Source organism: Bacteroidales bacterium, from assembly GCA_023229505.1.
Lineage (GTDB): Bacteria > Bacteroidota > Bacteroidia > Bacteroidales > JAGOPY01 > JAGOPY01.
In genome coordinates this window covers 1-56,965 of record JALNZD010000026.1, presented here as the reverse complement: position 1 = coordinate 56,965, position 56,965 = coordinate 1, and the positions used below count along the sequence as shown (strand labels likewise).

Sequence of the window (56,965 nt, the reverse complement as noted above, 5' to 3'; positions counted from 1 at the left end):
GCTTTTAACCCCAAGGCCTTGGATGATTATCAACAAAAATATAAAGAAAAGAAAATCAATCAACTAAAGAAGAGAATCGCTCAACTTGAAGCTGCTTGAAAAAAGAAGTTATATAAGAGTCATTGGTCATTGGTCATTGGTCATTGGTTATTGGTTATTGGTTATTGGAACTGCGAACTGGGAACTGCGAACTGGGAACTGGGAACTGGGAAGTGCCGACCTCCAACACTCCTGAGCACACCACTCTCTCGAGCTCCAGCAGCACCGTCCCCCAAGATAATCCAATCCCGAAAGCTGACAGCAGGAATCTGACTTTTTTTGTATTAATTTCTTCCCGCAATTCTGAAACAATGGTCAAAGGTACGGATGCACTGCTCGTATTTCCAAATTTATGAATAGAATAGGGGACTTTTTCTTTCTCCACTTTAAGCATTTTCCGGATGGTTTCGTTGATCAGCCGGTTGGCCTGGTGAAAGACCAGGTAATCAAAGTCATTTAAGGTTTTACCGGCATATTCAAGCGTAGCTTTAATATTGGGGACCACTTCACGAAGCGAAAAATTGAATACCTCTATCCCGTTCAGAGCGATCTGGAGTTTATTCCTGTAAATTCCCTCCCCGTATTTCCTATAGGTGAAGGATTTTTTACTGACCCAGTTCCGAACGCCTCCATCATGGATCATGATGGCCTGATGACCCGATCCATCCGTCTGGAGGTTAAAGGTTATAGGGACTGCAGTCTCATCAAACTCTAAAGCCGTGGCTGTGCCGGCATCCCCGAACAGTGGGTAGGTGCTTTTATCCCTGTAAGATGAGGTTATATTGGATAGATCACCGGCAAGCAGGAGGGCCTTTTTTATACCGGATTGACTCATGAGGCTGCCAATGACCGATAACCCATATAAATATCCCGAGCAGCCCAGTCCAATGTCGAGCGCCATACATGTTTTCGGTAAGGATAACCGGTCTTGTAAAATTGTGGAGCTAGCCGGGATAATATAGTCCATTGATTGAGAAACGAATATTAATGCCTGAACCTCGTTCCGGTCCCATTTTAAATCATCCAGGAGCTTATTCGCCGCTGCAAAACACAGATCGGATGTAGTTTGCCCCTTTTCAGCGATCCGCCGCTTTTCCACTCCAATCATCCTGACCAGTTGATTACGTTCTTTTACTGAAATCCACCGGTAATCAAGATTGGAAACCTCCTTTTGGGGGACCGCGGCCGCCAGACCGCTAATCCGTATGTTTGATATAGAAAAGATTGCCATATGCCTACAAATTTAACCTTATTTTCACATCCATCGGATGATTTTCTACTTTTGCACGGAACTTAATGGCAGCTTAATCTATGGGATTGGATAATTTCCTTCATGACCGGATAACAGAAGAGGATACTTACAGATATACTCTTCCTGAGATTCTTCAGACGCGGGCAAAGCATACCCCTGATCATACGGCCTTTATTTTTTTAAGGGATGGTGACGATGATGAAGAAAGGATTACTTACAAGAAATTAGACCAAGCCGCCAGCGCTATCGCTCTGCGTTTGATCGAAATGAATCTTCAGGGTGAGCGGGCGCTGATGTTGTTTCCGCCCGGACTGGAATTTGTCAAAGCGTTATTCGGATGTTTTTATGCGGGTGTGATTGCTGTACCGGCATACCCACCCCGGAAAAACCGTTCACTCGACAGGATAAAAACGCTGGTAATCGACTCCGGTGCCGGCATTGTTCTTTCTATCACTGACATTTACCAGCTATTCGAACGATCCTTCTCGGACCTGGAAGAACTAGAACAATTAACATGGCTGGTCACGGATAATCTTGACAATACAACCCCCGCCTCCAAGCCTCCAAGCCTCCCCGCTCCCCAACCTGCCGATATTGCGCTTCTTCAATATACATCCGGCTCCACGGGACAGCCCAAAGGAGTGATGGTCACTCACCGGAATATCATTCGCAATGTGGATTTTATCCGTCAAAGCTTTGAACTCTCTCAGAAAAGTGTTTCGGTAACGTGGCTTCCCAGTTTCCATGATATGGGCCTGATCGATGGCGTTATTGAACCAGTTTATACCGGATTTCCAGGAGTAATAATCCCCCCGGTGGCTTTTCTCCAGAAGCCTGTCCGATGGTTAAAAGCCATTTCAAAATACAGAGGCACCCATGGTGGAGGACCTAATTTTGCATTTGATCTTTGTGTTGATGGCATTTCTGAAGAGGAAAAACAAGGGATTGACCTGTCTTCCATGAATACCCTTTATTGCGGGGCAGAACCTATCCGCAAAACGACGTTCGAGAGGTTTGCGGATGTCTTTAAAGATTTTGGATTCAATTCCACGGCACTATATCCTTGTTATGGCATGGCTGAAACCACATTGATCACTTCCGGTCCTGATGCCGGCAGGGGTCCTGTATACCTTGGCATATCAGGCAATGCTATGGAACAAAACAGGATTATCCCGGTTTCAGATAGTGAACCGGATGTAAGGTATCTGGTTGGAGTCGGTTACCCATGGCTGGATACCAATGTCAGGATCGTGAATCCTGAGACATTGCTTCTTTGCCAGGACGATGAGGTTGGAGAGATATGGGTTTCCGGGTCCGTTGTCACAGCCGGTTACTGGAATAAGACCGAAGAAACTGAAAAAACATTCTCGGCTCATATCAAAGATGATCCTGCATGCAATTACTTACGAACCGGCGACTTGGGCTTCTTCCATCAGGGCGAACTCTATATTTCCGGAAGACTAAAGGATCTGATAATTATTCATGGCAGAAATTATTATCCCCAGGATATTGAATACCTTGCCGAGACCAGTCATCCTGTTTTGCGTTCCAATGCAAGTGCCGCTTTCTCCGTGGATGTGGAGGAAGAAGAGAAACTGGTTATTGTCGCAGAAGTGGAGCGAACAGCCATCCGGGACCTGGATTCAGAAGCAGTTTGTGAAGCCATCCGGCAACGGGTTGGCGAAGAACTTGAGCTTGAGGTTTATGCTATTCAGTTGCTCCGTACAGCTAGCATCTTTAAAACATCCAGCGGAAAGACCCAGCGAAAAGCCTGCAAGGAGGGATTTCTTCAAAAGACCTTGGAAGTAGTAGGTGAATCGGTTCTGGAAAAATTGCCGCAGCCCGCAGAAACCAATATCACATTGGCCGACCTGGTTACCATACAGGCCTGGTTGGTAGCCTGGATCCATACCCGGTTGAAAATCCCGATCGAACGCATCGATATGTCCAAACCCATAGCAGCATATGGTCTGAGTTCTATGAAAGCCGTCCGGCTCCAGCAGGATTTTCTTACAAGGTATGGAGTGAACTTTCCCCCTTACCTCTTTTTTGAAAAAATTTCCATCGGGGAACTCTGTGAGAGGGCTTTAGCGTTAGTTAAAGAAAATTAAAATAACTTACAAATGTTTAACCACTAAGGCACTAAGAGCACTAAGAAACACTAAGGCTTGACTTATAAGATTATGATCTGATTATTAAAAAATTTCAAAAATCCCAAATCTTAGTGTACCTAGGTGATCTAAGTGACTTAGTGGTTATAAATAGTCCTTGCAAAACGACTATTTTTCAATATGTTCCGGGTAAATCAGGTTACAATACGTTCCTGGATAATGGCATAAAGATCATTCACCGTTTTGGATTTGGTGATGTCAACAGCATTGATCGTCACATCATATTCAGTCTTAACTAAGGCGATCAGGATCAACGCATTGATTGAATTCCACTCAAATGCTTCCCTGAAATTAGATTCGGGTTTTAATGCACCAGGCTCCAGGTCATCAAATTCCTCTTCAATCCTGGTGATGAAGTCTTCTATAGTCATAACTTAACAGTTTTCAGGGCTGCAAAGGTATTTTATTTATTGGATTCAATTCCCTTTCCCTGATCAATTTTTTGAGTTCAGCGATAACCTCGTCAAATTCTCCGTTCTGATAACTGGAAATCAACTTATAACGCTGGATTTTACCGCTGCTGGTCTTCGGAACCTGGTTGGAGCGGACAGGGACGAAAACATCTATGGTAATCCCGTATGTATCCCGGAAGAAATTACGCAGGCCAAGGAACGTTTCGCATGTTGCCTGGTTGGGCGAGCCGACAAGGAACAGGATGATCTGATCCTGTCCTTTCTTTGGATCGAACCAACCGCCGATAATTACTTTACCATAGCTTATATCTGAATATTTACCGGCCAGGTTTTCCAGGTCATGGGAATAAAGATTCTGGCCACGGACAAATATGATGTCTTTTACCCTGCCGGTAATGTACAGGTTTCCGTCGAAGAAGAATCCTTTATCTCCGGTCTTTAACCAGCCATTATCAAATGAATTTCTTGTTTCAGCCGGATTGTTGTAATAACCGGATGTAACCCCCGCTCCCCTGATCTGAATATTTCCGTCAATCTGGTCTTCCACTTCATGCCCTTTTTCATCAACCACACGTATCTCCGTGTCATTGAGTGCCTTTCCGACACTTACCAGCTCCAGCATTTCCGAGGCATTATCCGTTTCTACCTTTGCCTTGCCTTCTTTTTGAAGCATTGTCCGGTTAAATGATGTGATTACAGGTTCTTTCAATAATTCGGAAAATGATATAGCAAGGGTAGCTTCGGCCATACCGTATGCCGGCATCATGGATCCTTTCCTCAGGCGGTGGACAGAGAGTCTGTCCAGGAAATCGGACATGATCCTGTTTGAAATAGGTTCCGCTCCGTTCACAATGCCTTTTAATGAAGAAAGATCCCAGCTCTGTTCGTCCCTGTTTTTAAGATACCGCAACAGCAATGCCTGTCCGAAATTGGGGCATCCGGTAATGGAGCACCTGACTTTATCCATCACATCAAGCCAGATCGTAGGTTTTTTCACAAAATCGACCGGATCAATGAGGTAATGATTGCTTTTCGCAAAGACCGGGCAAAGATGAAACCCGAATAAACCCATATCATGATATAACGGCATCCAGTTAGCCATTACATCATTGTCAGATATGTCCAGGCCGATGCTGATAGCTGCGAGATTGGTAAGAATGTTTTTATGGGTCAGAATAATTCCTTTAGGATCCCCTGTGCTTCCTGAAGAGAACTGGATAAAAGCAATATCTGTCTCCTTTGCCTGGAACAGAATAGGTTCCGGGTAATCGTTTTTAAGACTTTCGGGATTAATAAGGTTTTTCGAGGGTATGACATCCGACTGGAAGCCTTTCAACAGGTCAGATGACAAGATCACCCTAGGGTTCTGCAATATCCTGTAAACATTCTCAATTTTTTGGGCAGGCTGATTGAACTCGGTAAACGACATCGGCGGTTGAAGAATGGTTGGAATAAGTCCGCTCAGAAAACAGGCCCAGAGAACGGGAATAATCTCCTCGTTTCTTGTCATAACGATCATCACCTTGTCCCCGGGAGCCATCCCCAATGCATGCATTCCTGCTATCATTAACCTTGCCCGGGATAATAGTTCAGAGTAGGTTATGAAATTAATGTTTCCGTCAGGATGAACAAATCCGATCCCTTTGTCCGGGGAAGTCCTGGTAACTGTAAGAAGAAGATCAGTCAGTGTTTTTCTGTCGTATATTCCAGCTTTCATAATAACTTATAGGTTTTCATCCCTTTCATCAATGGCTTGACGTGCCGGGCAAAAGTAGTAAAAAATGCAAGAAGGGAATCCATCCCGCGGGATGGAGTCCCCGGATGAAGAAAAAAATATGAACATTTTGATAACTGAAAATAATGTTGACTATTTTTGATACCAATATTTCCAGCCCCAAGTACTTTAATCCTAATTATTTTAAATGACGATGCAAGCACCAAGGAAATTGCTCCTTATAAATCCTGCTAATAAAGCACGAAAGGGTTTCATTCATGACCAGGGTACCCGGTTTATGCCGCTGGGATTGGGAATCGTCGCGGCCTTGACTCCCCCACACTGGGAAATTGAATTGCTGGACGAAAGTTTTGAGGAATTCACTTTTAAACCTGCCGATCTTGTAGCATTTACCAGTTTTACTGCAAGTGCGCCGCGGGCTTATGAAATTGCAGCGCTCTACCGGGAAAAAGGTATCCACACTGTTATGGGTGGTATCCATGCATCCATGTTTACGGAAGAAGCAGTAAATTATATTGATACAGTTGTAACAGGTGAAGCCGAAGGTGCCTGGCCTGCACTTATAAACGATTTTGAATCGGGTAAGATAAAAAATCTTTACGACGGTGGTATTGTTGACATTAAAACTATTCCCCATGTCAGGCGGGATATTTATAAATATCCTTATGTTTATGATCTGGTGCAAACCTCACGTGGATGCCCGATGGATTGCGATTTTTGTTCAGTCAGCCGCCTTTGTGGTAAGACATACAGGGAACGTGAGGTTGATGAAGTCCTGGATGAACTCGAAAAAACAACCAGGCCCCTGCTTTTATTTGTGGATGACAACCTCGTAAATAATAAAAAAGGTGCTGACGAACGCGCAATCAGACTTTTTAAAGGGATGGTAGAAAGGGGGATAAAAAAATTCTGGACTTCCCAGGCAGCTCTGAACTTTGCTGATAATGCCGAGGTTCTTTACTGGGCCCGGAAGAGTGGATGTGTCATTATCCTTATGGGGATTGAAGCTGAAACTGCCCATGCTCTTAAATCTGTCAGGAAGAACCTGAACCTGAAGCGTGGTGTAGGTTCCTATGAAAAAGTCTTCAGGAAAATACACAGGCATGGCATTGGTATCCTGGCTACCATGATATTTGGGATGGAGAATGATAAAAAAGAAGACCTGTATGCCCGTCGTGATTTTATTAAAAACAGCAGTATCGATATGTACCAATGTACCATACTTACTCCTTTACCGGGTACGGCACTCTATGACCGGATGAAGGAGCAGAATCACATTATTTTAAATAACTATCCCAGTGACTGGCAACAATATCATTTTTTTATAGCTACCGTAAATACGCCAAGCATGAAACGTGAGGAGATTGAATCTTCTATGCATGAGATCTGGCTTAGTTTGTTCAATAAAGAGGCTATGCGCAGGAAAATGTTCAGAACCTTGTGGAATACCAAAAGTATCAAAACAGCCTATTTTGCTTATGCCGGTAATCATAGCTATGGCCGGATGTTTCTTGAAGGCATTTTTCATACTAACCCAAATGGTGTAGATACGAATTTCGAGTGGAAGAACCGGAAGAGGACGTTATACCTTAATTTCACCGATAAAGTCGTATGGTTATTTTATCAGCTTGCCTGGATGAAGATTGTTAAACATTTTTCAGGGAAATTGTAAGAATGCCTGTGGTCATCTCCGAATGTAATTTTTACACCCAGGATGAACCTGTTGCCGTTCGCCTAATAGTCCAATTTTTTCTATCTTTGCCCCGCTTTAAACATTCACAATAACTAAATACCTAAAATCTCTCTTTATGCGCCCGATACGGATGGTCGACCTGAAAACCCAGTACGAAAAGATCAAACCGGAAGTGGATGCCGCCATCCACGAAGTGATAGATACCACATCTTTTATTAACGGTCCGGCCGTGCAACGTTTCCAGAAAAACCTGGAACAATACCTTGGTGTAAAGCACGTCATCCCTTGCGCCAATGGCACCGATGCCCTGCAGGTATCCATGATGGCCCTCGATTTGAAACCAGGAGACGAGGTGATCACCGTCTCCTTCACTTTCGTAGCGACAGTGGAAGTCATCGCACTGCTAAAATTAACACCCATCCTGGTTGATGTTGAACCGGGCACATTCAATATGGACATCGAAGCCCTGAAAAAGGCCATCACCCCCAAAACCAAAGCCATCGTGCCGGTGCACCTCTTCGGTCAGAGTGCCAATATGGAACCGATTATGGAAATTGCCCGGAAACACAACCTGTATGTCATTGAAGATAATTGCCAGGCCATCGGCTCTGATTATACTTTCAGCGACGGATCCAAGAAAAAGTCCGGAACGATAGGGCACATCGGCACTACATCGTTCTTCCCATCTAAAAACCTTGGCTGCTATGGCGACGGTGGCGCCATCTTTACCGACGACGATGCCCTGGCCACACGCCTGCGCTATATCGTCAACCATGGGATGTACGTCAGATATTATCACGATGAGATCGGGGTGAACTCCCGTCTCGACAGTATCCAGGCTGCCTTACTCGACGTTAAATTAAAACATCTGGATGAATTTGCGGCAGCCAGGCGGAAAGCTGCTGATGCGTATGACCGCGCTTTTGCCAACAATCCGAAATTGCAGGTTCCCGTGAGATCCCCCTTGTCTACCCATGTCTTTCATCAATACACCCTGGTGACAAAAGATGTGAACCGCGATAAATTGCTGGAACACCTGCAGGCTAAACATATACCCTGCGCCATATATTATCCTGTTCCCATGCACATGCAGAAAGCTTACCTTGATCCTCGATACAAGGAAGGTGACCTGCCCATCACCGAACATTTAAGCCGGTCAGTCATTTCCCTTCCGATGCATACGGAACTGGATGAAGAACAGATTCGGCATATCGCGGAGGCGGTGTTGGAATTCGTGAAAAGTGAAAAGTGAAGAGTGAAAAGTGAAAATTTTTAATTTTTAATTGTGAAAAAATACTTCGCACACGAATCAGCCATCATCGATGAAGGCTGTAAAATAGGTTTTGGCACTAAGATCTGGCATTTTTCCCACATCATGACAGGCTGTGAGATCGGGGAAAACTGCAATATCGGCCAGAACGTGGTTATATCTCCCGGGGTTGTTCTGGGCAAAAACGTGAAGGTCCAGAATAATGTATCAATTTATACCGGTGTTATTTGTGAAGATGATGTTTTCCTCGGCCCTTCCATGGTTTTTACGAACATCAAAAACCCGCGCAGCGCTGTCATCCGCAAGGATCAATACATGAAAACGCTGGTCAAAAAAGGGGCTTCCATCGGAGCCAACGCCACTATTGTCTGCGGGATAACTATTAACGAATTTGCCTTCATCGGAGCGGGTGCGGTGGTGGTGAAAGACGTGGCCCCCTTTGCCCTCATCCTCGGTAATCCTGGCCGCCATGTTGGCTGGATGAGCGAATTCGGCCACCGGCTGGAATTCAATAAGGAAGGAATCGCAACCTGCCCGGAGAGCGGGGAGAAATACCTGCTGAAGGATGGTTTTGTCAGGAAATTGACTACCTAAAACCACTAACCACTAACCACTAACCAATAACCAATAACCAATGACCCAAAACTTCGCCCTTATAGGAGCAGCCGGCTTCATAGCCCCCAGGCACATGAAGGCCATTAAAGATACCGGGAACAACCTGGTGGCGGCAGTGGACCCGTTCGACTGCGTCGGTATCATCGATACGTATTTCCCGGATACAAACTTTTTCGTGGAAACAGAGCGTTTCGACCGGCACCTGGATAAACTCCGCCGCAAAGGCGAGAACAAAGTGGATTATGTTTCCATCTGTTCGCCGAATTACCTTCATGATGCGCATATCAGGCTTGCGCTGCGGAATGAAGCACATGCCATCTGCGAAAAACCCCTGGTGTTGAACCCCTGGAACGTCGATGCCCTTCACGAGATTGAAATTGAAACAGGCAAAAAGATAAACGTTATCCTCCAACTGAGGTTTCACCCCGCTATCTTGGAACTGAAAAAGAGAATTGAAAGCGGCCCGAAAGACAAGATCTACGATGTAGACCTGACCTACATCACTAGCCGTGGTAAATGGTATTACATCTCATGGAAAGGCGATGTGGAAAAATCGGGGGGCGTGGCCACCAATATCGGCATCCATTTCTTTGATATGCTGTCGCTTGTTTTCGGAGCCACCAAAGAGAACATCGTTCATTATTCGGACCGCTACAGTGCTGCCGGTTTTCTGCATCTTGAGCGGGCGCGCGTGCGGTGGTTCCTGAGCCTCGTTTACAGTACCCTCCCGGAAGAGGTTAAAGCTACCGGCCAGCGGACTTATCGCTCCATCCGGATCGAAGGGGAGGAGATGGAATTCAGCGGAGGGTTTACTGAACTGCACACGGAAAGTTATAGGAAAATCCTTGCAGGTGACGGTTATGATGTTGAAGATGCCCGGCAGAGCATCAATACCGCCTTTGAAATCCGGAATGCCATCCCCGTTGGGAAAAAGGGTGATTATCACCCATTCCTGAATAAGCTTATTTAATCCTCTGTGTAACTCTGCGTCTCCTCTGTGTAACTCTGTGTAACTTTTTATTAATTAATAATTTCTCTATTAAATGAACCTCTACGACCAACTAATTCAAAAACAAGCCAAACTCTCAGTCATCGGCCTGGGCTACGTCGGATTGCCCATCGCCCTTGAATTCGCCCGCAAAATTAAAGTGATCGGTTTTGACCTGAACTCAGATAGGGTGGAAATGATGAAAAAACGCATCGATCCAAGCGAGGAGCTACCTTCCGAAGCTTTTGACGGTTGCGACATTGAATACACTTCCGACCCTGGCCGGCTTAAGGATGCCCAGTTCCACATCGTGGCCGTGCCCACCCCGATTGATCGTCATAACCTCCCTGACCTGACCCCGCTGCTGAAAGCGACCCATACTGTCGGAAAAGCGCTGAAGAAAGGGGATTATGTCGTTTATGAATCTACCGTTTACCCGGGCGCAACCGAGGAAGACTGTATCCCCGTCCTGGAACAGGAATCAGGACTGAAACATATCCTTGACTTCAAAGTGGGTTATTCTCCGGAACGTATTAACCCGGGTGACAAGGAACATACACTCATAACTATTACCAAAGTGGTATCAGGTTGTGATGATGAATCCCTGGATATCATCGCCAGAACTTATGAACTGGTCGTAAAGGCCGGCATTCACCGCGCCTCCAGCATTAAAGTTGCCGAAGCCGCCAAGATCATTGAAAATACCCAGCGTGATGTGAATATCGCCCTGATGAACGAACTTTCCATCATCTTTAACCGCATGGGGATCAATACTTATGATGTGCTGGAAGCTGCCGGCACCAAGTGGAACTTCCTGCGCTTTTACCCTGGCCTGGTTGGCGGTCATTGTATCGGGGTTGATCCTTACTATCTCACATTCAAGGCAAAAGAACTGAAATACCACCCACAGGTGATCGACAGCGGCCGGTTTGTAAACGATTCCATGGGCCCTTATATCGCAAAGCAACTGGTGAAGAAGTTAATCGGTGCCGGCAAAAATGTAATGAACAGCAGGGTACTGATCATGGGGACAACTTTCAAGGAAAACGTTAGCGATATCAGGAATTCAAAAGTTGCAGATGTTTACAATGAATTAAAGTCGTACGGCGTTCATATCGATGTGATCGACCCGCACGCTTCATCGGAAGAGGTGATGAAAGAATACGGCTTCGGGCTGGTCAAATCTCCTTCCGGGAAATATGACGCTGTGATTGTGGCCGTGGCACACAGGGATTATTTGAGCCTCCGGGAAACCGATTTCCGGGCTTTGCTCGATGAAAAAGGAATCCTGGTGGATATTAAAGGCTTGTATCGGAAACGGGTTAAAAGGCTGACTTATTGGAGCCTTTGAATTATTCTTAACCACATAGTCACAATAGAACACAATAGGAAAACACATAGACCTATTGTGCCAACCTATGTGCCCTATTGTGACTATTGTGTTGAAAAAAATAACCAATCATTCACACCTGGAATTTTCTTTACTTTGTATAAAGTCTTAAATAATACATACCAAAATTAAATTAACAACCATCTCCGGCATGAAAATCCTCGTCACAGGCGGAACAGGCTATATCGGATCACATACCGTGGTGGAATTGCTACAGAAGGGCTACGAGGTCATCATCGTGGATAACCTGTCGAACTCGACGGCAACTGTTGTGGAACGCATCGCGATGATCACCGGGGTCAAACCGGTATTGGAAGTATTTGACCTGTGCAATGCACTCAAAACATCCCGCCTGTTTGAAGATCACCAGGATATTGCGGCCGTTATTCACTTTGCTGCACTCAAGTCAGTTGGTGAGTCGGTGAATGAACCCTTGAAATATTACCGGAACAACCTGCTGTCCACTATCAATCTATTGGAAAGCATGGTGAAATACAATATCCGTCATATTGCCTTTTCTTCCTCCTGCACCGTTTACGGACAGCCGGAAAAGCTCCCGGTGACGGAGCAATCACCATTGCTGAAAGCAGAATCCCCGTACGGTAATACCAAAAAGATCATGGAAGACATCATTGCCGACACGGTTAAAACATCTGAACTGACAGCAATATCCTTGCGCTACTTCAACCCGATCGGTGCTCATGAATCGGCTTTAATCGGAGAAGCACCGTCTGTAATTCCGGATAACCTGGTCCCATATCTTACCCAGACCGCTATCGGCATCCGTCCTTTTTTAAGGGTTTTTGGAGATGATTACGATACCCCCGACGGTACACCGGTCAGGGATTACCTTCATGTGGTAGACCTGGCTAAGGCGCATGTTATGGGTTTAAAAAGAATGCTTGATGGAAAAGCGAAAAGCCGGTATGAAGTTTTCAACCTGGGAACGGGAAAAGGAATTTCGGTGATGGAGGTCATCCAATCTTTCGAACGGGTTTCCGGATTGAAACTCAATTATCAGATCGTTCCCCGCAGACCCGGTGATATTGAAAATATCTGGGCCGATCCTTCTTATGCAAATAAAGAGCTGGGTTGGAAAGCAGAGATTGATCTTGACAATATGATGAAGTCGGCATGGGAATGGGAAAAAGCAAGGAAATAACATTAATCATTCTATTCTTTTCGGGTTATTTCGTTCTCGGACTATCACTGGTCGACGATTATGGTATTCACTGGGATGATCATGCGCAATACCTGCATGGATTAGTTACAGCGGATTATATCAATGAATTATCCGGTAGATGGCTTGCAGATGAACCCTTTTCGGGTATCAGGCTGGAAGATTACAAAGACAGGACGCATGGAGTAATATTCCAGGTGGTAACCCTTGGTATTCAACATCTCCTGGGCATAAGTGATGCCAGGAGTATCTTTCTTCTTCGTCATTATTTTACTTTCGTGATCTTTTTCACCGGCCTCATTTTTTTCTTCCGCCTTTTAATGTTACGCTTTGATAATCGAGCCATAGCTATGCTTGGGGTACTGTTCATGATCCTCAGTCCGAGGATTTTCGCTGATTCATTCTACAATTCCAAAGATATCGTTTTCCTGTCCCTGCTTATTATTAGCCTATGGACTCTCTTCCGCTTCCTTCAACATGTCACTTTTGCTTCTGCAACCTTTCATGCACTTGCAAGCGCATTGCTTATTTCCACGCGGATTGTCGGTGTCTTCGTCCCTGCTGTTACTTTGCTTTTTCTCTTCCTCAAACCGTTCATATTAAAGGAGGAATTTATAATCGGATCAGCATTGAAAGCTGCCGGAATCCTTGCAAGTCTTCGGGTTGTGCTGATCAAAGGGGGGTATTACCTATTCATGATATCCCTGCTTGCAGTGGCTTTCTGGCCTTATCTCTGGAATGACCCTTTCAGGCGGTTTATTGAAATTTTTACTACCATGAGTCATTTCAACTGGGATGATCCGGTATTGTTTCGCGGGAATTTTTTTCAGCCTTCAAATCTGCCGTTTTATTACATCCCTTTCTGGATAATGATCACAACCCCTATATTGTATTCGGTTTTTTTCCTTTTCGGGCTAGGTTTTTCCGTTTTCGGGCGCGAGCATGGATTATCCCTTTTATTTGACAGTGTATGCCTTGTGGTGTTCTTTATGCCTCTTATTTCAGTTATCCTTCTTGGATCAGTCATCTACGACGGCTGGCGGCAGTTGTTCTTCCTGTATGTTCCTTTTTTGCTCCTTTCTCTTGTTGGGCTTCATAAGATCCTGAACTTAATTAAAAGGAAAGTCCGGCAGGGTGCCGTAACGCGGTTAAGGTGGTCTTTGTTCCTTATCGTGTCGTTTTCGTGTGTGAGCACTGCATCATTTATGATCAGGTGCCATCCGCATCAGAACGTGTATTTTAACTTCCTGGCAGGAAAGAATACGACAAAAAATTTTGAAGCGGATTACTGGGGACTTTCTTACAGGCAGGTTTTGCAACATCTTCTTGATAATGATCCTTCTGATACGATTAAAATATTATCAGTGAACTGGCCTGGAAAAGCCAATGCCGATATATTTCCGCAGGAACAAAGAGTTCGGCTGCAATTTACAACATCCGATAAAGCCCATTATTATATTTCAAATTACCGTTTTCCTCCTGAGCATGATAAGTTGATCAATCTGGAATACCCTTATAACCAGCCGGTATTCGAGATTAAGGTGAGAGGGAACAGGATATCAGGTGCATATCTTTTGAACCGCTAAACGCAGGTTAATGGAGGGTAAATCGTTTCAGTATGGATTATATTGTTATTTTTACGCTTTAAGTAATATTGATTTATGAATTTCAGATCGACCATCCTCATTACCGGCGGCGCCGGATTCATCGGCTCTCATCTCGTCCGCCTTTTTGTAAAAAAATATCCGGATTACCGGATCATCAACCTGGATGCACTGACTTATGCCGGTAACCTTGAAAACCTCCGGGATGTGGAAAATAGTCCGAATTACGAATTTGTCAAGGCAGATATAGCCGTCGAAAAGCAGGTTATGCAAGTATTTTACCGCTACCAGCCTGACAGCATCATCCACCTTGCAGCAGAATCTCATGTCGACCGGTCGATTTCCAATCCTACCGGGTTCATCTACACTAACATCATTGGTACGGTGAACCTGCTGAACGCTGCCCGCATGATCTGGCAGGAAAACACCGTTGATAAACGATTCTACCATATTTCGACCGATGAAGTTTACGGTTCGCTTGGGCATACCGGTTTCTTCACCGAAACTACTCCTTATGACCCGAAAAGCCCATACTCGGCTTCAAAGGCCAGCAGCGACCACCTGGTCAGGGCTTATCACCATACGTTTGGCCTTCCCGTCGTGCTTTCCAATTGTTCAAACAATTACGGACCCAACCAGTTCCCGGAAAAGCTGCTCCCGTTGTTTATCAACAACGTCCGGCATAATAAACCGCTTCCGGTTTATGGTAAAGGAGCGAATGTCCGCGACTGGCTTTATGTTGAAGACCATACCAGGGCGATAGATGTCATCTTCCATCAAGGAAAAGATGGGGAAACCTATAATATCGGAGGAAATAACGAATGGAAGAATATCGACCTGATACTTATTCTTTGCAAGCTGATGGATGGAAAGCTGAAACGCGCGGCAGGAACGTCGGAAAAGCTTATCACTTACGTAAAAGACCGTGCCGGCCATGACCTCCGCTATGCTATCGATTCATCGAAGCTACAGAAAGAATTAGGCTGGAAACCAACTATTACCTTTGAGGAAGGCCTTGATAAAACGATTGATTGGTATTTGGCAAACCAGGAGTGGCTGGATCATGTCACTTCGGGGGATTATCAAAAGTATTATGAGAATCAGTATCTTAAAAGATGATAATAGAATAAGCTGTGTTTAAAAAATTATTCTCCGGCGATGCCACTACATCATCCTTAACCGACTTCTCAGCGGTTAAAGCCGACATGCATTCCCATTTGATCCCCGGTGTTGATGATGGTGCGAAGACGCTGGAAGATTCAATTATGCTGGCCCGTCGCATGTATGAGCTGGGTTTTAAAAAACTTGTCACTACTCCGCATATTCAGGATGAATTTTTCCGCAATACCCCGGAAATCATACTTAATGGACTGGAAAAGGTCAAGGGAGCCCTGAAATCTGAAAATATTCCGGTGGAAATTGAAGCTGCTGCTGAATATCTGATCGATGACGGATTTGAAGCAAAAGCATCTCAAGGAAACTTGTTGACATTCAGTGGGAAATATTTGCTGGTGGAGCTTTCTTATTATAACCCCCATCCAAATCTTAAAACTTTTATATTTAATCTTCAGGTTGACGGATATAAAGTCATCCTGGCCCATCCTGAGCGTTATACTTACTGGTTCAGTGATTTTTCAAAGTATGAAGACCTGAAGGACCGCGGGGTATTCTTCCAGGTCAATCTCGTGTCGCTGGCAGGCTTTTATCCCGATCCGGTGAAAAAAATGGCTGAAAAGCTGATGGAAAAAGGGATGATCGAGTTTGTCGGCAGCGATATGCATAATACCAATTATATGCAGGCATTGGAAAAATGCCTAAAGGAGAAATCCCTTGCAAAACTGGTTGCATCCGGGAAATTACTTAATGCTACACTTTCTTAAACTCCGCGCTCATAGCAGGAATATCCCGCTTTACTTTTTTGATCAACCCTTGCAGCACATTTCCCGGTCCCACTTCAATAAACATAGATACGCCGCTGGCGATCATATTGCGCATGGATTGGGACCAACGAACCGGTGAGGTTAATTGCGCGATCAGGTTTTTCTTGATGATCTCCGGGTCGACTACCGACTGGCCGGTCACATTCTGGTAAATGGGGCAGGTGCCTTTATTAAATTTGGTGGCTTTGATGGCATTGGATAATTCCTCGGCTGCGGGTTGCATGAATGGGGAATGGAAAGCTCCGCTGACATTGAGGATAACGGTTTTTTTCGCGCCGGCTTCAGTCAGTTTCTGACAGGCAATTTCTATCCCTTTTACACTTCCTGAGATTACCAGCTGGCCAGGGCAATTATAATTGGCCGGGACAACGATCTCGTTCTTAATATGGTTGAGTACACGCTCCACATCTGCATCTTCCATCCCGATCACGGCGGCCATGGTTGAGGGCTGCAGTTCGCAAGCTTTCTGCATAGCAATGGCCCTCTTGGAAACCAGTTTCAGGCCGTCTTCAAACGACAGGACTTTATTGGCTACCAGGGCTGAAAATTCCCCGAGGGAATGGCCGGCAACCAGATCGGGTTTGAACGCATCGCCCAAAACCCTGGAAAGTATCACGGAATGGAGGAAAATCGCAGGCTGTGTCACCTTTGTCTGGCGAAGGTCATCATCAGTGCCCTCGAACATGATTTCAGTGATATTAAAGCCAAGGATGGTATTGGCTTTGCTGAACAGTTCCCTGGCTAGAACAGACCCTTCAGACAGATCTTTTCCCATCCCGGCAAACTGGGCCCCCTGGCCTGGAAAAACGTAAGCTTTCATGCTAATATCTAAAATTTGCTTGACAAAAAAGTTGCACAAATGTAGCAATTTTTCCCGATTTCAAAACTGAAAGCGTCTTAATGCAGGTTTGACCCTATCAGGTGTATAAATTCCTCACGTGTAGGTTCCCGCAAAAAAGCGCCCGTGAAATCGGAAGTAGTAGTGATGGAATTTTGTTTTTGGATACCCCTCATAGCCATGCACATGTGCAAAGCTTCAATAACTACGGCAACCCCAAGTGGTTTAAGGGTATTCTGGATACATTCCTTGATCTGGGTCGTCAGGCGTTCCTGGACTTGCAATCGCCTGGCAAATGCGTCAACAACGCGTGGGATCTTGCTTAATCCAACTATATAACCGTTCGGGATATAAGCAACATGGGCCTTTCCAAAGAAAGGGATCATATGATGCTCACAAAGGGAATAAATCTCAATGTTTTTTACTATGACCATTTGTTTATAATCTTCCTTGAACATGGCCGAAAGAAGAATCTCTTCAGGGTTCAGCATATAGCCATGAGTCAGGAATTGCATTGATTTGGCTACCCGCACTGGTGTATCCAGTAATCCCGCCCGGTCCGGGTCTTCCCCGATCATTTTCAAAATTTCACGGTAATGGCGGGCCATGCTGTTAACCCTTCTGTAATTGTAATTGTCGATCTTTTCATAGCCGTCCATCTCATTGATCTCGGCCATCTCTTTTAGTCTGTTTTTTTTCATTTCAGGGATAATTTATCAGAAACAGGCCTATTCTTTTGTCTGGGCAAGAATAGTGACCACTTCAAATACAGTATAAAATATATAAAGGATAAAAAATGAGAGGATGAATGGCAATATGCCTTCCTTCACATAAAAAGCATAAACAACCACAACTATCAAATAGTTCATCAGTTTTAAGAAAGTGGCCAGCATGAAATAGGAAACGAATTTCCTCGGATTCAAGGCGCTGATCCTGAGCAGGATATAATGAACCAAAGCTGTGATAACATAAAAAAGTATGAAAAGATAGGGCAATGCCGGGGAGATCATGCCGCCAGGTAAGAATCGGCTCAAAATAAAGGCAAGGAGTCCGAGGATCAGGCTTAAGATCGTGAGTCTTATGACGAATTGCAGATACTTTTTTCTCATTTATTATAAGGGCCTTTTTTTATCAGAACCTCGGCCAGGTTTAAGCAAATCCTTGGTAACTGTATAAATGGCAAGTATTACCGATAAAATGGATAAAATGATAGTAAAAACCGGAACGGTAAGCTTCAGCCACTCATCAAGCTTAATTCCGCCGAAGACCCCGATCAGTATAATGATCAGCATCTGGAAGGCGATGCTTGAGTAACGAGTGTAGTTATCCAGTGACTTTTTCTTTTTCTCTGGTGAAAGATCCATCCTGTTTGTTTTCCTGATGCTTAATGGTCAAGGGTTCATCCTCCATATTGCAAGTGCCTGAAAACCTGGCTCCGGGTTCTATGGCCAGTTTGCTTGTATATACCTCCCCGGTCATTTTAGAAGTGGATTTTAAGGATAATAACTCCTTGACCCGGAGAATTGCCTTGACCTGGCCAGATATGTCTGCATTCTGGCAGTTGATGTCACCTTCGATACTCCCGGATACACCGACAACTATTTTGCCATTCGACTGGATAGATCCATGAAGGATCCCGTCAACCCTGAAATCTCCGTCAGAACGGATATCGCCCTTGATGCTGGTTCCTTTGCCGATCATATTGACGGCAGGGGTTTCGCTAATGATAGTTTTTGCCATTTATCGTAAAGTTTATTGCAGGTTGTCTATTTTGTATAATTTTTTTCGAAAAACTTAGAGTACCCCCCGATATCTTTTTCTTTGAAAAAGATTGGATAGTTCTCCGTGGATATGACAAAGTTATAAAAAGTTCCTTCTTTCAGATCAGCAAAAACATATTCACTTGCAGATATTGCATCCAGATAGTCCTTTGCCTTGGCAGAATTGTTGAAATTGCCTATAGTAATAAGGTAGTGCAGATTATCCAGCACCAGACTGTTAATATTCAGTTCTTCAAGACTATAGTACTTTATATTGTAATCTGAAAGCTTAACTTTAAATGGATTTAACCTTATTTCCCTTGAATCAGCCACGATCATGAACATGTGCTGATTACTGGGATTAAATTTATATGGAGATAGTTTTTCCTCAGGTATTTCTTCCGGGAGGACAAAGTTTTCATCCTTAAATTCAGGGTTTTCCTTGATAATAGTGACCAGGATACTCTGAGATAAAGTCTTGATATCACTTGTAGGATACTTTGTGATGATCATTTTCAGTTGCGAAACCAGGGAATCAACCACATCGATCTTGCCGATAGAAATTGCTTTCAGATAAGCAAACCTGGGTGCAAATTCGATTGTGTCGCCATAAAGGGAGAAAGCCAGGTCGCTCTTGGCGATGACCTGGAAATACAGGCCTGCCTTATAATCTTTGTAGGTCTCTTCGTAAAGCTTGGCCGCTTTGTTTTTTTCCGCAACAATTTTAGCATAATATTCCGGGTCAGAAAGAACCTTTGCATAATCACTGTCGGGATATTGCGAGATTATCAGGTTTTTGTAAAATTGGGCCTGATCAGCCTGCCCTATTTCAAGATTAATTTTATACAAATAATAATAAGATAAAAGCTCGTGGTCATTTTCAGGGAATCGTTTATTCATTGTCTCAAAGGCCTCTCTCGACTTTTCATTGTCCTTTAACCCGTCCTTGTATACTTTGCCGGATTTGAAATAGGCTTCCAGGATTTTCGTGTTTGAAGCTGCTTGTGCTTCCTCTGTGAATGGCAGGTCTTTAAGGTAATATTGACGGGTCTCGGGATTTTTTTCAACTGCAAGGACCGAATCCGACTTGGTTGTATCGGCAGATGCTTCAATGTCCTCACCTCCGAAAGAAATAGCCTGTTTATCACTGATCCTCCAGAGATCTTCAAGTTTCCGCCTGCCCCATTTCTTTACGAACTCCGCGTACCCGTATTCCTTGGTCTGGGTATTATAAAAATACCATTTACCTCCAACCGGCAGGCCCGGTGCACCAGGACCGCTGATTGAAACTGCCTGCTCCTGGATGGTCAGGGCTTGTTCTAATTTCTGCTGTTCAGCCAATCTTGCCATCTCTTCTACATAAGCGACAATAATCTTGTCAATGACCGCATTCCGCTCAGACTCACTCATATTGACCAGGCGCTGGAGGCTGTCTTCATGCTGGATGGTAATGAGGCTCTCGACAAGGTCCGTCAGTATCTTTGTTTTGTTCTCGATCTGGGTATAATTGGGATAATCCATGGGAATAATCATCATAGCTGTATCGTAATATGCCTGGGCATTTTCATATGATGGCATTTCAAAATACAGATCGGCTAGTGTAAGAGCTGATGTTGCCCGTTGATAATTATTGTTAACGGATGAAGACACGGACAATCTGAAGTATTTCAGGGCCATAACGGTGTCCCGGTCCCTCATGGCAACATCCGCCAGGGCAAAATAAATCTGATCCTTATAGTCTTTGTTTTTGTCATCTTTTAACATCTTCGTCAGAATCTTGGTAATCTGCTGGCGGTCACCTGAATTAATATCATAAGACTTGGCCAGGTTGATCCTTGCCTGGAAAGCCATATCATAGTTTGGATTCCGCTTGATCATTTTACCATACCATTCCGACGCCCGGGAAAAATCCCCGCTTTGTTGAAAAATCTGGCCAAGGATGAACATCATCCGTGTTTTAAGATCGCGTTTGGGGTTGTAATATATACCCTCAACCAGGTAATCCACAGCACGGTCGTAATATTCCTGCCGGATGTAAAGATCTGCGTAAACCTGTGGCAATATTTTTACAACATCGTAAGGTACAATGCCTTTGGTAACATCCACTGTGATAAGATTTAACATTGGCTCAGATTTTTCAAATTCCCCCGTTTGATTATAAGTGATTGCAAGCCAGATCATAGCAGTATATTTGATCTCATTATACCCGTATTCCTGTATAATGAAATTAAAAGTACGCCGGGCACTGAAATATTCCTGTTTATAAAAATAGGCTTTCCCAATCATCAAAAAGGAATCATCGATCCATTTCACCTTTTCCGTCCCGCCAAAAGGCATGGAATGTTTTTGAATGGCAACTGAAGCTTTCTGAATCGCCCGGTCCATCTGAGGATTTAATAACTGAGCCTCCTGCTTGGTACCAAAATTAAATACCGGCAACACCTTGGCATAATTTTCCTTGGCCGACTTAAACAGTTCAATCGTCCCTTCATTCAAACTCTCATTCCCGTTAAAATAAACATTATAACGTGACGTGAGATTATGATATAAACGCCTGGTAAAGGTGTTTTTCTTTACAGAACAGGAATACAGGGTCACAAGGAGAATTAAAGCCCCGGTTGCAAAGAATATCTTACGGTATGAAATTCGGCCTGGCACGATTATCAGGTAAATACTGCACGGTTTATTTATAGAATGAAATCCGGATCGATCAGCCTGTAAAGGCTTTAGTATTAACTAAATTTTTATAAAAATATTTTATACTGCCTGCGAACTTTGTAAAAAGAGCGAGCCGTGCAAAAGTAAATAATATTCCCGATCCCCGAAAATTTCCGATATTTGCAGGTTGAATCCCAGTGGAATGGCGCAAGAAATAAAAAAGAAGGAAAAATGGTACCGGAAGCTCAGGAATAAGTATAAACTGGTCATCCTGAACGATGAAACATATGAGGAAAAAATATCTTTCAAGCTTAGCCGGCTTAATGTATTTGTGGCATCCGGTACGATTGCAATCCTGCTGATCATCATTACAACCATAATCATCGCTTTCACCCGGTTGCGGGAATATATCCCGGGGTATACCGATGTTAATTTATATGAACAATTATACAAGATCGAGGAACTGACTGATTCACTTGACGCGGATGCCCGGCAGAAATCCCTGTATCTCGAAAACCTGCGGCTTATCCTTTCCGGCAAGGATACCACGATTATCAGTCCGCTTAAAGAAGATACAGTTGGAAATTACAGTAATATTTCAAGCTTTGCATCCCGGGATGATTCAGCATTCAGGGAAGAATTTGAAGAACAAATGATGGGTAGTGAAGTCAGGATCCCTGATCGTGATCATGGCGGATCAAGGCCGGATATCAGCAGTTTTTCATTTTTCACCCCACTGAGGGGGATCGTGACAAGCAAGTTTGACCCGGCATCAAGACATTATGGCGTGGATATCGTATCCGTTCAAAATGAAGCTATCAAGGCCACCCTCGATGGGGTGGTCATCTTCAAAGGCTGGACACTTGAGACAGGATATACCGTCTGCCTGCAGCATGAAAACGACCTGGTTTCCGTTTATAAGCATAATTCAGCTATACTCAAAGAACAGGGAAGTTATGTAAAAGCCGGCGATCCGATTGCTATCATTGGAAGTTCCGGGGAATACAGCACAGGTCCTCATCTGCATTTTGAACTTTGGTATAACGGGGTACCTGTCGACCCGACAGATTTTATTAAGTTCTGACCAGGGCAACAATGATAATGGCACGAAATTTAATGATTGATCAAACAATTTAATACCTGATAATAGAAATGGATATTTTTATCAAAATAGCTCAGCTTCTCTTAAGCCTGTCAATTCTGGTAGTATTTCATGAATTTGGCCATTTTCTTGCCGCCAAAGCTTTTAAGACGCGGGTAGAAAAGTTTTATCTTTTCTTTAATCCCTGGTTTTCATTATTTAAGTTTAAATTTAAAGATACCGAATATGGAATGGGCTGGCTTCCCCTGGGCGGATATGTCAAAATCTCAGGTATGATCGATGAATCGATGGATCGGGAAGCGATGAAAAAGGAACCTCAGTCCTGGGAATTCCGGTCAAAACCGGCATTGCAGCGACTTATCATCATGATAGGCGGGGTAACGGTTAATGTTTTGCTTGCTTTTGTTATTTATATCGGAATCCTTGCCGTGTGGGGAGAACAATATCTTCCGACCTCCCAGGTCAATAAATATGGCATAGTAGCTGATTCCCTGGCCAGTGAGATGGGTTTGCAAAATGGCGACCGTATCTTATCTGTAAACCAGCAAGTTGTAAATGATTTCAATAAAATCCCTATGATCCTCATTTTGGAGGAAGCTAAAACTATCCGGGTCGAGCGGGATGGTCAGATATTAGACCTCGCGATACCGCAAGGAATATTAGGAAAACTTGTCAAACATAAGGATCCAAACTTTTTATCACCGCGTTTCCCTTTCGAAGTGGAAGGATTTTCCAATCAATCTACGGCCAAAGATGCAGGTATTGAAGTGCAGGATAAGATCATATCTATCAATGGGGAACCTACAAACTATTTTGATGAGTTTGCCAGGTCCGTGAAGAGCCATAAAGGAGAAACGGTTCAGGCTGTCGTTGTCAGGGGGAATGATACCTTATTGTTTAGCATGCAGGTTTCAACCGAAGGATTGGTCGGGATCTATACAAATCCAACAAAATATTTCGAATTCGAAGAAAAAAATTACAACCTGTTCCAGGCTATTCCTGCCGGCTTTGTCAAAACTTATGATGGGATCGGCAATTACCTGAAGCAGCTTAAATTACTGTTTTCGCCTGAGGTTAAGGCTTATGAATCTGTTGGCGGTTTTATCACGATTGGAAGCATTTTTCCACCGACCTGGGACTGGCCTGCTTTTTGGCGGTTGACTGCTTTCTTGTCGATCATGCTGGCAATCCTTAATCTGCTTCCTATACCTGCTCTTGACGGGGGACATGTGATGTTCCTGGCCTATGAGATCATCAGCGGACGCAAACCCAGTGATAAATTTATGGAATACGCCCAGATTGCCGGCATGGTTCTGCTTTTTGGCCTGCTGATCTTTGCCAACGGCAATGATATTGTCAAGCTGTTCAATAAGTAATTCCCAATTGCAGTAATGATTTAAAATAATCCTAAATAATCATCGTTTTGCACTCCTGTAAATATTTTTAGTTACTTTAGCGTTTTGTTTTTCTAACCGTTTCTCTGAAGATGAAATTTAGCAAGGTCATTCTACTGACTATACTGCCGCTTCTCTTTTCTTTCTGGCTTGTCAATGCGGTGCAGGGTCAGCAGGAGCCCAATTTTTCGCAGTATATGTTTTACGGGCTGACCTTCAATCCTGCTTTGGCCGGTAATGATAATGCCGTTTCTATTACAGCAGCTGACCGTATTCAATGGACAAGTTTTGGAAAAGAAGAGGGAGAACAGGTAGCACCCCGTACTTATTTCGTTTCTGCCGACCTCCCTATTCGTATTCTTAAGGGAGGAGTCGGTGCGGTGATCATGCAGGATGCTCTCGGTCATGAAAAGACCATTTCAGTCAAAATTGGTTATGCTAACCAGCGAAACCTGGGATTCGGAAAACTGGGCATTGGTACACAGATTGAGTTTAATAACCGGTCCATTGATTTTTCCAAGCTTAGGCCGGCAGGTGAAGATCCCTTGATAGGACAATTAGCAAAGGAAAGCGAAATGCTGATCGACTTTTCACTGGGCGTTTTTTATAGAGTGCCTGGAAGCTATTATCTAGGTGTATCCGGCTTACACCTTGTTCAGACAAAAGGTAAACCTCTTGCCGAACTTGATCAGGGCGGCCTCAGAATGAAACTCGACAGAACTTTTTTCATTACAGGGGGCTATGAAATTACATTTCCCAGAAATCCTGATTTTCAGTTAATTCCTTCAGTTATTATTGAGTCAGATCTTGCAAAGACCAGGCTTGATGTTAATGCAATGCTTCGCTATAAGGAATTAGTATGGGGGGGCGTGGGCTATCGTCTTGGTGAATCTGTAATAATCTTGCTGGGAGTGCAGTATAAAGATTTCAGGATAGGTTATTCTTATGATATTAATGTCAGCAAACTTGCATTGCCTTTTTTCGGTGGCTCTCATGAAATCATGCTGAATTACCGGTTCAAACTTGAACTTGAAAAAGGAAGAAAAAGCTATAAAAACACCAGATTTCTATAATTATAAGAAAAAAAAAGCATTATTGTTTTAATATTTTTTATTTTTGGACACTTTTTCAAAATAAAACATTACAAAGTTCGTTATAATTTGGCCAAAAAAAGATTGTTATGAAAAGACTTCCCGCATTCTTGCTGATACTCGCTGCAGCAGGTACGTTTTACAGCTGCAACAACTCTGGTAATGGAGAACTGGTGGGTGTCAGCCGAAAGACCAGGCCTTTCTTTCAACCTGATCCTTTCGGGATGGTATTTATTCCGCAGGGTAGCTTTACCTTGGGTGTTGGTGATCAGGATATTGCTTATTCCTTTGTCCAGGAACCAAAAACAGTTTCCGTTGCAGCTTTTTACATGGATGAAACAGAAATCACCAATGATGAGTACCGTCAATTTGTTCAGTGGGTTCGCGATTCTATAGCCCTCCGCGTATTGGGGGATATCAGACCAGATGAATTTCTGATCCAGGAAAATGCGAAAACAGGAGAGGTTTATGATCCCCCGCTGGTAAACTGGGATGCTGATATCGATTGGAATAGTGATGAACAGGATGTCAGGGATGCACTGGAGGCTATGTATATCCCTGAACATGAGCGATATTTCAGGAAAAAAGAGGTCGACGCCCGTAAATTATTCTATGAATACTACTGGATTGATTACCAGGCAGCTTCATATAAAGACTGGACTGAAGAGGCAAATTCCGAAAATGGAGCTTTTGCTAACAGGCCCCAGGGAATGCGTGACCGTTCAGTTTATGTTCGTAAAGAACTGATTAACGTTTTTCCGGATACTTTGTGCTGGATCCACGATTATACTTATTCCTTCAACGATCCGTTAACCAAATCCTATTTCTGGCATCCTGCTTATAATTTCTACCCTGTTGTAGGGGTTAACTGGAAGCAGGCCAGGGCATTCTGTATCTGGCGCACAGAACTAATGAACAATGCTTCAGATAGTAAAAAAGGTGAAGCTGATATAGTTGATTTCAGGCTTCCGACTGAAACTGAATGGGAATGGGCCGCAAGAGGGGGCTATAACAATAACCCATATCCATGGGGCGGACCCTATACAAGAAATGAAAGAGGGTGTTTCCTGGCTAACTTTAAACCACTTCGCGGAAATTATCTCGATGACGGCGGTTTGCGGACTGTCATTGTGGGCCATTATCCACCTAATGATTTCGGTTTATATGACATTGCCGGAAATGTTTCAGAATGGACTATCAGCGCCTATGATCCTTCTTCCTATAATTTTACCTGGGATATGAACCCGAATTATACTTATAATGCTAAAGAAGATGACCCGCCAGCTATGAAAAGAAAGGTCATTCGCGGAGGTTCCTGGAAAGATTTAGCTTACTACATGCAAGTCTCAACAAGAGATTATGAGTATCAGGACACTGCAAAGAGCTATATAGGATTCCGTAGCATCCTGCCTTACCTTGGAAGAAATAAGGATGATAATCCATCAAGGGCTTCAAGAGTATATAATTAATCAGCAAAAGAGAATTCTCAATAAACAACCAATAAAAACCTCTTTATCTTTAATAACATGGGATTAAACACATTTGTCAGAAGACGCGGATTCAGAAATTTCATGGCCAAACTGTACGGTTGGGGTGCATCAATCGTAATCCTTGGCGCTTTGTTCAAAATTAACCACTACCCTTTCGCAAACGAAATGCTTGTCGTTGGTTTAGGAACAGAAGCTTGCATTTTCTTCTTCTCAGCATTTGAACCTCCTTACGTAGAACCAGATTGGAGCCTGGTTTACCCTGAATTGGGCGGTATGTATCACGGAGATGGTACAATCGATGGTATAAAACAAAAAAAGCCTACCCAGGAGTTGGATGATTTGCTCAAGCAGGCCAATATCGATAAACAACTGATAGACAGGTTGGGTGACGGACTTAAAAGACTCAGCGATAATACTGCTAAGCTTTCTGACATTACTGATGCTGCAGGCGCTACCAATGAGTACGTTACCAGAGTCAAAGGAGCCTCCAAATCGGCTGAGAATCTATCCAAATCCTATGATTTGACATCCGAAACGCTTCAAAAAGATGCCAATGCTTCCGCACATTATATGAACAGCATCAAAAATGCAGGCGATAATGCAGCACATCTTTCTACTACTTACAAAGAAGCATCAGATATCCTTAAAAATGATATCACGGTGACGAAAGAATTTACGACCAGCATGAAAATGGCCATGGATTCTGCCAACTCACTTGCTGAGCAATACACAAAATCGGCAGAAGTTCTTTCCCAATCGGCAAAGAAACTTGATTTTTCAGCCGTTGACGGAAAATCTTACAATGAGAAATTACACCAGATTTCCGAAAAACTGTCCGCTTTAAATTCTGTTTATGAACTTCAACTGCAGGGCAGCAATGAACAGATCCAGTCTACCGCTAAGGTTCGTGAAACAATGACCGAGCTGCTGAAAAACATGAAGGAATCAGCAGATACCATGGCAGTTTATAAAGAACAAATGAATCTGCTTACCCAACGGATATCCTCCCTTAATGAGGTTTACGGTGGTATGCTTACTGCAATGAGCGGAAGGACTAAGTAAGGTCCCCGGTTGATATGAAAACAGATTTTTAACAGACTTAATTCCGAAAAAATATGGCTGGATATAAAGAGACACCGCGGCAGAAAATGATTGCCATGATGTATCTTGTGCTGACTGCCCTGCTGGCTCTTAACGTTTCCAAAGATATGCTCGAAGCTTTCCTGGTGGTTAACGAAAGTATGGAAAATACGATCGAGGTCTTCGAACATAAATTGGGAAACCTTTACGGAGAATTTGAAAAGCAATATCAGCTCAAACCTCAGAAAGTGGGCGACTACTGGCAAAAAGCACAAGAGGCCAGAAGGTTATCCAATGAGTTAAAAAAATATGTCGAGCACATGATTTTTGATGTGGTCAGGCAATCAGAAAACAAGGATTCCCTCACTTTAATACAGGATTCATTTGAGACGAAAATGATGCAGGACCCCGATGATCCCAGAAAAGAAATTGCGGTGCCTATGTTGAATATGTCCAAAGTTTCGACTAAGGATAAATATGATGAGTCAACCAATTACTTTATCAATAGGAAGCAAGCCGAGAAACTCAGGGAAAAGATAGAAGCATACAAAACCGCAATGCTTAATATTGTTCCACCTGAATTCCGGGGGAATATCAAAATGGGGCTGGAGACCGAGGGGCCTTTCTTCAATGCGGATGGTAATAAACAAACCTGGGAGTTGCACCATTTCTACCATACAATTCTTGCTGCTTCCGTTACCATCATGAATAAGATCAAAGCCGAGGTTCAGACAGCAGAATTTGACATTGCTGCCGAATTATTCAGTGAGATTGATGTTTCCGACTTCAAATTTGATAAAATTGAAGCAAAGATTATTCCTACAACTAACTATGTGTTGCAAGGGGATAAATATGAAGCTGAAGTCCTTGTTACGGCTTTCGATACCAGGCAAACCCCTGAGGTCTTTGTGCTGCAGGGGGCAGACGAGATTACAATTAGCAATAAAGACCGCGCTCAGCGGGTGGAGGGTAAGGATGGGATCGTGAGACTTTCCTTCCCGGCAGGTGCTGTTGGTCTCCAGAAATATGCCGGTGTGGTCGAAGTTGTATCGCCTGAAGGAGAAAGAATCCCCTATAAGTTTTCCGGGGACTATGTCGTTGCACCGCCTTCACTTACGGTTGCGGCTACTAAAATGAATGTTTTTTATATTGGTGTTGATAACCCTGTTTCTATCTCCGTTCCGGGCATCGCGGAGGCAAACCTTCGTGCTTCAATCTCTGTTGGAACATTGACCCGTGATGCTACGGGCAAAAGCTGGATCGTCAGGGTACCACAAGGGCAGAAAACCGTTATTTCTGTCAATGCAGATATCATGGGCACCACGCGGAGCATGGGCTCTGCTGAATTCAGGATCAGGAGAGTACCCAGCCCGAATGCAGAAGTTGCCGGACAGTTGGAAGGTGCGATCGATAAAAGCACCTTGCTGGCAGCCGGAGCTATTATCCCGGTCATGAGGGATTTTGAATTTGAACTCTTCTTTGAAGTTAAATCTTTCCGAATGACTACCATCGTCGGTGGTGACGGGATCTCTAAAAGAGGCAATGGCAATCGTTTCTCTGAAGAAATGATCAGCATGATCCAGGGCGCCCGTAAAGGACAAAAATTCTTCTTTGAAAATATACAGGCCGAAGGTCCTGATAAAATACCCAGAAGCCTGAACCCGATTTCATTGGAAATTAAATAATCACTCGTGGAGGTTACTATGAAAAAAATCGCATTTATCATCATAACAATGATTATCCTGGCCGGATTTGGCGGACCTGTCCGGTCTCAGATCCTGGACAATCCGCCGCAGGATGTTATTTATTACGATAACGACCTGGAAGATGTGAAACCGATACCATTGCCATCAGTCCGGAAAGCTGATATCATGTGGTCAAAAAGGATCTGGAGAGAAATAGACATGCGGCAGAAGATGAATCAGCCATTCTATTTCCCATTGGAACCGCATAATAACTGGAGGAATTTCATCACTGTCATTATGGATGCCCTGAAAGAAGGCTCGATAACAGCATACGACATTTCCGGTAGTACGGATGAATTCCTCGTTCCGCTGAATTACCAGGAAATCGTTACCCGGCAAACCGATACGTTCCACCGGGAACTTACCAGGCCTTATCCTCCTTATGACCAATTTGATACGGTCATTTACTCGGAATTCGACCCGAATAAAGTAACACGGCTCAGAATAAAAGAGGATTGGTATTTCGATAAAAAGAGATCCCAGATGCTGGTACGTATCCTGGGTATTTGCCCGGTTATGATCAAGGAACGGAACGATGAGGAATTCAACGAACCCCTGTTCTGGATCTATTATCCGGAAGCCAGGCCGATCCTGGCACAGGCTGAAGTCTTTAACAGGTTTAATGATGCCGCCCGGCGGTCGTACGATGAAATCTTCATGAAAAGGTTCTTTAACAGTTATATTTATAAAGAACAAAATGTTTACGACAGAAGGATTTCAGAGTATGCCCAGGGCCTGGATGCCCTGCTTGAAGCCGAAAGGATAAAACTTGAACTCCTCGATTTCGAACAAAGCCTCTGGGAATACTAAACAAGACATCTAAACCCGAAAAAGCCGCCCAACCAATTGAGGCGGCTTTTTTTTATATTTGTAAGTTGCTCAAATCAGGCCAAATGACAAGAGAATACCTGGAAACACCCGTCGAATTCCTGAAGGGAGTGGGCCCCAAAAGGGCTGAATTGCTGAGATCGGAATTGAATGTCCATACCTTTGGCGACCTGATAAGCTATTATCCTTTTCGCTATATTGACCGGAGCCGTATCTTTAAGATAAGCGGGATCGAGCCGGATATTGCCTTTGTTCAGCTTCGGGGAACCATCAGCAATATCAGGATTGTCGGGGAAAAGCGCGCCAGGCGGATGTCTGCCGTCTTCCGTGATGATACCGGGGAGATAGAACTGGTCTGGTTCCAGGGTATCAAGTGGATAGAAGGAACCATACTTCCAAATATCGAATACATTGTTTTTGGGAAACCGACGATCTTTAACCGCCGTTATAATATTGCCCACCCCGAAATAGAACGTGCCGAGGAATTCACGAAGACTATCACCCAGACTTTGCAGGGAATTTATAGTACTACTGAAAAGCTTAAGAACAGGGGATTGAACAATAAAAACCTGGTTAAACTTCTGAAAGAACTTATTGTCCAGGCCCAGGGAAAAGTGCCGGAAACCTTATCGTCGGAAATCCTTGCCAAACTCAGCCTGATGAACCGGGAAGAGGCATTACGAAATATTCATTTCCCTGAGGATCAGGGAAAGCTGCTGAAAGCCCAGGCCCGGCTCAAATTTGAAGAACTCTTCTTTATCCAGTTGAGCTTGTTGAAAGATAAACTCCTCAGGCAGCAAAAGATCAATGGTTTTGTTTTCGGCAATGTCGGAGAAAATGTAAACCGGTTCTATAAGGAAAAACTTCCCTTTGAACTGACCGAAGCCCAGAAAAAGGTGATCCGCGAAATAAGGAAAGACCTTGGCGCCGGCAGGCAGATGAACCGTTTGCTGCAAGGGGATGTTGGCAGCGGAAAAACACTGGTGGCGCTGATGTCGATGCTTATTGCCCTTGATAACGGTTACCAATCGTGCCTGATGGCACCTACAGAAATCCTTGCCGGCCAGCATTTAAACACACTGATGCGGATGACCGACGGGCTCGATATCCGCATTGGTATACTGACCGGCTCGACACCGGCTGCTAAACGCAGGGTGCTGCATGAGCAGCTTCAGTCAGGAGAAATGAAAATCCTCATCGGGACGCATGCACTTATCGAAGACCCTGTCCTGTTTAAAAATCTTGGGCTGGTGATCATCGATGAACAGCACCGTTTTGGGGTTGCCCAACGGGCGAAAATGTGGAGCAAAAGCGACAACCCGCCACATATCCTGGTAATGACGGCTACGCCTATTCCGCGGACTTTAGCGATGACCCTTTATGGTGATCTGGATATCTCAGTCATTGATGAACTTCCGCCCGGGCGAAAACCGGTAAAGACATTGCTTTATAATGATGCTGCACGGCTGAAGATCTTCGGCTTTATGAAACAGAAGATAAAGGAGGGACGGCAGATTTATGTGGTCTACCCACTGATCAAAGAGTCGGAAAACCTCGACCTCAAGCATTTGATGGATGGCTATGAGAGCATAGTCCGCGATTTCCCGCTTCCGGAATATGCCGTCAGCATTATGCACGGGCAGATGCGTCCGGCAGATAAAGATTTCGAAATGAAGCGGTTCGTCAAAAACCAGACCCAGATCATGGTCTCTACAACGGTGATCGAAGTGGGTGTAGATGTGGCGAATGCTTCCGTCATGGTCATCGAGAATGCGGAAAGATTTGGTTTGTCGCAGCTACACCAGCTCCGGGGCCGTGTGGGAAGGGGCGCCGATCAGTCTTACTGTTTGCTGATGACCGGCGAAAAGGTGTCACAGGAGGCACGGAAGAGGCTGCAGACGATGGTAGAGACGAATGATGGATTTAAGATTGCCGAGGTCGATCTTCAGCTTCGTGGACCCGGTGATTTGCAGGGTACGCAACAGAGCGGCCTGCTTGACCTGAAGATCGCCGATATTGTGCGGGATGAAAAGATCCTCAAGTATGCCCGCAGCCTCGCTTCAGAAATCCTTCAGGCCGACCCTTCACTTGAACAGGAAAAAAACCGCCCCCTGGCAAGGCAATTAGCCTTGATGAAAAAAGATTTTATTAATTGGAGCCTGATTAGCTGAAAATGCGAAATGCTCAATTTTCTTACCTTTGCTTGCAACATTTTCATAAAAAAATCATCATGAAAATATCCTATAACTGGCTGAAACGTTATGCTGATTTTGACCTTCAACCGGGAGAAATTTCCAGGCTCCTCACTAACTGTGGCCTGGAGGTTGAAAGCTTCGAAAACTCCGAATCTGTTAAAGGCGGACTGAAAGGGGTTTACATAGGTAAGGTGGTGGAATGTGCCAGGCATCCAAATGCCGACAAGCTCAGCCTGACTAAAGTAGATATTGGCACCGGCCGGCTGCTGTCGGTGGTCTGCGGTGCCCCCAATGTAGCAGCGGGACAGAAAGTGCCGGTAGCCACTGTCGGAACGATAATTTACAACGGCGATAAGCCATTCGAGATAAAGGAGGCGAAAATCCGTGGTGAATTCTCCGAAGGGATGATCTGTGCCGCAGATGAGCTGGGACTTGGCTATTCGCACGAAGGGATCATGGTGCTCGATCCGGATTCCGCAATAGGAACCCCTGCCGCAGAATATTTCAACCTGTCTGAGGACACTATTTTTGAGATAGGCCTTACGCCAAACCGCACTGATGCAACATCCCACTGCGGCGTGGCCCGCGATCTGATCGCAGTGCTGAATCAACACAGTAAGGAAAAGAAATTCCAGATGAACTGGCCTTCTGTTGATCAATTTTCAATTGATAATCATAGCCTTAATATCCCTGTCATCGTCGAAGACATTGAACAATGCCCGCGATACAGCGGTGTGACCATATCAAGTGTAAAAATCGGCGATTCACCGGCCTGGCTGAAGAATCTTCTGAATGCAGCCGGTATCCGGCCCATCAATAATATCGTCGATGTGACCAATTTCGTCATGATGGAGCTTGGCCAGCCACTCCATGCTTTCGATGCAGATGAAATAAAAGGCGCAAAAGTAATCGTCCGCAAAGCCAGGCAGGATGAGTCTTTTATTACCCTCGACGGGGTGGAAAGAAAACTCAGCCATGAGGATCTGATGATCTGTAATGCCGAAGATGGCATGTGCATTGCCGGGGTATTTGGTGGTGCGGTTTCCGGCGTTACAGATTCAACAACCAACATCTTCCTGGAAAGTGCTCACTTCAATCCCCGCGGCATACGGAAAACTTCGCGCTATCATGGCCTGCAAACCGATTCCTCCTTCCGCTTTGAGCGTGGCTCCGACCCGAATATCACGGTCCATGCCCTGAAAAGGGCTGCCCTGCTGATCCGGGAACTGGCAGGAGGAAAAATATCTTCTGAAATCATTGATAGTTATCCGGTACCTGTTGAACCGGCTAAAATATCTGTCAAATGGAAGAATATTAACCGCCTGATCGGGAAAGAGATCGGGCATGAAATCATCAGGTCAATCCTTTCCGACCTTGGTATCAAAATAGAACAGGAATCGGCGGAAGCTCTTTCACTTATTGTTCCAACCTTTAAAACCGATGTAACACGTGAAGCAGATGTCATTGAAGAGATCCTGCGCATCTACGGGTATGATTTTATCGAAATGACCGGCCAACTGCGGTCTTCACTTTCATTTTCCAACAAGCCGGACCCTGAAAAGATCCGCAACCTCATATCGGATTTACTTAGCAGCCGGGGCTTTAATGAGATTATGAACAATTCGTTGACACGCGCCAGGTATGCAGAAGAAAGCTCCTGGCTGGATGCAGGAAACAGCGTTAAACTGCTTAATCCCCTGAGTAACGATTTCAACGTGATGCGGCAGACTTTGCTATTCGGTGGCCTGGAGACCATAGCCTATAATCAGAACCGGAAAACTTCTGACCTTAAATTGTATGAATTTGGCAGAACCTACAAGATTCATCCTGAAAAAAAGAATGCAAATCAATCCCTTGCCCAATATGATGAACACGAACGTCTTGGTATCTGGATTACCGGAAAACGGGAACCGGAAAGCTGGCGGACGAATGATTCAAAGGCTGATTTTTTTGACTTGAAGGCTTCCGTGCATGCCATCCTGGTCAGGTTGGGATTTAATGCTGAAGAAATCGGGAAATCTAATTTTACGGATGATTTATTTGAGGAAGGAACAGCTTATACTTATCGCCAAATTACAATGCTAAAGTTTGGCCAGCTTAAGAAAAAGGAATTGAAACGCTTTGACCTGAAGCAGGAGGTCTTGTATGCTGATTTTGACTGGGAAAAAATTATCAGGTTGTTATCTGAAAATAAGGTTACATACAACGAGGTTGCAAAATTACCCGAAGTTCGCAGGGACCTTGCCTTAGTGCTCGATATGTCGGTCAATTACGAGGATCTTGAGCAGGCTGCTTACCAGGCAGAAAAGCATATTCTAAGGGGTGTTAGCCTTTTCGATGTTTACCAGGGTGAAAAGATCGGACCGGGAAAGAAGTCTTATGCCATTAGCTTTTTGCTGAGGGATGATGAAAAGACCCTCACCGACCATATCATTGAGAAAACGATGGGAAAAATCCTGCGCGCTTTTCAGGATAAATTCCATGCTTCCATCCGTTAATAAACTTATTCATTCTTAAAAAATTTTAAAAATGACCAAATCAAAGGACGTGCTTTTCTCTTTCAGCCCGAACGGGGAAAAATTCCCGCTTCCTATAGCGGAGGACTATGATAAGGAATTTGACCGCCTGGAAAAACTGGCAAAAAAAGCCAGAAAGGAAGGAAAGGAGGTTGTGGTAGTAATGGGCGTAGGTTTCGTGGGCGCAGTAATGGCGGCTATTGTTGCCGATACCAGGGATAAAAAAGGCAATTCCTCAAAATTTGTGATTGGGTGCCAACGCCCCAGTACACGGAGCTTTTGGAAAATCCCTATGCTGAATATGGGCGTGTCACCGGTGAAAGCGGAAGATCCGGAAGTAGAAATCCTGATCAACCGGTGTGTGAAAAAAACCAAAACACTGACGGCAACTTATAACAACGAAGCGCTGAGGCTGGCCGACTGTGTCATCGTCGATGTTCAATGTGATTACATAAAGAACTCCCTGGGCGATATGCGGGATGGCGAGGCCGATATGGCAGCACTGGAAGCCACTCTGAAGACCATTGGAGAAAAGATCCCCGAGCACTGTCTTGTGCTGATCGAAACGACCGTAGCTCCCGGAACCACAGAATTCGTGGCATGGCCAATACTCAAAAAGGAATTTACACGGCGCGGATTGAAAAAAACTCCTTTGCTGGCACATAGTTTTGAAAGGGTCATGCCGGGTAAAGAATATGTCTCCAGTATCCGTGATTTTTGGCGGGTTTGCTCGGGATGTGATAAGGAAGCCCGCGACCGGGTAGAGACATTTCTTCACGAAGTATTGAATACCAAAGACTTTCCACTGACTGTAATGGACCGGCCGATTGAATCGGAAACCACCAAGATCGTCGAAAATTCATACAGGGCTGCAATCTTAGCCTACCTGAACGAATGGAGCCTGTTTGCCGAGCGGAACGGTGTTGACCTGATCAAAGTGATCAAAGCGATCAAAATGCGGCCTACCCATAGCAACATGATATTCCCCGGCCCCGGTATCGGCGGGTACTGCCTGCCTAAAGACGGCGGCCTGGGCTATTGGGCATATCGCCATATCCTTGGATTTGAAGATGGAGACGATATATTTCAGATCACTCCGACAGCTATTGATATCAATGATACCCGGTCGCTTCATGTAGCCGAACTGACCCGTGATGCACTCCGTAATTTATCACGATATATAGCCGGATCGCAGGTGTTGGTTTGCGGTGCCAGTTACCGCCAGGATGTTGGAGATACACGTTACAGCGGATCTGAAATCGTTGTCCGGAAACTCGTCGAAATGGGAGCCGAAATAAGTGTGCACGATCCATTTGTCGATCACTGGTATGAGTTGGAGATACAGGATACTTACCCCGCCCCGGGACTGTCCTGGAAACGGTTTTTCCGCAACCAGGATCACCTGACCGAAATCAGGGTGCAAAAAGACCTGAAAAAATCCCTGAAAGGGGTCGATGCACTGATCCTGGCCGTTCCTCATGAGCCTTACCTCAACCTCTCGCCTGACGAGATCGTGAAGTGGGCCGGGAATCCTATTGCCGTGATTGATTGTTTTGGGATTCTCAGTGATGATAATATACGCAGGTATTTTGAGCTGGGCTGCGAGGTGAAAGCGCTTGGCAGGGGTCATATTCAACGGATCAAGAAGGAAGTGCAGAAGGGAAAATAGACAGATGCCCTGACAATTTGTCTTGTATTAATCACCGCGTTATTATGTCAAAATTTCATAGTATTTTTGTGCTTCTGTAAATTTTGATTTAATTGACATGGAAGTCCAGGCAATTAAGCAACGATTCGGGATTATCGGAAACTCCTCTCTTTTAATGAGAGCTATCGATATTGCCCGCCAGGTTGCACCTACCGACCTTACTGTTTTGATTACCGGTGAAAGCGGGACCGGCAAAGAAGTATTCCCACAGATCATTCATCAGCTTAGCGCCAGGAAACACGGCCCATATATCGCTGTCAATTGCGGCGCTATCCCGGAAGGTACTATCGACAGTGAACTCTTCGGCCATGAGAAAGGGTCTTTTACAGGAGCCCTGGAAGCACGAAAAGGGTATTTTGAAGAGGTTAACGGCGGAACCATTTTCCTTGACGAAGTGGCCGAACTTCCTCTATCCACGCAGGTCAGGCTCTTGCGGGTCCTGGAATCAGGTGAATTCCTGAAAGTCGGGTCCTCTAAAGTTTTAAAAACCAATGTCCGGCTTGTCGCTGCCACCAATGTTAATGTCGAAGGAGCCATACGTCAGGGGAAATTCCGGGAGGACCTTTATTACCGCTTAAGCAGTGTCCCTATTATCGTCCCGCCTTTAAGGGAGAGAAAAGATGATATCTACCTGCTGTTTCGCAAATTCGCCGCCGACTTTGCCGAGAAATACCGCATGCCTGTTATAGAGCTGGCTGATGAGGCTAAACTGATGCTCGAAAATTACCGCTGGCCGGGAAATGTCAGGCAATTGAAGAATATTACCGAACAAATCTCCATTATCGAAAGAAACCGGAAAATTTCGACGGATAACCTCAGACGATATCTCCCTGAAGGATCGTTCAGCGAATTACCGGTCCTTTACCAGGGTGAAATAAAAGAATCAGCTTACACTGAAAGGGATCTCCTTTACAAAGTCTTATTCGATATGAAGAAAGATATTCATGATCTCAAGAAGATTGTAGCTGATATCCTGCAGGATGAAAAGAGTTCCATACGTCTGGCTGAAACTAATGCCCACCTTTTTGACCATCCCGAAAATATGCAGGTGAGCCTACGCCCTGCGGAGAAAGCCATCCCGATAAAAAAAGATTTTCCTGACGACTTTGAGGATCCGGTCCAGGATTCTGAAGTGATAGAAGAATCACTTTCTCTTGAGAAAAAAGAGATCGACATGATCTATAAAGCACTTGAAAAATACAACGGAAAAAGAAAAAATGCGGCCAGGGAACTCGGTATTTCTGAAAGAACCCTTTACCGGAAGATTAAAGAATATGACATCAGGTAACATTCATTTATCGGCTCACTTTAATCATTTTACCAAACTACCGGTTCCCGGAAGATTTTGGAAAAGAACAGCACACTTATTCACACTGCTTGTTGGGTTGTCCCTGGCTGGTTGTGGCGTATATTCTTTTACCGGTGCATCAATTCCTCCTGAAGCCAAAACCATTACCATTGTTTATTTCGTCAATAATGCCCAATATATTGAACCTTCATTGAGCCAGAGTCTTACCGATGCCTTACGCGACAGGTTTCTTTCCCAGACCAGCCTTGATTTTATCAGTGAAGGAGGGGACCTTCAGCTTGAGGGTGCAATCACTGAATTTTCCACCCGGCCAGTTGCCATACAAGGGAATGAAACAGCTGCACTGAACAGATTGAGTGTAACGGTAAAAGTGAAGTACACTAATTTACTCGACCCCACTAAGGATTTTGAAACACCTTTTACACGATTTGAGGATTATCCGAGCAACCAGGATCTTTCAGCTGTAAAAGACCAGTTGATCAGCCTGATCAATGAAGCCCTGGTCGATGATATATTCAATAAAGCAGTGGTTAATTGGTAATATGAAAAGTTTTTAACCATGAACCGGCAGCAGTTTTATCAATGGATGAATGATCCGGCCTCGCTCAATTCAGATAGTCTCCCTGATTTGAAGCAATTGGCCCTCGATTATCCTTATTTCCAGACGGCCAGATTGCTCCACCTTTTGAATTTAAGGCGGTTGCAGGATTACCGCTTTGAAGTGGAACTTCGCAGGGTTGCCGCTTTTGCTGCTGACCGGCAACGCCTCAGGGAATGGCTTGGCATCCTTGAAGAACCCGAAAATCTGCCCGGACTGGCTTCTGAAAAACAAGAATCATTGCCACCATCATCTGAAAAAGTACAGGTGGATGCCCACCTCAGGATACTGGAGGAGCAGATCAAGACAAGCCTTAATGAAATCGAACTCAATAAATCACGTCTCAGGGAACTCATCGAAGAAAAAAAAGCCATTGTTGGCGAGACAGATCTTCAAACGGAAGATTTTCCTGATCAGGATAAGAAATTTTCTTTACGCCCATTGCCAAAAGATGAACTGCTGGAAGAGTTCCTCCTGCAGAAACAAAGCCAGTCAGATGGCCGTGTAACTTTTTACAGTCCTGAAGAATCGGCAAGAAGAAGCATTGAAGAAAATGACGGTGTCCTGAGTGAAACCCTGGCCAGGTTAATTGCTGCCCAGGGTAAAAAAGAAAAAGCAATTAAAATTTATCAGCAACTTATGTTGAAAAATCCCCAAAAAAGTAGTTACTTTGCAACTCAAATTGAAAAATTGAGAAAAGAACATTAAAAATTTAATAAAATGGGTTTATATATTTTAGTTTCCGTTTTGATTTTGATCGTCTGTATTTTGCTGATCCTGGTTGTCCTGGTACAGAATTCCAAAGGGGGTGGCCTGGCTGCCAATTTTGGCTCTACCGGTCAGATTATGGGTGTGCGGAAAACCGCTGATTTTCTTGAAAAAACGACATGGTCGCTGGCGATCGCCCTTTTTGCACTTTGCCTGATTTCAATCCTGGTAATCCCAAGAAATACAACTGTTGGCAGCACACAGGATACCGAACTTCGTGATAAAATAGAAAATATGCAGCCGGTGCCATCTGATCAGGTTCCTCCGGAACAGCAGTAATATTTTGAAGATTTTCTGTTAAAACATTGAAATGTCAGAATGTCATAAGATTCTGACATTTCTTTTTCATATCCGCTTTGGCATAAATTATGACTGCACAAGGTGGAAAAAATTATCAAACTTTAAAAATTTATAAATATGACAAAGATCAGTATCAAACCTTTATCAGATCGGGTAATTATTGAACCGGCCATTGCTGAAGAAAAATCAGCAGGCGGTATTATTATTCCGGATACGGCCAAGGAGAAACCCCAGCGTGGAACTGTTGTAGCTGTTGGACCGGGAAAGAAAGATGAGCCTATTACCGTTAAAGTAAATGACCAGGTCCTGTATGCTAAATATGCAGGTACAGAATTCACCTATGAAGGTAAAAATTACCTCATTATGCGTGAATCTGATATTGTAGCAATTGTTTAAAAAAATTATTTTAAATCATAAACCTTAAAAATCTTAAAACATGGCAAAAGATATCATATTCGACCTGGCCGCAAGAGAAAAACTGAAAAAAGGTGTCGATGAACTTTCCAATGCAGTAAAAATAACCCTCGGGCCAAAAGGTCGTAACGTAATTATTCAGAAGTCTTTCGGCTCGCCCGTTATCACCAAAGACGGCGTAACAGTAGCCAAAGAAATTGAACTGAAGGATAACGCCGAAAATATGGGAGCCCAGATGGTGAAAGAAGTTGCTTCCAAAACCAGTGATCTCGCCGGTGACGGGACGACCACCGCTACTGTGCTGGCCCAGGCTATTTTCATCACGGGACTGAAAAATGTCACCGCCGGTGCAAACCCGATGGAAATCAAGAGAGGAATTGAAATAGCAGTAGTTAAAGTTATCGAATCATTGAAAGCCCAAACCAGGCAGATTGGCGACAGCTTTGAGAAGATCGAGCAGGTTGCATCTATTTCAGCCAATAATGACAGCACCATTGGCAAACTGATCGCTGAAGCTATGTCTAAGGTGAAGAAAGAAGGCGTGATCACCATCGAAGAGGCTAAAAGCATGGAAACCTCTGTTGAGGTAGTGGAAGGCATGCAATTTGACCGCGGTTATATTTCACCTTATTTCGTTACGGATACCGAAAAAATGGAATCTGTTTACGAGAACCCCTATATCCTGATCCACGACAAGAAAATCTCCATTATGAAAGATCTTCTGCCGATTTTGGAAAAAGCCGCCCAGACCGGCCGGCCGCTTGTCATCATCGCAGAAGATGTGGAAAGCGAAGCGCTGGCTACCCTTGTCGTAAATAAGATCAGGGGCGCCCTGAAAGTCGTTGCTGTGAAAGCTCCTGGTTTTGGCGACAGAAGGAAAGAAATGCTCGAAGATATTGCCATCCTGACGGGTGGTACGGTTATCTCTGAAGAAAAAGGCTATAAGCTGGAAGATGCAAGCCTGGAATACCTCGGACAGGCTGAAAAGATCTCCGTTGATAAGGAAAACACGACGATCGTCGGTGGAAAGGGAAAGAAAGAGGATATCATTTCACGGGTTAAACAGATCAAAATTCAGATCGATAACACCACGTCGGATTATGACAAGGAAAAGCTGCAGGAACGCCTGGCTAAACTGGCCGGCGGTGTAGCGGTGATCTATGTTGGTGCAGCCAGTGAAGTTGAAATGAAAGAAAGAAAAGACCGTTTTGTTGACGCGCTGAACGCGACCCGGGCCGCTATCGAAGAAGGCATCATCCCAGGTGGAGGTGTCGCTTACCTGCGTGCCATTGATACTATTGCTAAACTGAAGGGTGAGAATGAAGACCAGACCACCGGTGTGGCCATCATCCGCCGTGCACTCGAAGAACCCCTCCGCCAGATCGTTGCTAACGCCGGCCTGGAAGGCTCGGTAGTTGTACAACGGGTCAGGGAAGGCAAAGGTGACTTCGGTTTCAATGCCCGTACTGAGAAATATGAAAATCTATTCGAATCTGGCGTGATCGATCCGACGAAAGTCGCCCGCGTCGCCCTGGAAAATGCTGCCTCAATTGCCAGCATGTTGCTCACTACTGAATGTCTCCTCGCAGATTCAAAGGAGGATAAAGAATCAAAAATGCCAATGGGCGGTGGTGGAATGCATGACGGAATGTATTAATAGACCCCGTTTTATTCTAAAGGCTGCCCACGAAAGGCGGCCTTTTTTTATGCCTGAACCTGTCTGGTAAAATCCATGCCGCTTTCCTTTAATATTTCGTATTTTTGTCATGATATGTAAATTATTAACCATGAAAACAATACTTTCCATATTGATTGTCGCTTTTGGCCTGTTAACTGCCTCAGCCCAGGAAGATGCTTCACTGAATATGCCGGTGGATGAGGTTACCGGATTGATTTCTTATAAAGAAGTGATCAATGAAGAAGGCACAAAAGATACATTATTTAACCGCTGCTCCTCATGGCTTCATACATTCTATGCAAATCCATGGGATGCCGCTAAAGTGAGGGACCAATCGACTGGCCTTATCAAAATTCAGCACCAGTTCAGGGTTTATGATTATGATGACCTCGGGAACAGACAGGATGCCGGGATGATCCTGTATAATGCGAAGATCGAATTTAAAGAAAACCGTTACCGTGTTGTTGTCGACAATTTTATTTTGAAACTGGTTTCCCGCTACCCGGTTGAAAAATGGCTTGATAAAAGTGCTCCTGATTATAATGTGAAATGGAAAAGTTACCTTGAGCAGATCGATTCTTTTGTGAGGGATGAATTGATTAAATCATTGAAGGAGAAAATGAAACCTGGTCAGGAAATCAAGGATGAAGAATGGTAAATGATAGCTTGTATCCATGAAAAATGTAATTTAATGGAATAAAATGACTGACCGGAAAAAAGACCATATCAACCTTGCTTTCCAGGCGAAAACCGGAATGGAAGAGATCGACAGAAGGTTTTTCTATGAACCCCTGATGGCTAAACATCCGGTTACCGGCCTGGTTCCATTTAAATTCCTGGGCAAGATGTTGAGGGCGCCAATATGGGTATCAAGCATGACCGGCGGAACCCGTCTTGCTGGTCAGATTAACCGCAACCTTGCGCAGGTATGCCGGGAGTTTGGCCTGGGTATGGGTCTTGGTTCCTGTCGCCCGTTGCTGGAAAGTGATGATCATTTTTCCGATTTCGATATAAGGGATACGATTGGAAATGATCTTCCATTCTATGCCAATCTTGGGATTGCACAACTGGAAGAAATGGTTCTAAAAGATGATATTTCCCCTGTTGACCAGTTAATAGAAAAACTCAGGGCTGATGGCCTCATCATTCATGTCAACCCGCTTCAGGAATGGTTGCAGCCTGAAGGTAACCTGTTCAGTCAGCCACCCATTGATACGATCAGGTCGTACCTGAAAATGACCAGCCACCCGGTCATAGTAAAAGAAGTGGGACAGGGTATGGGGCCGGAGAGCCTGCGGGCATTACTGGAACTTCCGCTTGAAGCCATTGAAATGGCCGCTTTCGGTGGGACAAATTTTGCAAAAGTGGAATTGCTTCGTTCCGACGAGTTTAAACAGCAATATTATGAACCAGTCAGCCGGATCGGCCATGATGCTTTTGAAATGACAGATCTGATCAATGAAATACTGGATGATAATAATACGACGGTCAGGTGCCGGCAAATCATTATTTCCGGAGGTATCCGCTCTTTTCTTGACGGGTATTATCTCATCAATCGCTGTAAATTACCTGCAATATATGGGCAAGCATCGGGATTCCTGAAATATGCCAGTCAATCTTATGAGGAATTAAAAAAATTCGTGGAATACCAGATAGAAGGGATTAAACTTGCCCGTGCCTATTTTGTAATTAAGGATTCTGACAGATGAACATTAATGGTATCATCAACGGTTTCTCCAAGATGAACAAGGAGGAGAAACTCAAGCTTGTCGCCAGCTTTTTTGATCACCCCGAAAAGGTCCTGCGGGAACTTAAATCATATTGGCACCGGGACCCGCAAAAGCAAACCCTGTTCGATGAATTCAGCGAAAACACCTTATCCAATTTTTACTTTCCATTTGGGATTGCACCGAACTTCCTCATCAATGGCAAGAACTATATGGTCCCCATGGTCATCGAGGAAAGCTCGGTCATAGCTGCCGCCTCGAGCAGCGCTAAATTCTGGGCCGAGCGCGGCGGGTTCCATGCTGAAGTGATCTCAACGGAAAAGATAGGGCAGGTGCATTTTCTGTGGAAAGGTAACCCTGATAAACTGGAAAAAGCCATGCCTGAGCTGAAACGCGCCCTGCTGGCCGGCACTAAAGGTATAACTTCAAATATGGAAGGCAGGGGAGGAGGTATCCTTGATATTCTGTTAATTAAAATGAATGAAGAAATCGAGGATTATTACCAGCTCAAGGTATCTTTTGAGACAGTCGATTCGATGGGTGCCAATTTCATCAATTCGGTCCTGGAAGAGTTTGCACGTCTGCTGAAAGAATTCCTGGTGAAAAGTCCCCGGTTTGAGGAAGAGGAAAAAGATTGCGAGATCATCATGTCTATATTATCGAACTATACACCGGATTGCCTGGTCAGGGCATATGTCGAGTGCGATATTAAAGAGCTGCTGCCCAATGATAGTGAAATGAGCCCGGAGAAATTTGCCTGGAAATTCCAGAAAGCCATCGAGATTGCCAAAGTCGATGAATATCGCGCCGCCACCCATAATAAAGGGATTTTCAACGGGATTGATGCCCTTGCACTGGCTACCGGTAACGATTTCAGGGCTATCGAGGCAGGCGCCCATACTTATGCCTGCAGGAGTGGTAAGTATCAAAGTCTTACTGATCTTGCGCTCGAAGGCGACATTTTTCATTATGAACTTAAAGTCCCGCTTGCCATGGGAACAGTTGGCGGATTGACATCGCTTCATCCCATGGCCAGATTCTCCCTCGAAATGCTCGGTAACCCGAGTGCAAGGGAATTGATGATGATCGCTGCTTCTGCCGGCCTGTCTAATAATTTCGGGGCTGTTAAATCGCTTGTAACCAAAGGAATCCAGGTGGGCCACATGAAAATGCACCTCTTCAATATTCTTAATTTTTATGCCGCCACGCAGGAAGAAAAACAAAAAGCAGTCGAATATTTTATAAACCACAAGGTGTCGTTCAAATCAGTCACCGACTTCATCAATAACCACAGGTCTCATATCCTGGGTGTAAAAAGCTGACAATTGAGAAGCGGAGAGTTTTATTCAAAGGGCAAATTTCTTCTTTCCGGTGAATATTTTGTGCTGTATGGCGCAAAAGCATTGGCCGTGCCGTTGAAATTCGGTCAGCGGATGCTTGTACATGAAATTTCTCCACCTGGAATTCTGGAATGGGAAACGTACGTCCTGGATAAAATTTGGTTTACGGCCCGGCTCCGCTTGAAGGATATGACAATCCTTGATTCTTCCGATCAAAAAACGGCTTTTTTCATCCGTGATTTATTGAAAGAGGGAGGGAAGCTACAGCCAGAACTTGGGTTGACCTCTCAGGGTTTCTCTATCCGCAACAACATTAATTTCGACATCCGCTGGGGCCTTGGAAGCAGTTCTTCCCTGGTTTCAAACCTTGCTTACTGGCTGGATGTCGATCCTTATGCTTTATACCGGAGCTCATTCCAGGGTTCCGGGTACGACGTTTTTTGCGCCAGGGCAAGCCAGCCAATAATATATCAACTGAAGGATAAGCACCACGAAATTCATGAAGTGTACTTCAAACCTGCTTTCGCTGATCATTTATTTTTTATTTATTTAGGGCGGAAACAGGATTCCCAGGAAAGTGTCAGGAAATTCATGGCACAGCCATTCAAGGATGATCAAATAATCCTCAAAGTATCAAACCTGACCGATGCCTTAGTTAATGCAGATGATTTCGAAGATTTTTTATCGGTCATGCGTTTGCATGAAGAGACGATTTCTGCTGCCATTGGCCTGCCAGTTGTAAAACAGGAAACCTTTCCGGATTTCAACGGAGAAATAAAATCGCTCGGGGCCTGGGGTGGCGATTTCGTGATGGCAGTGACTGAAATGAATCAGGAAGAAGTAAGGAAATATTTTGCCGGAAAAGGTATGACGGTTATTTTCACATGGGATGAGATTATATATTGAAAATTCAAAAATAAAAATTGAATATTATGTACCTTCATTTCCTGGTTATAGAATGATAGAACATAGCGAATTTAAATCTGGTAAAATATCCTGGCGAAGCCCTTCAAACATCGCCCTGGTCAAATATTGGGGGAAGAAAAAGGTCCAGATACCTGCAAACCCTTCATTGAGCATGACCCTAAGCAGGGCTTATACTGAGATGACTTTGGAATTCTGGCCGAAGGATGAAAAAGCAGGCGTTCCATGGCTTGAATTCTTATTTGAAGGCAGGAAACAGGAGAATTTTGAGAAAAAAATTGCCCTTTACCTCCAGTCTTTATTTACAGAATATCCATTTTTGAATGAATTCACTTTCAGAATTTCCAGTTCCAACACATTTCCCCATTCAACAGGTATCGCATCCTCGGCTTCAAGTATGAGTGCGCTGGGACTCTGCGCAACTGACTTTCTATCCCGCTTTAGCGGGATTTCCATACCGCAGCAACCGTTCCTGCAGGAAGCCTCCCGACTTTCCCGGCTGGCATCCGGAAGTGCCTGCCGGTCGGTTTACGGAGGATATGTGATTTGGGGATATGTACCAAAACTTACCGGGACATCCGATGAATTCGCTATCCCGGTGCCTTATGAGGTGAACCCGGTATTCAAAGGCATGAAAGATGCGATCCTGGTGGTCAGCAGTAAGGAAAAAGAGGTAAGCAGCCGGGCAGGACATTCCCTGATGGAGGGCCATCCCTTCGCCGGACCACGTTATGAAATGGCTATGACCAATATGTTGGATCTTTCAAAAGCTCTCCGCTCCGGGGATTTTGACGGGTTCATCAGGATAACTGAATCTGAAGCCTTAAACCTGCATGCCCTGATGATGTCTTCATATCAGTCTTATCTGCTTATTGAACCTAACACCCTGAATATTGTTAATGCCATACGGATGTTCAGAAAAGAAACGAAGATCCCTGTTTGCTTTACCCTGGATGCAGGCCCTAATGTCCACATGCTATATCCGGCACTACATAACCTGGCCGTTCGGAAATGGATCAATGAAGAATTGGTGAATTACTGCGAAGATGAAAAATGGATAGATGACGGGATTGGTAGTGGTCCGGAGAAATTAAATTCTGAAACATGAAACTTGAAACTTGAAATTTGGAAAATGAAGGGTGAGGTATTTTACGCGAAGATCATGTTGTTCGGCGAATACAGTGTTATCTGCGATTCGATGGGACTTACCATACCTTACGCCCATTTTACCGGTGAGCTTAGATTCGTCAACCAGGAGCAATATACAAAGTATGAACTGGCAGTTGAGTCAAACAAGCACCTGAGGGATTATCTGCAGTATTTAAAAGATTTGCAAAATGGATCAGGTTCCAGGTTTAAACTTGATCTGGAACGGTTTGAAAATGATATCAATAAAGGCCTTTACTTCGAATCAAATATCCCGCAGGGCTATGGCATAGGCAGTTCAGGTGCCCTTGTGGCCGCGGTTTATGACCAGTATGTTTTACAGGGCGTCAAAAACAGGAAGATATTGACCGGGACGGAAATATCAGATCTGAAAGAAGTTTTTTCGCGGATGGAATCTTACTTTCACGGTGTCAGCTCCGGTCTCGACCCATTACTATGTTACATCCGCCACCCGCTGCTGATCAGAAATAAACTTCAGATAGAAACAGTGGGTATTCCCAGGGATAAATTTGGTGCCAATAGCGCCATTTTTCTCGTCGATTCCGGTACCCTTGGTAAAACAGGCCCTTTGGTCAATCTGTTTTTTGCAAGATGTAAGGAAGAGAAATTTATAAAACGCGTGAGGGAGGTGTTTATCCCGGCGAATAATGGTTGTATTGAAACATTGTTGAAAGGCGAAATGGAACCATTCTTCAGTCACCTGGCTGATTTATCAACTTTTCAATTTGAATTTCTTCCTGAAATGATCCCCTCAAATATGAAAGCTATCTGGGAATCAGGCCTTCAACGCAGTGATTTTAAAATGAAACTCTGCGGATCCGGCGGCGGTGGATTTTTATTAGGTATCTCTGAAGATTTTAAACAAACCCGGAAGTATTTTCAGCAACACGAACTGGATCTGATCCCGGTTTTTAAAAATGATAAAGATTGAACAAAGACATTATCAATATCAGAACCCAAACCCTGGCCGAGTTGGAAAAATTTTTCAGGGAACAAGGAGGGGAACGCTTTCGGGCCCGGCAGGTTTACGACTGGCTATGGAAGAAAACAGCCCGCTCTTTCGACCAGATGACTGATATCTCTCTTAAAACAAGGGATTTGCTTAAACAGCATTATACCATCAATGCACTGGAAATCAATACTACCCAGAAGAGTGAGGATGGGACCATCAAAATGTCGTTTAAGCTCTTCGACGAGCATATTATCGAAGGCGTGCTGATCCCTTCAGGTACCAGGATGACGGCCTGCATTTCCTCGCAGGTCGGCTGCAACCTGGCCTGTAAATTCTGCGCTACCGGAATGATCCGCTATATCAGGAACCTCAATTTCGATGAAATATTCGACCAGGTTGCCATTATTGGTGAGACTGCCCGCCGGGAGTATGGCCAGGCACTCAGCCATATCGTCTATATGGGAATGGGTGAACCAATGCTGAATTATCATAATGTACTGCAATCTGTTGCAAAAATTACCGCGGAAGACAGCCTGGCGATGTCACCCCAGCGGATTACCGTTTCAACTGTCGGTATCGCCCCGATGATCCGGCAGCTTGGAAAAGATAAAGTCAGGTTTAACCTGGCCCTTTCTTTACATTCTGCCGTTAATGAAAAACGTAACCAGATCATCCCTTATAACTTGCGGAATACCCTTGATGACCTGATCGAAGCAGTGAAATACTTTCATGAGCAGACCCACACCCGTATAACCCTTGAATATGTGATGCTCAGGGGTTTCAATGATACAATGGCCGATGCCAGGGCATTGGCTGAATTCTGCAAAAACTTCCCCGTCAAGATCAACCTGATCCAGTACAATCCGGTGGAGAATGTACCTTATGAAGACTCCGGACAGGAGCGGACGGAAGCTTTTAAAGATTTCCTCGATCGTAAAAACCTGGTTGTCAACATCAGGCGAAGCCGCGGCAAAGATATAGATGCAGCCTGCGGACAGCTTGCCAATAAGATTATCAATAAAAAGTCCTAACTTTGTACCTATAACCAATTAATTATGAAAGAAAATTCTTTTTCTGTTGAGGGAAGGATAATTGATGTGGTCAGTGGCCGGATATTTCCCGGGACAGTGCAGGTTAGTGATGGAAAGATCACTACTGTGAAGGAAGAGCCGGTGAAAGAATCGGTATACATTCTTCCGGGATTGATTGATGCCCATATCCACATTGAGAGTTCAATGCTCATTCCTTCGGAATTCGCCCGTTTAGCTGTAATCCACGGAACAGTGGCCACGGTTTCCGATCCGCATGAAATAGCCAATGTGCTTGGTGTGGAAGGGATCAGGTTTATGATCGCAAACGGGAAAAAAGTCCCGTTCAAATTTTACTTTGGCGCCTCTTCCTGTGTGCCGGCCACTCCATTTGAAACGGCCGGGGCAAGCCTGGGAGTTGATGAAATTGATGAGTTGCTGCAGATGGATGAGATCGGTTACCTGTCGGAAATGATGAATTTTCCCGGAGTTTTAATGGGAGATGTAAACGTGATGGCCAAACTGGCCCTGGCCAGGAAATATGGAAAGCCGGTCGATGGCCATGCTCCGGGCCTTATGGGCGAGGAAGCACGCAAGTATATCCAGGCAGGCATTTCGACCGATCATGAGTGTTTTACACTTGAGGAAGGAATAGAGAAGGCAAAATTTGGCATGAACATCCTGATCCGGGAAGGCAGCGCTGCCCGCAATTTTGATACCCTGGCCCCGTTGTTGGATGCTTTCCCTGACCAGGTCATGTTCTGCTCCGATGACCGGCATCCCGATGATTTATTGCGCAGGCATATTAATGACATCGCCCGTAGGGCAATTTTAAAAGGCTATGATCCCATATCAGTCATCAAAGCCTGTACCCTGAATCCCAAAAAACATTATAACCTTGGCACCGGCCTTTTGCAACCCGGTGATCCTGCGGATTTTATCGTTATTGATGATCCCGGGATTTTCAATGTTTTAAAGACCTATATCGATGGAATGCTCGTGGCAGATAATGGGAAAAGCCTCATCCGGTCTGTAAGCGAAAATCCGGTTAACCGTTTTGAAGCCCGCCGGATATCGGCGGAAGAGCTTGCTGTTAAACCACTTGGGAAAAAGATAAGGGTCATTGAGGCCCTGGAAGGGCAGTTAATTACCCATGAGTTAACGGAGGTTACAAAAGTCGAAAATAATAATGTGGTCAGCGATCCCGAAAGCGATATTCTTAAAATTACTGTTCTGAACCGTTATAAGCCGGTACCACCTGCCGTGGCATTCATCAGGAGCTTCGGCCTGAAGTGGGGAGCTATTGCTTCCACGGTTGCCCATGACAGCCATAATATCATTGCAGTTGGCGTGAAGGACGAAGATATCGCAAAAGCTGTCAATACCCTTGTGGATTCAAAAGGCGGGATCTGTTGTGTCGATGGAGAAAATATTTATCACCTGCCGCTTCCTGTCGCCGGGCTCATGTCAGAAGCCGATGGTTTTGAAATCGCTGCAAAATATGAACAGATTGATCAGAAAGCACGGTCATTAGGGACTAAACTCAGGGCACCATTTATGACACTTTCATTTATGGCCCTTTTGGTGATCCCTGAACTTAAACTTAGCGACAAAGGTCTTTTTGACGGAGGAAGCTTTAAATTCACGCCTGTTTTTTTAGAATAGATATAAATAACATAAAATATATATATATATTTATAAAGCTGGAATGTAATTTTATATTTTAGCAAAAAATTTATAAATATGGGAAAAGTTCAGATACAAATTGAAAAGCTCGAACAGGCTGCCAGTAAGCTAAGAGCCATGGCCCATCCGATGCGGATTGCTATCATTGAATTATTGCATGACGGCAATCAAATGAGCGTTACGGATATTTACAAAAAACTGAAGATTGAGCAGGCTGCGGCCTCTCACCATCTTAATATCCTGAAAAATAAAGGAGTGCTTGCATCCCGGCGTGATGGCAAAAAGATTTTTTATTCAATTAAAAATAAGGTGCTTACCGAAATAGTTGATTGCCTGAACCGTTGCAATGACGAATAATCAGATTATTGCAACTTCCATTCTTCCTGCAGATCCCAATTTGCCCTTATGCTGAGCGGAGGCATATAGTATTCCACACGCTCCGGCAATAAATTCTTGTTATATTTCCCCGTATCCCATTTCCCGTTCGAATTGGCATCAAAAATAACTTTTAGCATATAATTTCCTGGCTTCAGGTATTCGAACCGATTTATGCCTGTATTGGTCAAGGTTTTTTCCTGCATTACATTTTCTTTGTCATCCAACAGCTGAAGGATGTACTGACCTGATTTTTCAGGTAATGCAATATCCATCATTAAAATGCCATAATCTTCCAACGCCCTTACTTTAAATACGATAGTAATGCTGTCGTTATATAATCCGCTCAAATCGCAGAATGCAGAATCTTCAATCAGTAATTTATAAGCTTCCTTTTCGAGCCATTTATATGACAAATCACCTTTTCTCCGGAGCGAATCGGAAAAGGAAAACAATGGAACAAGGGTATCAGTCGAAGTATAGAGGGTGAGTTTGCCGGGGTCAAAATACTGGATCGGGCTGGCAAAGAAAAGACTGAAATGCTTGTTAAGGTCTAAAAGGCCTGTCAAAGCGCTTGAATTGACCTTCAATCCTTCCTTTGCTGATTCTCTTCGCTTTCCGGGCCGGGCCGGAGTTGTTCTGCCGGGAAAAAACCTTGTTGTATCAACCAGGGAATCACCGGCGCTGACTCTCACCCTGATCGTATCCGGAAGGCCGGACCTCAGCCAGAAATTCAAGGTATCTTTCGTTTTGTTAAATTCCGGTATATACCAATCAGGACGGGCAGGTTGAAAATCTACCGGGGAGATCTCAACAGAATCCACCGGCATACGGAAAATATACTGTAGCAAACTGCTGCCAAACAGTTTCTTGCTCAGCAATCTTTGAGTGGAATCTATTTCTTCAAATAAGTAAAGTGTAAATGATTCTTTCGGAACGATCTGGAAAGCTGGTGGTAAAATTGTGTCGTTATTAGTGGATACGGCAGTATCAATGATTGGTTCGGGGGGTGCTATCGTTATCAGGCTGTCCAGGAAAGCAAAGCGTTCGTTCGGGAGGTCAAATATGTAATTGTTATTTAAATCCTGCAATGCAACAAGCTTATACTGACCTTGTGCAAGGTTGTTTATTCTGAATGAGCCGTCTTCCGTCGTTTTAGATGCGCTTCTTGGCGGAATTTTCAAGGGAAGCGAATCCAGCGGAATCGTATCATTCTCATCTGTATAAACCATTGCGATAATTTCAACTTCAGGCTGATGGTTGAAAGCATTAATGACTATTCCGCTTATGGATAAAGAATCGATATGGTCCCCGGTAGAAAACACATACTCAAAATTTGTAAGGGGATTATTCTCGGAATAATCGATGATCGAATTTCCAAAATTGATCGTATAAGTTGAGTTCGGCTTCAGTTCCTCCATAAATTCCACCGTGATATTCTTTCCAATAGTTTTGAATTCCGGCCGGGTTCTCATTGGTGGTGAAATAAAGATCTCTTTTGCCGGATCCTTGAGCTGGATGAATTCATCAAAGGAGATCGTGATTTTCTTTGCATTAAAAGAAACCGAACGGTCAGGAGGGAATGCAGACCTGACCTCCGGGGGGGTAATGTCTTTTGGGCCGCCGGAAGGCGAACCCTGACGGGCACAACTAATCAGCAAAATTCCCGGGATAAGGAATAAAACCAATAAAACTTGCTTATTTCTCATAGAAATGCATCTCAATTATATATTCATAAACCTTATCGGGAACGAAATAGCGGATGTCTCTTCCATCAATAACAGCCTGGCGGATAAAACTGGACGAGATCTCCATCAGCGGAGCATCAAAGATGACAACATGGGGATGTGAGGCATAAGGTCCTGCATCAAAACCGGGGCGCCGGTAAATGTAGAATTTGTAATTTTCAAGAAGTGTCGCGTAATTCTTCCATTTATGAAAAGTCGGGAAGATATCGGTCCCTGCGATCAGCACGAACTGGTGATCGGGATGTTTTTCTTCCAGCCTGACCATCGTATCTATGGTGTAAGAAGGCTGTGGCATCTTAAACTCCATGTTGCAGGCCCTAAGCCTGGGGTTATCTTCAACGGCGATCTGTACCATCGCATACCGGTGATGGTCGGCCAGCAGGGTTTTCTTCTCCTTTAGCGGATTATGCGGTGAAATTACCATCCAGACATCATCCAGATCGGTAAACCCGAGCATATAACCGGCAATGATCATATGACCGGTATGAATGGGATTGAAAGATCCGAAAAAGAGCCCCACTTTTTTTATTTTTGGCGAGTCGGTCATGATTTCAGAAATAGGCTGATATTCCGGATAGCTTCACTGGTTGCTTTTTCGAGATTATCATTTATTATGATTTTATCGAATTTTCCTGAGAAAGTCATTTCGTAACCGGCTTTTTCCAATCGCTTTTGTAGACTTTCCTCGTTCTCTGTTGATCTCAGCCTCAGGCGTTTTTCCAGTTCTTCCAGCGATGGTGGCATGATAAATAAGGCCAGGGAGATATCAGGATACAGGTTCTTCAGGTTTATACCGCCTTGCACATCCAGGTCGAAGAGCACATGGTGACCGTTCTTCCAGATCCTTTCGACTTCTGATTTTAGTGTTCCGTAGTATTGATCCGCATATACCTCCTGCCATTCGAGCAATTCGCCATTCCTGATCTTATTCCTGAACTCTTCAATGGATATGAAGAAGTAATCTTTACCATTTATTTCATTTACCCGTGGTGGGCGACTGGCGGATGAAACGGAAAATTCCAGATTCAGGCCGGCCTTCAGCAGGCGCCTCACGATCGATGTTTTTCCTGCCCCTGAGGGAGCGCTGACGATGATAAATTTACCTTTCACCTCAAAGTATGTTGGCCAATTGTTCTTTGATCTTTTCCAGTTCGTCCTTCATCTGAACCACGATCATCTGTATCTGGGCCTCATTCGCTTTAGATCCCAGTGTGTTGATTTCCCTTCCTATTTCCTGGGTAATGAACCCAAGCTTTTTACCCGGAGATTCCAACTCAGGCAGGGTCAGGATAAAAAATTCGCAATGCTTTTGAAGCCTGATCTTTTCCTCAGTGATATCCAGCTTCTCAAAATAATAGATCAGCTCCTGCTCGAGCCGGTTCCGGTCGTAGGATTTATCCTGGCTGATTTCTTCCAGGCGCATTTCGAATTTAGTTTTGATATTTGCTATTCTTACACTTTCAAGGGGATCAATATCATTGAGTAAAGCAAGAATACGTTCAATACGGAAAACAAAATCCTTTTGTAAAATCGTCCCTTCAGCTATGCGGAATTTATCCACCTCATCAATGGCTGCTGAGAGTGCCTGGCTGATCAGAACCCACTCTTCTTCCGAAAATTCTTCCTTTTCGGATTTCAGTACATCCGGCATACGGACAAGTATTGATAAAAGGTCACTGTGCTGGTTTTCTGGAATAGAAGCAGCCAGGTCTTTCAACTGTTCAAAATATTGCAGGGCTATATTTTTATTGATCGACATTACCGGCTGGTCATTCTTTGATTCAACGTTAATGTTGACATCCACTTTACCCCGTTCCAACCGCTGCGCTATCAGCGACCTGGTAGCCATCTCCTTTTCACGGTAAACAGACGGGGCCCTGAAGCTCAGGTCGAGTTGTTTATTGTTCAGCGACCTGATCTCTACCGTGATAATCCTGCCGGGAAGATCAACCTGACTTTTACCGAATCCTGTCATGGACCTTATCATAATGAAAGAGATTTATTTTACAAAGATAACCTGCCTTTGTTGGAAAGCAAAATAAAGGTCAGGAAGTTGTCATAAGGTGGTCATAAAGTAGTCAGAAGGTTTTCATAAGGTGGTCAGAAAGTGGTCAGAATGTTGTCATTATCCGATGCGATGGGTAATTCTGCGTAGTTGATAAAGTACTGTAGAACTGCAATATACGCGTAGTACCGATTCCCCGTAGGGGATCATCAAATTAAATGTAAAATGCGAAATGCACAATGGAACATGTGTTTTCTGCCCTCCCCTTATTCCCCTCCCATGCCAATATTGGAAGGGAAAACCAGGATTATCGCGGGAGGGGAAAGATTTATTGTGATGCCACCAGTTCTATAAATATGGAACTTCTCCGAAGTTCTTCCGAAAGCAATCCGGATTTTAAAATTGCTAGCCATCAATAACCAACCGCCGACCGCTGACTACCTGACCACCACAAACTTCGCACTTGCCCGCACCAACTTCCCATCCCTCAGCCTCACGAGGTAAATTCCCGGCGGGTAGGCGGAAACATCGACTGTCCAGCCCCCACCCTGGCTCTCCCCCACAGCGGGGGAGGGAAGATTGATCTCTCCCACTTCTCTCCCGAAAATATCATAAATCTCCAATCCCAAATCCTTGTAAAACCGTCCATCGTCCATGTAAAATCGTACCTGAATCTGATCCCTTGCCGGGTTTGGCCATAAGAACAACCCTCCACGCTCCCATGCCTCCATGCCTCCATGCTCTTGTTCTTCCTCAATCCCCACCCAGCAATTCTCAATTTCACATCCTACACTATCAACTTTCAATACCCACATTTTTTGTACATTATTGGGTGGATCTAATGTATAAGCCTGCCCGGTAGCCACAAATCCATTATCTGATGTCTGTGATACATCATATAAATAATTAGTTCCAAAACTTGGGTCTTCAGGATAGTAAAAATAATCACGGTACCAAAGACTATCTCCATTTGAATTAAAACGGAAAAGCCAACCTGCGTGGGGTAAATATGTCGAAATCCTGGAATCGCCACAAGCTAAAAGATCACCATTTTCTAAACAAATAATATTAGAAATATAATTTAATGTTTGACTTGTTTTATATTTCTTATTCCATAGGATATCACCTTGTAAACTAATTTTAATCAAATTTGTACGCGTATAAGCATACTCAGGGGTGATCATAGAATCTGCATAAGCAGTCAGCACAATGATGCAACTATCCTGGCTGTTACAAAGCATGGGCTTATCATCCAGGAACGGACCACCCAGATTGAGGAACCATTCATAATTACCCAGGCTATCGGTTTTGTAGACAATCGGATCTGCAGTTTCTTCATACCCTATATACGGGATACGTCTCCAACTACCTATTGCATACCCATTATCAGATGTCTGAATTAAACTTTTAGCCCAATCACTACTATCAGATCCATATTGGTTCCTCCATAATTCATTGCCATTGGAGTCAGTCTTAATAAGAATTATATCTTTATTAGCTTCGTTACCAGAAATATTGCCTAATAGTGCAAAACCTCCGTCATTTGTTGTTGTGCATATTCTTCCAACGAAAATAGTATCAGAATCACTGGTGAATGTTTTCGTCAAGATCGTATCGCCAGAATTATCAAACTTGTAAAAAAGGCCATATATTGAATCGTTTAAATAGTCATCAACTGTGCCGAATAGTCCGTAACAATTATTATTTATTGTCAATCCTCCTTCATCACCGGCCCAAAAGTCACATCCATCTTTGCCAAAATTTTTCCAGGAGGTGATTTCTCCTTCGGGATTAATTATAAACGTAGAGGTATTATAGTAATAATCTGAAATACTGTCGCCAGATAAGGCACATCCGAAATATCCGTTATTCATACCGATGATACCCCCTCCAATAGCCCAGGTGCCATTCGGGTTATAAACTTCATTGAAGTACCAGGGCTGGCTGTAGCCGGCCCTGGTCATAAAGCTAAACAATGCGAGTAATATCAATTTATGCCTTACAGCCATAAAAGGGATTCGTTGAGTCTATTATACAGAATTATTTCACGATAATGATCTTACCTGTTTTCTACCAATATTCGACTCTTTCCTGTGAATGCTGATTATCTGGATACTACAAACTTTCCCGAGTTTGACACTTCATTTTTGTAATTGATTTATATACAGCACAGTAATGGCTTGCATAGAGGTTTGTGCCACTACATTTCGTTCTTTTTTATAAGATTTTAGATGGTATTCTCATGTTCATA

The 56,965-nt window shown here is 44.2% G+C and carries 49 protein-coding genes; 35 read left to right on the top strand and 14 right to left on the bottom strand.

Annotated features, from left to right (window positions below; translation table 11 throughout):
* Positions 1-154 precede the first annotated feature (154 nt).
* Entirely contained in the window at positions 155-1,270 is a 1,116-nt protein-coding gene (locus M0Q51_10515) for a ketoacyl-ACP synthase III (protein MCK9400408.1), read from the bottom strand.
* Between the two features lie 86 nt (positions 1,271-1,356).
* On the opposite strand from M0Q51_10515, the gene M0Q51_10510 reads away from it, so the two are divergent.
* The gene (locus tag M0Q51_10510; GenBank protein MCK9400407.1) at positions 1,357-3,402 is read left to right on the top strand and encodes an AMP-binding protein; all 2,046 of its coding nucleotides are present in this window, start codon (positions 1,357-1,359) and stop codon (positions 3,400-3,402) included.
* A 194-nt stretch (positions 3,403-3,596) separates the two neighbouring features.
* Here the strand turns inward: M0Q51_10510 and M0Q51_10505 are convergent, their stop codons facing one another.
* Together M0Q51_10505 and M0Q51_10500 are read right to left on the bottom strand one after the other, a co-directional pair.
* Positions 3,597-3,833, bottom strand: coding sequence for an acyl carrier protein (locus M0Q51_10505; GenBank protein ID MCK9400406.1), 237 nt, complete (start codon positions 3,831-3,833; stop codon positions 3,597-3,599).
* Positions 3,834-3,846: 13 nt separating this feature from the next.
* Positions 3,847-5,592 carry an AMP-binding protein gene (locus tag M0Q51_10500; protein MCK9400405.1) on the bottom strand — a complete coding sequence of 582 codons (1,746 nt, stop codon included), beginning with the start codon at positions 5,590-5,592 and terminating at the stop codon, positions 3,847-3,849.
* Positions 5,593-5,797: 205 nt separating this feature from the next.
* Here M0Q51_10500 and M0Q51_10495 point away from each other — a divergent pair, with 205 nt between their 5' ends.
* From M0Q51_10495 to M0Q51_10455, 9 genes are all read left to right on the top strand, one after another.
* On the top strand, positions 5,798-7,282 hold the full coding sequence (locus M0Q51_10495; protein ID MCK9400404.1) for a B12-binding domain-containing radical SAM protein: 1,485 nt from the start codon (positions 5,798-5,800) through the stop codon (positions 7,280-7,282).
* A gap of 136 nt (positions 7,283-7,418) precedes the next feature.
* Positions 7,419-8,555, top strand: coding sequence for a DegT/DnrJ/EryC1/StrS family aminotransferase (locus M0Q51_10490; protein MCK9400403.1), 1,137 nt, complete (start codon positions 7,419-7,421; stop codon positions 8,553-8,555).
* 33 nt (positions 8,556-8,588) lie between these two features.
* A complete protein-coding gene (locus tag M0Q51_10485) occupies positions 8,589-9,167 on the top strand; it encodes an N-acetyltransferase (GenBank protein MCK9400402.1) in 579 nt (192 codons plus the stop codon).
* Positions 9,168-9,207: 40 nt separating this feature from the next.
* Positions 9,208-10,158, top strand: coding sequence for a Gfo/Idh/MocA family oxidoreductase (locus M0Q51_10480; GenBank protein ID MCK9400401.1), 951 nt, complete (start codon positions 9,208-9,210; stop codon positions 10,156-10,158).
* Positions 10,159-10,231: 73 nt separating this feature from the next.
* The gene (locus M0Q51_10475; GenBank protein MCK9400400.1) at positions 10,232-11,527 is read left to right on the top strand and encodes a nucleotide sugar dehydrogenase; all 1,296 of its coding nucleotides are present in this window, start codon (positions 10,232-10,234) and stop codon (positions 11,525-11,527) included.
* Between the two features lie 190 nt (positions 11,528-11,717).
* Complete coding sequence (gene galE / locus M0Q51_10470; protein ID MCK9400399.1) at positions 11,718-12,728, top strand: UDP-glucose 4-epimerase GalE; 1,011 nt, start codon at positions 11,718-11,720, stop codon at positions 12,726-12,728.
* Complete coding sequence (locus M0Q51_10465) at positions 12,707-14,332, top strand: hypothetical protein (GenBank protein ID MCK9400398.1); 1,626 nt, start codon at positions 12,707-12,709, stop codon at positions 14,330-14,332. The genes galE and M0Q51_10465 overlap by 22 nt, the downstream gene beginning before the upstream one ends.
* A 75-nt stretch (positions 14,333-14,407) precedes the next feature.
* Positions 14,408-15,469 carry a dTDP-glucose 4,6-dehydratase gene (gene rfbB / locus M0Q51_10460; GenBank protein MCK9400397.1) on the top strand — a complete coding sequence of 354 codons (1,062 nt, stop codon included), beginning with the start codon at positions 14,408-14,410 and terminating at the stop codon, positions 15,467-15,469.
* 14 nt (positions 15,470-15,483) lie between these two features.
* Positions 15,484-16,230, top strand: coding sequence for a hypothetical protein (locus M0Q51_10455; protein ID MCK9400396.1), 747 nt, complete (start codon positions 15,484-15,486; stop codon positions 16,228-16,230).
* Here the strand turns inward: M0Q51_10455 and fabD are convergent.
* The 6 genes from fabD to M0Q51_10425 all read right to left on the bottom strand — a co-directional run bounded on the left by fabD (position 16,217) and on the right by M0Q51_10425 (position 21,546).
* The gene (gene fabD, locus M0Q51_10450; GenBank protein ID MCK9400395.1) at positions 16,217-17,110 is read right to left on the bottom strand and encodes an ACP S-malonyltransferase; all 894 of its coding nucleotides are present in this window, start codon (positions 17,108-17,110) and stop codon (positions 16,217-16,219) included. The genes M0Q51_10455 and fabD overlap by 14 nt on opposite strands.
* A gap of 77 nt (positions 17,111-17,187) precedes the next feature.
* Positions 17,188-17,736, bottom strand: a complete 549-nt coding sequence (gene folE / locus M0Q51_10445) for a GTP cyclohydrolase I FolE (GenBank protein MCK9400394.1) — start codon at positions 17,734-17,736, stop codon at positions 17,188-17,190.
* A gap of 120 nt (positions 17,737-17,856) precedes the next feature.
* Positions 17,857-18,237, bottom strand: coding sequence for a hypothetical protein (locus M0Q51_10440; protein ID MCK9400393.1), 381 nt, complete (start codon positions 18,235-18,237; stop codon positions 17,857-17,859).
* Between the two features lie 3 nt (positions 18,238-18,240).
* Positions 18,241-18,492 (bottom strand): AtpZ/AtpI family protein, encoded by a 252-nt coding sequence (locus M0Q51_10435; protein MCK9400392.1) that lies wholly within the window; start codon positions 18,490-18,492, stop codon positions 18,241-18,243.
* Positions 18,452-18,868, bottom strand: a complete 417-nt coding sequence (locus tag M0Q51_10430; GenBank protein ID MCK9400391.1) for a polymer-forming cytoskeletal protein — start codon at positions 18,866-18,868, stop codon at positions 18,452-18,454. The genes M0Q51_10435 and M0Q51_10430 overlap by 41 nt, the downstream gene beginning before the upstream one ends.
* 26 nt (positions 18,869-18,894) lie before the next feature.
* Positions 18,895-21,546: a hypothetical protein gene (locus M0Q51_10425; protein ID MCK9400390.1), complete on the bottom strand. Its 2,652-nt coding sequence runs from the start codon at positions 21,544-21,546 to the stop codon at positions 18,895-18,897.
* Positions 21,547-21,748: 202 nt separating this feature from the next.
* On the opposite strand from M0Q51_10425, the gene M0Q51_10420 reads away from it, so the two are divergent.
* The 25 genes from M0Q51_10420 (at position 21,749) to M0Q51_10300 (ending at position 50,943) form a co-directional block, all read left to right on the top strand.
* Complete coding sequence (locus M0Q51_10420; GenBank protein MCK9400389.1) at positions 21,749-22,630, top strand: M23 family metallopeptidase; 882 nt, start codon at positions 21,749-21,751, stop codon at positions 22,628-22,630.
* Between the two features lie 68 nt (positions 22,631-22,698).
* Positions 22,699-24,024 carry an RIP metalloprotease RseP gene (rseP, locus tag M0Q51_10415; protein ID MCK9400388.1) on the top strand — a complete coding sequence of 442 codons (1,326 nt, stop codon included), beginning with the start codon at positions 22,699-22,701 and terminating at the stop codon, positions 24,022-24,024.
* Between the two features lie 110 nt (positions 24,025-24,134).
* Entirely contained in the window at positions 24,135-25,115 is a 981-nt protein-coding gene (locus M0Q51_10410) for a type IX secretion system membrane protein PorP/SprF (GenBank protein ID MCK9400387.1), read from the top strand.
* Positions 25,116-25,222: 107 nt separating this feature from the next.
* Positions 25,223-26,602 (top strand): formylglycine-generating enzyme family protein, encoded by a 1,380-nt coding sequence (locus M0Q51_10405; protein ID MCK9400386.1) that lies wholly within the window; start codon positions 25,223-25,225, stop codon positions 26,600-26,602.
* A 102-nt stretch (positions 26,603-26,704) separates the two neighbouring features.
* The gene (gldL, locus tag M0Q51_10400) at positions 26,705-27,685 is read left to right on the top strand and encodes a gliding motility protein GldL (GenBank protein ID MCK9400385.1); all 981 of its coding nucleotides are present in this window, start codon (positions 26,705-26,707) and stop codon (positions 27,683-27,685) included.
* A gap of 53 nt (positions 27,686-27,738) precedes the next feature.
* Positions 27,739-29,388 (top strand): gliding motility protein GldM, encoded by a 1,650-nt coding sequence (gene gldM, locus M0Q51_10395; protein ID MCK9400384.1) that lies wholly within the window; start codon positions 27,739-27,741, stop codon positions 29,386-29,388.
* Between the two features lie 18 nt (positions 29,389-29,406).
* Positions 29,407-30,258, top strand: coding sequence for a gliding motility protein GldN (gene gldN, locus M0Q51_10390; GenBank protein MCK9400383.1), 852 nt, complete (start codon positions 29,407-29,409; stop codon positions 30,256-30,258).
* Between the two features lie 83 nt (positions 30,259-30,341).
* Positions 30,342-32,447 carry an ATP-dependent DNA helicase RecG gene (gene recG / locus M0Q51_10385; protein ID MCK9400382.1) on the top strand — a complete coding sequence of 702 codons (2,106 nt, stop codon included), beginning with the start codon at positions 30,342-30,344 and terminating at the stop codon, positions 32,445-32,447.
* 59 nt (positions 32,448-32,506) lie between these two features.
* Complete coding sequence (pheT, locus tag M0Q51_10380) at positions 32,507-34,969, top strand: phenylalanine--tRNA ligase subunit beta (protein ID MCK9400381.1); 2,463 nt, start codon at positions 32,507-32,509, stop codon at positions 34,967-34,969.
* 31 nt (positions 34,970-35,000) lie between these two features.
* Positions 35,001-36,656, top strand: coding sequence for a nucleotide sugar dehydrogenase (locus tag M0Q51_10375; protein ID MCK9400380.1), 1,656 nt, complete (start codon positions 35,001-35,003; stop codon positions 36,654-36,656).
* A 97-nt stretch (positions 36,657-36,753) separates the two neighbouring features.
* Positions 36,754-37,983 (top strand): sigma-54 dependent transcriptional regulator, encoded by a 1,230-nt coding sequence (locus M0Q51_10370; GenBank protein MCK9400379.1) that lies wholly within the window; start codon positions 36,754-36,756, stop codon positions 37,981-37,983.
* On the top strand, positions 37,970-38,545 hold the full coding sequence (gene lptE / locus M0Q51_10365; GenBank protein MCK9400378.1) for an LPS assembly lipoprotein LptE: 576 nt from the start codon (positions 37,970-37,972) through the stop codon (positions 38,543-38,545). The genes M0Q51_10370 and lptE overlap by 14 nt, the downstream gene beginning before the upstream one ends.
* Before the next feature lie 18 nt (positions 38,546-38,563).
* Complete coding sequence (locus tag M0Q51_10360; protein ID MCK9400377.1) at positions 38,564-39,310, top strand: hypothetical protein; 747 nt, start codon at positions 38,564-38,566, stop codon at positions 39,308-39,310.
* A gap of 12 nt (positions 39,311-39,322) precedes the next feature.
* The gene (secG, locus tag M0Q51_10355) at positions 39,323-39,649 is read left to right on the top strand and encodes a preprotein translocase subunit SecG (GenBank protein MCK9400376.1); all 327 of its coding nucleotides are present in this window, start codon (positions 39,323-39,325) and stop codon (positions 39,647-39,649) included.
* 138 nt (positions 39,650-39,787) lie between these two features.
* The gene (locus M0Q51_10350; GenBank protein MCK9400375.1) at positions 39,788-40,066 is read left to right on the top strand and encodes a co-chaperone GroES; all 279 of its coding nucleotides are present in this window, start codon (positions 39,788-39,790) and stop codon (positions 40,064-40,066) included.
* Positions 40,067-40,106: 40 nt separating this feature from the next.
* Positions 40,107-41,741, top strand: coding sequence for a chaperonin GroEL (gene groL / locus M0Q51_10345; GenBank protein MCK9400374.1), 1,635 nt, complete (start codon positions 40,107-40,109; stop codon positions 41,739-41,741).
* Positions 41,742-41,871: 130 nt separating this feature from the next.
* The gene (locus M0Q51_10340) at positions 41,872-42,420 is read left to right on the top strand and encodes a DUF4468 domain-containing protein (protein ID MCK9400373.1); all 549 of its coding nucleotides are present in this window, start codon (positions 41,872-41,874) and stop codon (positions 42,418-42,420) included.
* Positions 42,421-42,463: 43 nt separating this feature from the next.
* Complete coding sequence (locus tag M0Q51_10335; protein MCK9400372.1) at positions 42,464-43,471, top strand: hypothetical protein; 1,008 nt, start codon at positions 42,464-42,466, stop codon at positions 43,469-43,471.
* Positions 43,468-44,811, top strand: a complete 1,344-nt coding sequence (locus tag M0Q51_10330) for a hydroxymethylglutaryl-CoA reductase, degradative (GenBank protein ID MCK9400371.1) — start codon at positions 43,468-43,470, stop codon at positions 44,809-44,811. The genes M0Q51_10335 and M0Q51_10330 overlap by 4 nt, the downstream gene beginning before the upstream one ends.
* 3 nt (positions 44,812-44,814) lie before the next feature.
* Positions 44,815-45,735 (top strand): GYDIA family GHMP kinase, encoded by a 921-nt coding sequence (locus M0Q51_10325; GenBank protein MCK9400370.1) that lies wholly within the window; start codon positions 44,815-44,817, stop codon positions 45,733-45,735.
* Positions 45,719-46,861, top strand: a complete 1,143-nt coding sequence (locus M0Q51_10320; GenBank protein ID MCK9400369.1) for a hypothetical protein — start codon at positions 45,719-45,721, stop codon at positions 46,859-46,861. The genes M0Q51_10325 and M0Q51_10320 overlap by 17 nt, the downstream gene beginning before the upstream one ends.
* A gap of 24 nt (positions 46,862-46,885) precedes the next feature.
* Positions 46,886-47,851, top strand: coding sequence for a hypothetical protein (locus M0Q51_10315; GenBank protein ID MCK9400368.1), 966 nt, complete (start codon positions 46,886-46,888; stop codon positions 47,849-47,851).
* Positions 47,848-48,903 (top strand): 23S rRNA (adenine(2503)-C(2))-methyltransferase RlmN, encoded by a 1,056-nt coding sequence (gene rlmN, locus M0Q51_10310; protein MCK9400367.1) that lies wholly within the window; start codon positions 47,848-47,850, stop codon positions 48,901-48,903. The genes M0Q51_10315 and rlmN overlap by 4 nt, the downstream gene beginning before the upstream one ends.
* A gap of 24 nt (positions 48,904-48,927) precedes the next feature.
* A complete protein-coding gene (gene ade, locus M0Q51_10305) occupies positions 48,928-50,565 on the top strand; it encodes an adenine deaminase (GenBank protein ID MCK9400366.1) in 1,638 nt (545 codons plus the stop codon).
* Between the two features lie 78 nt (positions 50,566-50,643).
* Positions 50,644-50,943 (top strand): metalloregulator ArsR/SmtB family transcription factor, encoded by a 300-nt coding sequence (locus M0Q51_10300; GenBank protein MCK9400365.1) that lies wholly within the window; start codon positions 50,644-50,646, stop codon positions 50,941-50,943.
* Positions 50,944-50,948: 5 nt separating this feature from the next.
* Here M0Q51_10300 and M0Q51_10295 read toward each other — a convergent pair whose 3' ends face one another.
* From M0Q51_10295 to M0Q51_10275, 5 genes are all read right to left on the bottom strand, one after another.
* A complete protein-coding gene (locus M0Q51_10295; GenBank protein ID MCK9400364.1) occupies positions 50,949-52,670 on the bottom strand; it encodes an Ig-like domain-containing protein in 1,722 nt (573 codons plus the stop codon).
* Positions 52,660-53,229 (bottom strand): nicotinate (nicotinamide) nucleotide adenylyltransferase, encoded by a 570-nt coding sequence (nadD, locus tag M0Q51_10290; protein ID MCK9400363.1) that lies wholly within the window; start codon positions 53,227-53,229, stop codon positions 52,660-52,662. The genes M0Q51_10295 and nadD overlap by 11 nt, the downstream gene beginning before the upstream one ends.
* 23 nt (positions 53,230-53,252) lie before the next feature.
* Positions 53,253-53,819 carry a guanylate kinase gene (gmk, locus tag M0Q51_10285; protein ID MCK9400362.1) on the bottom strand — a complete coding sequence of 189 codons (567 nt, stop codon included), beginning with the start codon at positions 53,817-53,819 and terminating at the stop codon, positions 53,253-53,255.
* A gap of 1 nt (position 53,820) precedes the next feature.
* A complete protein-coding gene (locus M0Q51_10280) occupies positions 53,821-54,696 on the bottom strand; it encodes a YicC family protein (protein ID MCK9400361.1) in 876 nt (291 codons plus the stop codon).
* Between the two features lie 455 nt (positions 54,697-55,151).
* Positions 55,152-56,723, bottom strand: a complete 1,572-nt coding sequence (locus M0Q51_10275; protein ID MCK9400360.1) for a T9SS type A sorting domain-containing protein — start codon at positions 56,721-56,723, stop codon at positions 55,152-55,154.
* Positions 56,724-56,965: the final 242 nt, after the last annotated feature.

Excerpts from the sequence above, each read along its gene's own strand:
- M0Q51_10515 (MCK9400408.1), bottom strand. The coding sequence starts at position 1,270 with ATGGCAATCTTTTCTATATCAAACATACGGATTAGCGGTCTGGCGGCC.
- M0Q51_10505 (MCK9400406.1), bottom strand. The coding sequence starts at position 3,833 with ATGACTATAGAAGACTTCATCACCAGGATTGAAGAGGAATTTGATGAC.
- M0Q51_10500 (MCK9400405.1), bottom strand. The coding sequence starts at position 5,592 with ATGAAAGCTGGAATATACGACAGAAAAACACTGACTGATCTTCTTCTT.
- M0Q51_10495 (MCK9400404.1), top strand. The coding sequence starts at position 5,798 with ATGACGATGCAAGCACCAAGGAAATTGCTCCTTATAAATCCTGCTAAT.
- M0Q51_10490 (MCK9400403.1), top strand. The coding sequence starts at position 7,419 with ATGCGCCCGATACGGATGGTCGACCTGAAAACCCAGTACGAAAAGATC.
- M0Q51_10480 (MCK9400401.1), top strand. The coding sequence starts at position 9,208 with ATGACCCAAAACTTCGCCCTTATAGGAGCAGCCGGCTTCATAGCCCCC.
- M0Q51_10475 (MCK9400400.1), top strand. The coding sequence starts at position 10,232 with ATGAACCTCTACGACCAACTAATTCAAAAACAAGCCAAACTCTCAGTC.
- galE (MCK9400399.1), top strand. The coding sequence starts at position 11,718 with ATGAAAATCCTCGTCACAGGCGGAACAGGCTATATCGGATCACATACC.
- M0Q51_10465 (MCK9400398.1), top strand. The coding sequence starts at position 12,707 with ATGGGAAAAAGCAAGGAAATAACATTAATCATTCTATTCTTTTCGGGT.
- rfbB (MCK9400397.1), top strand. The coding sequence starts at position 14,408 with ATGAATTTCAGATCGACCATCCTCATTACCGGCGGCGCCGGATTCATC.
- fabD (MCK9400395.1), bottom strand. The coding sequence starts at position 17,110 with ATGAAAGCTTACGTTTTTCCAGGCCAGGGGGCCCAGTTTGCCGGGATG.
- folE (MCK9400394.1), bottom strand. The coding sequence starts at position 17,736 with ATGGCCCGCCATTACCGTGAAATTTTGAAAATGATCGGGGAAGACCCG.
- M0Q51_10440 (MCK9400393.1), bottom strand. The coding sequence starts at position 18,237 with ATGAGAAAAAAGTATCTGCAATTCGTCATAAGACTCACGATCTTAAGC.
- M0Q51_10435 (MCK9400392.1), bottom strand. The coding sequence starts at position 18,492 with ATGGATCTTTCACCAGAGAAAAAGAAAAAGTCACTGGATAACTACACT.
- M0Q51_10430 (MCK9400391.1), bottom strand. The coding sequence starts at position 18,868 with ATGGCAAAAACTATCATTAGCGAAACCCCTGCCGTCAATATGATCGGC.
- M0Q51_10420 (MCK9400389.1), top strand. The coding sequence starts at position 21,749 with ATGGCGCAAGAAATAAAAAAGAAGGAAAAATGGTACCGGAAGCTCAGG.
- rseP (MCK9400388.1), top strand. The coding sequence starts at position 22,699 with ATGGATATTTTTATCAAAATAGCTCAGCTTCTCTTAAGCCTGTCAATT.
- M0Q51_10410 (MCK9400387.1), top strand. The coding sequence starts at position 24,135 with ATGAAATTTAGCAAGGTCATTCTACTGACTATACTGCCGCTTCTCTTT.
- M0Q51_10405 (MCK9400386.1), top strand. The coding sequence starts at position 25,223 with ATGAAAAGACTTCCCGCATTCTTGCTGATACTCGCTGCAGCAGGTACG.
- gldL (MCK9400385.1), top strand. The coding sequence starts at position 26,705 with ATGGCCAAACTGTACGGTTGGGGTGCATCAATCGTAATCCTTGGCGCT.
- gldM (MCK9400384.1), top strand. The coding sequence starts at position 27,739 with ATGGCTGGATATAAAGAGACACCGCGGCAGAAAATGATTGCCATGATG.
- gldN (MCK9400383.1), top strand. The coding sequence starts at position 29,407 with ATGAAAAAAATCGCATTTATCATCATAACAATGATTATCCTGGCCGGA.
- recG (MCK9400382.1), top strand. The coding sequence starts at position 30,342 with ATGACAAGAGAATACCTGGAAACACCCGTCGAATTCCTGAAGGGAGTG.
- pheT (MCK9400381.1), top strand. The coding sequence starts at position 32,507 with ATGAAAATATCCTATAACTGGCTGAAACGTTATGCTGATTTTGACCTT.
- M0Q51_10375 (MCK9400380.1), top strand. The coding sequence starts at position 35,001 with ATGACCAAATCAAAGGACGTGCTTTTCTCTTTCAGCCCGAACGGGGAA.
- M0Q51_10370 (MCK9400379.1), top strand. The coding sequence starts at position 36,754 with ATGGAAGTCCAGGCAATTAAGCAACGATTCGGGATTATCGGAAACTCC.
- lptE (MCK9400378.1), top strand. The coding sequence starts at position 37,970 with ATGACATCAGGTAACATTCATTTATCGGCTCACTTTAATCATTTTACC.
- M0Q51_10360 (MCK9400377.1), top strand. The coding sequence starts at position 38,564 with ATGAACCGGCAGCAGTTTTATCAATGGATGAATGATCCGGCCTCGCTC.
- secG (MCK9400376.1), top strand. The coding sequence starts at position 39,323 with ATGGGTTTATATATTTTAGTTTCCGTTTTGATTTTGATCGTCTGTATT.
- M0Q51_10350 (MCK9400375.1), top strand. The coding sequence starts at position 39,788 with ATGACAAAGATCAGTATCAAACCTTTATCAGATCGGGTAATTATTGAA.
- groL (MCK9400374.1), top strand. The coding sequence starts at position 40,107 with ATGGCAAAAGATATCATATTCGACCTGGCCGCAAGAGAAAAACTGAAA.
- M0Q51_10340 (MCK9400373.1), top strand. The coding sequence starts at position 41,872 with ATGAAAACAATACTTTCCATATTGATTGTCGCTTTTGGCCTGTTAACT.
- M0Q51_10335 (MCK9400372.1), top strand. The coding sequence starts at position 42,464 with ATGACTGACCGGAAAAAAGACCATATCAACCTTGCTTTCCAGGCGAAA.
- M0Q51_10330 (MCK9400371.1), top strand. The coding sequence starts at position 43,468 with ATGAACATTAATGGTATCATCAACGGTTTCTCCAAGATGAACAAGGAG.
- M0Q51_10320 (MCK9400369.1), top strand. The coding sequence starts at position 45,719 with ATGAGATTATATATTGAAAATTCAAAAATAAAAATTGAATATTATGTA.
- M0Q51_10315 (MCK9400368.1), top strand. The coding sequence starts at position 46,886 with ATGAAGGGTGAGGTATTTTACGCGAAGATCATGTTGTTCGGCGAATAC.
- ade (MCK9400366.1), top strand. The coding sequence starts at position 48,928 with ATGAAAGAAAATTCTTTTTCTGTTGAGGGAAGGATAATTGATGTGGTC.
- M0Q51_10300 (MCK9400365.1), top strand. The coding sequence starts at position 50,644 with ATGGGAAAAGTTCAGATACAAATTGAAAAGCTCGAACAGGCTGCCAGT.
- M0Q51_10295 (MCK9400364.1), bottom strand. The coding sequence starts at position 52,670 with ATGAGAAATAAGCAAGTTTTATTGGTTTTATTCCTTATCCCGGGAATT.
- M0Q51_10280 (MCK9400361.1), bottom strand. The coding sequence starts at position 54,696 with ATGATAAGGTCCATGACAGGATTCGGTAAAAGTCAGGTTGATCTTCCC.
- M0Q51_10275 (MCK9400360.1), bottom strand. The coding sequence starts at position 56,723 with ATGGCTGTAAGGCATAAATTGATATTACTCGCATTGTTTAGCTTTATG.